57 protein-coding genes (2 of these 57 running past the window's edge) are annotated in these 55,947 nt (G+C 61.7%); 25 read left to right on the forward strand and 32 right to left on the reverse strand.

Annotated features, from left to right (window positions below):
* The 10 genes from BMZ57_RS05105 to BMZ57_RS05150 form a co-directional block, all read left to right on the forward strand.
* Window positions 1-436 carry the 3' portion of an SfnB family sulfur acquisition oxidoreductase gene (locus tag BMZ57_RS05105; protein WP_021492785.1) on the forward strand. 761 nt of this gene lie to the left of the window's left edge, so 436 of the gene's 1,197 nt are visible here — the last part of the coding sequence; its start codon lies beyond the left edge, outside the window; the stop codon is at window positions 434-436.
* A gap of 11 nt (window positions 437-447) precedes the next feature.
* Window positions 448-774 carry an acyl-CoA dehydrogenase gene (locus tag BMZ57_RS05110; protein WP_010209519.1) on the forward strand — a complete coding sequence of 109 codons (327 nt, stop codon included), beginning with the start codon at window positions 448-450 and terminating at the stop codon, window positions 772-774.
* On the forward strand, window positions 774-2,153 hold the full coding sequence (locus BMZ57_RS05115) for an LLM class flavin-dependent oxidoreductase (RefSeq protein WP_010209520.1): 1,380 nt from the start codon (window positions 774-776) through the stop codon (window positions 2,151-2,153). The genes BMZ57_RS05110 and BMZ57_RS05115 overlap by 1 nt, the downstream gene beginning before the upstream one ends.
* 124 nt (window positions 2,154-2,277) lie before the next feature.
* On the forward strand, window positions 2,278-3,180 hold the full coding sequence (locus BMZ57_RS05120; RefSeq protein ID WP_069672535.1) for an AMP-binding protein: 903 nt from the start codon (window positions 2,278-2,280) through the stop codon (window positions 3,178-3,180).
* The gene (locus tag BMZ57_RS05125; RefSeq protein ID WP_021492783.1) at window positions 3,177-3,950 is read left to right on the forward strand and encodes an ABC transporter ATP-binding protein; all 774 of its coding nucleotides are present in this window, start codon (window positions 3,177-3,179) and stop codon (window positions 3,948-3,950) included. The genes BMZ57_RS05120 and BMZ57_RS05125 overlap by 4 nt, the downstream gene beginning before the upstream one ends.
* Window positions 3,947-4,828, forward strand: a complete 882-nt coding sequence (locus BMZ57_RS05130) for a branched-chain amino acid ABC transporter permease (protein ID WP_010209524.1) — start codon at window positions 3,947-3,949, stop codon at window positions 4,826-4,828. The genes BMZ57_RS05125 and BMZ57_RS05130 overlap by 4 nt, the downstream gene beginning before the upstream one ends.
* 4 nt (window positions 4,829-4,832) lie before the next feature.
* On the forward strand, window positions 4,833-5,882 hold the full coding sequence (locus tag BMZ57_RS05135; protein WP_044287363.1) for a branched-chain amino acid ABC transporter permease: 1,050 nt from the start codon (window positions 4,833-4,835) through the stop codon (window positions 5,880-5,882).
* 46 nt (window positions 5,883-5,928) lie between these two features.
* Window positions 5,929-7,269, forward strand: coding sequence for an ABC transporter substrate-binding protein (locus tag BMZ57_RS05140; protein WP_010209526.1), 1,341 nt, complete (start codon window positions 5,929-5,931; stop codon window positions 7,267-7,269).
* Between the two features lie 3 nt (window positions 7,270-7,272).
* A complete protein-coding gene (locus tag BMZ57_RS05145; RefSeq protein ID WP_042572131.1) occupies window positions 7,273-8,040 on the forward strand; it encodes an ABC transporter ATP-binding protein in 768 nt (255 codons plus the stop codon).
* Window positions 8,041-8,052: 12 nt separating this feature from the next.
* Complete coding sequence (locus tag BMZ57_RS05150; protein WP_042572132.1) at window positions 8,053-9,444, forward strand: FAD/NAD(P)-binding protein; 1,392 nt, start codon at window positions 8,053-8,055, stop codon at window positions 9,442-9,444.
* Window positions 9,445-9,819: 375 nt separating this feature from the next.
* Here BMZ57_RS05150 and BMZ57_RS05155 read toward each other — a convergent pair whose 3' ends face one another.
* The 4 genes from BMZ57_RS05155 to BMZ57_RS05170 are packed head-to-tail and all read right to left on the reverse strand — an operon-like array spanning window position 9,820 to window position 14,446.
* Window positions 9,820-11,067 (reverse strand): efflux RND transporter periplasmic adaptor subunit, encoded by a 1,248-nt coding sequence (locus tag BMZ57_RS05155; protein ID WP_047540881.1) that lies wholly within the window; start codon window positions 11,065-11,067, stop codon window positions 9,820-9,822.
* Window positions 11,057-12,535 carry a TolC family protein gene (locus BMZ57_RS05160; protein ID WP_042572134.1) on the reverse strand — a complete coding sequence of 493 codons (1,479 nt, stop codon included), beginning with the start codon at window positions 12,533-12,535 and terminating at the stop codon, window positions 11,057-11,059. Before BMZ57_RS05160 ends, BMZ57_RS05155 begins: the two co-directional genes overlap by 11 nt.
* Entirely contained in the window at window positions 12,528-13,745 is a 1,218-nt protein-coding gene (locus BMZ57_RS05165) for an ABC transporter permease (RefSeq protein ID WP_042572135.1), read from the reverse strand. Before BMZ57_RS05165 ends, BMZ57_RS05160 begins: the two co-directional genes overlap by 8 nt.
* The gene (locus BMZ57_RS05170) at window positions 13,742-14,446 is read right to left on the reverse strand and encodes an ABC transporter ATP-binding protein (protein ID WP_042572136.1); all 705 of its coding nucleotides are present in this window, start codon (window positions 14,444-14,446) and stop codon (window positions 13,742-13,744) included. The genes BMZ57_RS05165 and BMZ57_RS05170 overlap by 4 nt, the downstream gene beginning before the upstream one ends.
* Before the next feature lie 360 nt (window positions 14,447-14,806).
* On the opposite strand from BMZ57_RS05170, the gene BMZ57_RS05175 reads away from it, so the two are divergent.
* Window positions 14,807-15,565 carry a TetR/AcrR family transcriptional regulator gene (locus tag BMZ57_RS05175; RefSeq protein WP_069672536.1) on the forward strand — a complete coding sequence of 253 codons (759 nt, stop codon included), beginning with the start codon at window positions 14,807-14,809 and terminating at the stop codon, window positions 15,563-15,565.
* A 181-nt stretch (window positions 15,566-15,746) separates the two neighbouring features.
* Here BMZ57_RS05175 and BMZ57_RS05180 read toward each other — a convergent pair whose 3' ends face one another.
* Together BMZ57_RS05180 and BMZ57_RS05185 are read right to left on the reverse strand one after the other, a co-directional pair.
* Window positions 15,747-16,805, reverse strand: coding sequence for an FUSC family protein (locus tag BMZ57_RS05180; RefSeq protein WP_029529107.1), 1,059 nt, complete (start codon window positions 16,803-16,805; stop codon window positions 15,747-15,749).
* A gap of 23 nt (window positions 16,806-16,828) precedes the next feature.
* On the reverse strand, window positions 16,829-18,445 hold the full coding sequence (locus tag BMZ57_RS05185; RefSeq protein ID WP_069672537.1) for an NADP-dependent glyceraldehyde-3-phosphate dehydrogenase: 1,617 nt from the start codon (window positions 18,443-18,445) through the stop codon (window positions 16,829-16,831).
* 138 nt (window positions 18,446-18,583) lie between these two features.
* On the opposite strand from BMZ57_RS05185, the gene BMZ57_RS05190 reads away from it, so the two are divergent.
* From BMZ57_RS05190 to BMZ57_RS05240, 10 genes are all read left to right on the forward strand, one after another.
* The gene (locus BMZ57_RS05190) at window positions 18,584-19,444 is read left to right on the forward strand and encodes a Dyp-type peroxidase (RefSeq protein WP_010209546.1); all 861 of its coding nucleotides are present in this window, start codon (window positions 18,584-18,586) and stop codon (window positions 19,442-19,444) included.
* 467 nt (window positions 19,445-19,911) lie between these two features.
* Entirely contained in the window at window positions 19,912-20,184 is a 273-nt protein-coding gene (locus BMZ57_RS05200; protein WP_010209548.1) for a BufA1 family periplasmic bufferin-type metallophore, read from the forward strand.
* On the forward strand, window positions 20,181-20,588 hold the full coding sequence (locus BMZ57_RS05205) for a DoxX family protein (protein WP_010209549.1): 408 nt from the start codon (window positions 20,181-20,183) through the stop codon (window positions 20,586-20,588). Before BMZ57_RS05200 ends, BMZ57_RS05205 begins: the two co-directional genes overlap by 4 nt.
* An 18-nt stretch (window positions 20,589-20,606) precedes the next feature.
* Window positions 20,607-21,368, forward strand: a complete 762-nt coding sequence (locus BMZ57_RS05210; protein ID WP_010209550.1) for an alpha/beta fold hydrolase — start codon at window positions 20,607-20,609, stop codon at window positions 21,366-21,368.
* 26 nt (window positions 21,369-21,394) lie between these two features.
* Window positions 21,395-21,667, forward strand: coding sequence for a BufA2 family periplasmic bufferin-type metallophore (gene bufA2, locus BMZ57_RS05215; protein WP_021492771.1), 273 nt, complete (start codon window positions 21,395-21,397; stop codon window positions 21,665-21,667).
* 59 nt (window positions 21,668-21,726) lie between these two features.
* Complete coding sequence (gene bufB / locus BMZ57_RS05220) at window positions 21,727-22,551, forward strand: MNIO family bufferin maturase (RefSeq protein WP_010209552.1); 825 nt, start codon at window positions 21,727-21,729, stop codon at window positions 22,549-22,551.
* A complete protein-coding gene (locus BMZ57_RS05225; RefSeq protein WP_021492770.1) occupies window positions 22,548-23,297 on the forward strand; it encodes an HvfC/BufC N-terminal domain-containing protein in 750 nt (249 codons plus the stop codon). Before bufB ends, BMZ57_RS05225 begins: the two co-directional genes overlap by 4 nt.
* Complete coding sequence (locus BMZ57_RS05230; protein ID WP_010209555.1) at window positions 23,290-23,742, forward strand: alpha/beta fold hydrolase; 453 nt, start codon at window positions 23,290-23,292, stop codon at window positions 23,740-23,742. Before BMZ57_RS05225 ends, BMZ57_RS05230 begins: the two co-directional genes overlap by 8 nt.
* An 86-nt stretch (window positions 23,743-23,828) precedes the next feature.
* The gene (locus BMZ57_RS05235) at window positions 23,829-25,193 is read left to right on the forward strand and encodes an MFS transporter (protein WP_047540890.1); all 1,365 of its coding nucleotides are present in this window, start codon (window positions 23,829-23,831) and stop codon (window positions 25,191-25,193) included.
* Between the two features lie 46 nt (window positions 25,194-25,239).
* Window positions 25,240-26,370, forward strand: coding sequence for an MFS transporter (locus tag BMZ57_RS05240; RefSeq protein ID WP_069672538.1), 1,131 nt, complete (start codon window positions 25,240-25,242; stop codon window positions 26,368-26,370).
* Window positions 26,371-26,411: 41 nt separating this feature from the next.
* On the opposite strand, the gene BMZ57_RS05245 is transcribed toward BMZ57_RS05240, so the two are convergent.
* Window positions 26,412-26,933, reverse strand: coding sequence for a DUF3087 family protein (locus tag BMZ57_RS05245; RefSeq protein WP_010209560.1), 522 nt, complete (start codon window positions 26,931-26,933; stop codon window positions 26,412-26,414).
* 113 nt (window positions 26,934-27,046) lie between these two features.
* Here BMZ57_RS05245 and BMZ57_RS29465 point away from each other — a divergent pair, with 113 nt between their 5' ends.
* Together BMZ57_RS29465 and BMZ57_RS05250 are read left to right on the forward strand one after the other, a co-directional pair.
* Window positions 27,047-27,223, forward strand: coding sequence for a hypothetical protein (locus BMZ57_RS29465; RefSeq protein WP_010209563.1), 177 nt, complete (start codon window positions 27,047-27,049; stop codon window positions 27,221-27,223).
* Window positions 27,224-27,237: 14 nt separating this feature from the next.
* Complete coding sequence (locus tag BMZ57_RS05250; protein ID WP_010209565.1) at window positions 27,238-27,438, forward strand: DUF6021 family protein; 201 nt, start codon at window positions 27,238-27,240, stop codon at window positions 27,436-27,438.
* Between the two features lie 31 nt (window positions 27,439-27,469).
* Here BMZ57_RS05250 and BMZ57_RS05255 read toward each other — a convergent pair whose 3' ends face one another.
* Window positions 27,470-27,706: a DUF6555 family protein gene (locus tag BMZ57_RS05255; protein ID WP_010209566.1), complete on the reverse strand. Its 237-nt coding sequence runs from the start codon at window positions 27,704-27,706 to the stop codon at window positions 27,470-27,472.
* Between the two features lie 120 nt (window positions 27,707-27,826).
* On the opposite strand from BMZ57_RS05255, the gene BMZ57_RS05260 reads away from it, so the two are divergent.
* Both BMZ57_RS05260 and BMZ57_RS05265 read left to right on the forward strand, forming a co-directional pair.
* Window positions 27,827-28,654, forward strand: a complete 828-nt coding sequence (locus BMZ57_RS05260; RefSeq protein ID WP_010209568.1) for an arylamine N-acetyltransferase family protein — start codon at window positions 27,827-27,829, stop codon at window positions 28,652-28,654.
* A gap of 133 nt (window positions 28,655-28,787) precedes the next feature.
* Window positions 28,788-29,540, forward strand: a complete 753-nt coding sequence (locus BMZ57_RS05265) for an outer membrane beta-barrel protein (RefSeq protein ID WP_010209570.1) — start codon at window positions 28,788-28,790, stop codon at window positions 29,538-29,540.
* A gap of 61 nt (window positions 29,541-29,601) precedes the next feature.
* Here the strand turns inward: BMZ57_RS05265 and BMZ57_RS05270 are convergent, their stop codons facing one another.
* From BMZ57_RS05270 to BMZ57_RS05385, 24 genes are all read right to left on the reverse strand, one after another.
* Complete coding sequence (locus BMZ57_RS05270; protein ID WP_010209571.1) at window positions 29,602-29,916, reverse strand: helix-turn-helix domain-containing protein; 315 nt, start codon at window positions 29,914-29,916, stop codon at window positions 29,602-29,604.
* On the reverse strand, window positions 29,906-30,256 hold the full coding sequence (locus BMZ57_RS05275; protein WP_032883041.1) for a toxin: 351 nt from the start codon (window positions 30,254-30,256) through the stop codon (window positions 29,906-29,908). The genes BMZ57_RS05270 and BMZ57_RS05275 overlap by 11 nt, the downstream gene beginning before the upstream one ends.
* 238 nt (window positions 30,257-30,494) lie before the next feature.
* Entirely contained in the window at window positions 30,495-31,958 is a 1,464-nt protein-coding gene (nuoN, locus tag BMZ57_RS05280) for an NADH-quinone oxidoreductase subunit NuoN (protein ID WP_010209574.1), read from the reverse strand.
* Window positions 31,959-31,965: 7 nt separating this feature from the next.
* Window positions 31,966-33,498, reverse strand: a complete 1,533-nt coding sequence (gene nuoM / locus BMZ57_RS05285; protein ID WP_010209575.1) for an NADH-quinone oxidoreductase subunit M — start codon at window positions 33,496-33,498, stop codon at window positions 31,966-31,968.
* 39 nt (window positions 33,499-33,537) lie between these two features.
* A complete protein-coding gene (gene nuoL, locus BMZ57_RS05290; protein WP_021492765.1) occupies window positions 33,538-35,391 on the reverse strand; it encodes an NADH-quinone oxidoreductase subunit L in 1,854 nt (617 codons plus the stop codon).
* Window positions 35,388-35,696, reverse strand: a complete 309-nt coding sequence (gene nuoK / locus BMZ57_RS05295) for an NADH-quinone oxidoreductase subunit NuoK (RefSeq protein WP_003174727.1) — start codon at window positions 35,694-35,696, stop codon at window positions 35,388-35,390. Before nuoK ends, nuoL begins: the two co-directional genes overlap by 4 nt.
* 2 nt (window positions 35,697-35,698) lie before the next feature.
* Window positions 35,699-36,202 (reverse strand): NADH-quinone oxidoreductase subunit J, encoded by a 504-nt coding sequence (gene nuoJ / locus BMZ57_RS05300; RefSeq protein WP_003174726.1) that lies wholly within the window; start codon window positions 36,200-36,202, stop codon window positions 35,699-35,701.
* Window positions 36,203-36,211: 9 nt separating this feature from the next.
* Entirely contained in the window at window positions 36,212-36,760 is a 549-nt protein-coding gene (gene nuoI / locus BMZ57_RS05305) for an NADH-quinone oxidoreductase subunit NuoI (RefSeq protein ID WP_003174725.1), read from the reverse strand.
* An 11-nt stretch (window positions 36,761-36,771) separates the two neighbouring features.
* Entirely contained in the window at window positions 36,772-37,779 is a 1,008-nt protein-coding gene (nuoH, locus tag BMZ57_RS05310) for an NADH-quinone oxidoreductase subunit NuoH (protein WP_003174724.1), read from the reverse strand.
* A complete protein-coding gene (gene nuoG, locus BMZ57_RS05315; RefSeq protein ID WP_010209579.1) occupies window positions 37,776-40,490 on the reverse strand; it encodes an NADH-quinone oxidoreductase subunit NuoG in 2,715 nt (904 codons plus the stop codon). The genes nuoH and nuoG overlap by 4 nt, the downstream gene beginning before the upstream one ends.
* Window positions 40,491-40,625: 135 nt before the next feature.
* Entirely contained in the window at window positions 40,626-41,981 is a 1,356-nt protein-coding gene (gene nuoF / locus BMZ57_RS05320; RefSeq protein ID WP_003174722.1) for an NADH-quinone oxidoreductase subunit NuoF, read from the reverse strand.
* On the reverse strand, window positions 41,978-42,475 hold the full coding sequence (gene nuoE / locus BMZ57_RS05325; protein ID WP_003174721.1) for an NADH-quinone oxidoreductase subunit NuoE: 498 nt from the start codon (window positions 42,473-42,475) through the stop codon (window positions 41,978-41,980). Before nuoE ends, nuoF begins: the two co-directional genes overlap by 4 nt.
* A 2-nt stretch (window positions 42,476-42,477) precedes the next feature.
* Window positions 42,478-44,262 (reverse strand): NADH-quinone oxidoreductase subunit C/D, encoded by a 1,785-nt coding sequence (nuoC, locus tag BMZ57_RS05330; protein ID WP_069672539.1) that lies wholly within the window; start codon window positions 44,260-44,262, stop codon window positions 42,478-42,480.
* A 72-nt stretch (window positions 44,263-44,334) separates the two neighbouring features.
* Window positions 44,335-45,009 (reverse strand): NuoB/complex I 20 kDa subunit family protein, encoded by a 675-nt coding sequence (locus BMZ57_RS05335; RefSeq protein WP_003219572.1) that lies wholly within the window; start codon window positions 45,007-45,009, stop codon window positions 44,335-44,337.
* A 10-nt stretch (window positions 45,010-45,019) separates the two neighbouring features.
* Window positions 45,020-45,433, reverse strand: coding sequence for an NADH-quinone oxidoreductase subunit A (locus tag BMZ57_RS05340; protein ID WP_003219575.1), 414 nt, complete (start codon window positions 45,431-45,433; stop codon window positions 45,020-45,022).
* 657 nt (window positions 45,434-46,090) lie between these two features.
* Window positions 46,091-47,416 (reverse strand): isocitrate lyase, encoded by a 1,326-nt coding sequence (aceA, locus tag BMZ57_RS05345; RefSeq protein ID WP_003174717.1) that lies wholly within the window; start codon window positions 47,414-47,416, stop codon window positions 46,091-46,093.
* 490 nt (window positions 47,417-47,906) lie between these two features.
* Entirely contained in the window at window positions 47,907-48,644 is a 738-nt protein-coding gene (locus tag BMZ57_RS05350) for a secretin N-terminal domain-containing protein (RefSeq protein ID WP_045791933.1), read from the reverse strand.
* 230 nt (window positions 48,645-48,874) lie between these two features.
* Window positions 48,875-49,297: a GNAT family N-acetyltransferase gene (locus tag BMZ57_RS05355; protein ID WP_010209584.1), complete on the reverse strand. Its 423-nt coding sequence runs from the start codon at window positions 49,295-49,297 to the stop codon at window positions 48,875-48,877.
* Window positions 49,290-50,456: a ribosomal protein uL16 3-hydroxylase gene (locus BMZ57_RS05360; protein WP_010209588.1), complete on the reverse strand. Its 1,167-nt coding sequence runs from the start codon at window positions 50,454-50,456 to the stop codon at window positions 49,290-49,292. Before BMZ57_RS05360 ends, BMZ57_RS05355 begins: the two co-directional genes overlap by 8 nt.
* Window positions 50,457-50,539: 83 nt before the next feature.
* The gene (purB, locus tag BMZ57_RS05365; protein WP_010209589.1) at window positions 50,540-51,910 is read right to left on the reverse strand and encodes an adenylosuccinate lyase; all 1,371 of its coding nucleotides are present in this window, start codon (window positions 51,908-51,910) and stop codon (window positions 50,540-50,542) included.
* Window positions 51,911-52,035: 125 nt separating this feature from the next.
* Window positions 52,036-52,659, reverse strand: coding sequence for a high frequency lysogenization protein HflD (hflD, locus tag BMZ57_RS05370; protein ID WP_021492762.1), 624 nt, complete (start codon window positions 52,657-52,659; stop codon window positions 52,036-52,038).
* Complete coding sequence (mnmA, locus tag BMZ57_RS05375; protein ID WP_010209592.1) at window positions 52,656-53,780, reverse strand: tRNA 2-thiouridine(34) synthase MnmA; 1,125 nt, start codon at window positions 53,778-53,780, stop codon at window positions 52,656-52,658. Before mnmA ends, hflD begins: the two co-directional genes overlap by 4 nt.
* Window positions 53,781-53,839: 59 nt before the next feature.
* Window positions 53,840-54,286, reverse strand: coding sequence for an NUDIX hydrolase (locus tag BMZ57_RS05380; protein WP_010209593.1), 447 nt, complete (start codon window positions 54,284-54,286; stop codon window positions 53,840-53,842).
* A 226-nt stretch (window positions 54,287-54,512) separates the two neighbouring features.
* Window positions 54,513-55,947, reverse strand: the 3' portion of a protein-coding gene (locus BMZ57_RS05385) for an NADP-dependent isocitrate dehydrogenase (protein ID WP_044287354.1). Its footprint extends 791 nt past the window's final position; only the last 1,435 of its 2,226 coding nucleotides appear in the window; its start codon lies off the right edge, out of view; it ends in the stop codon at window positions 54,513-54,515.

A 55,947-nucleotide genomic window follows, 5' to 3' on the forward strand; every position in this document is an offset into this window, starting at 1 on the left:
CCTTGAGCAGGCGAAGATTTTCGCGCGCCAGGCACGCCCATGGATCGACAGCCAGCAGGATCACGGCTGGCAAGACCCGTTCACCATCGCCGCCATCGGCGACCTGGAATGGCGGGTGCACGGCACCGAAGCCATCCTCGCCAAGGCCGGCCAGGCGGTGGACCGCGCCCTTGCCGAGCCGAGTGAAGACTCCGTCGCCCATGCCTCGCTGGTCGTCGCCCAGGCCAAAGTGTTGTCCGCCGAAACCGCCTTGCTCGCCAGCAGCAAACTCTTCGAACTGGCCGGCACCCGCTCGGTCACCGGCAAGCACAACCTCGACCGTTTCTGGCGCAATGCGCGCACCCACACCCTGCACGACCCGGCCCGCTGGAAATATCACCTGATCGGTAATTTCGTGCTCAACGGCGTGAAACCCGCGCGCCACGCCTGGAACTAAGGAGCTTAACCATGACCGCACTGAGCCTTGCGCGCCAACTCTTGGACAGCACCCGCCGGCATGTCGAGAAAAGCGCTGACCCTTACGTGATCAGCCGCTTTGGCGACTTACAGATCCGCGTCGATGTCGCCGCTGCCCTGTTGGAACGCGCCGAAACCCACCCCAGCCCGGTGGCCGCCACCGAAGCGCAAATTGCCGCCGCCGAAGCCCTGATCGCCGCGAGCAACGCCGAATTCGAACTCACCGGACAACGCACCGCACTGCCGTCGACCCTCGACGACCCGCTGCGCTGGAAATACCAGGTCGTCGGCAATTATCACCTCAACGGAGTGCTTTGATGTCCCGTGAAATCCGCTTGAATGCCTTCGACATGAATTGTGTCGGCCACCAATCCCCGGGACTGTGGGCCCATCCGCGTGACCGTTCGTGGCAGTACAAGGATTTGGAATACTGGACCGACCTGGCGAAAATCCTCGAACGAGGCAAGTTCGACGGCCTGTTTATCGCCGACGTGCTCGGTATTTATGACGTCTACAACGGCAACGGCGATGCGGCGATTCGCCAGGCCGCGCAGGTGCCGGTCAATGATCCGCTGTCGCTGATCGCGCCGATGGCCTTGGTCACCGAGCATCTGGGTTTTGGCCTCACCGCTTCGCTGTCCTTTGAGCATCCGTACCCGTTCGCCCGCCGTCTCTCCACCCTCGACCACCTGACCAAGGGCCGTGTCGGCTGGAACATCGTCACCTCCTACCTGGAAAGCGGCGCCAAGAATCTCGGGCAGCAAGCCCAGACCGAACACGACGCGCGCTACGACTACGCCGAGGAATACCTGGAGGTTTGCTACAAACTCTGGGAGGGAAGTTGGGAGGAGGGCGCCGTCTTGCGTGACCGCGAGCGCCGAATTTTCAGCGACCCGAGCAAGATCCACGAAATCCGCCATGTCGGCAAACACTTCCAGGTGCCCGGCATTCACCTCTGCGAGCCGTCGCCGCAGCGCACACCGGTGCTCTACCAGGCTGGTGCGTCCAGCCGTGGCAAGCAGTTTGCCGCTGAACAGGCCGAGTGCGTATTCGTCGCCGCGCCCTCCAAGGTGCTGCTGAAAAAGACGGTCGCCGACATCCGCCGCCGCGCCGCCGAAGCCGGGCGGGATCCGCAGAAGATCCTGATCTTCAACCTGCAGACGGTGATCGTCGGTGAGACCGACGCCAAGGCCAAGGCCAAGTTTGACGAATACAAATCCTACGTCAGCTACGAAGGCGCGATGGCGCTGATCTCTGGCTGGACCGGTATCGACTTCAGCCAGTTCAAGCCTGATGAACCGCTCAAGCACGTGCACACCAACGCGATTCAATCGGCGGTGGAAGCCTTCTCCACGGCGGACCCGAACAAAGTCTGGACGCCAAACGAACTGGCCGATTGGGTCGGCATCGGCGGTTTTGGCCCGCTGTTTGTCGGCGGCCCGGAAACCGTGGCGGACCTGTTGCAGGAATGGGTCGAAGAGACCGATGTCGACGGCTTCAACCTAGCCTATGCACTGACCCATGAAACCTTCATCGACGCCGTGGACCTGCTGGTGCCGGAGTTGCAGAAGCGTGGTGTGTACAAGACCGAATACGCCCAGGGCACCTTGCGCGAGAAGTTGTTTGGCGACGGTGCGAGGTTGGCCTCTAACCATCCTGGCGCCAGCTACCGCGACCTCAAAGCCACCCGTCTCTGATTGAAACACCTCGGTCAATGTGGGAGCAGGCACGCCAGCTCCCACCGTTTGATCTTTATTGTTTGATCGATACCCGCCAGCGGACCACCGCACGCACACCACCCAATAGGAGCAACCCCCCCCTATGAGCGTGCACGAACTCAAACGTCCGCTGGTCCTGGAATGGCCCGCGGAACTCCTCGGCAACCTGCCCAAGGCGCTGGAACAACTGCAGCACTGGGCGCAGATCACGCCGCTGCACACCGCCCTGCGCCACAAGCGCCAGGGGCAGTGGTACGCGTGGCGCTGGATTGACGCATTGCGTGACGTCGAGCGCCTGGCCGATGGCTTGCGCCAGCAAGGTTTCGGCGAGCACTCGCGGCTGGCCCTGAGCGGTGCGTTCGAGCCGAACCTGTTGTTGCTGGCGCTGGCGGCGCAATCCATCGGCGGGCAGGTCCTGACCCTGGCCGATGACCTGGAACCCGAGGCGCTCCAGCCGCACCTGTGGCGCATTCGCCCCACCCATGCTTATGTGCAGAACCGCCAGACCGTGCGCCATTGGCAGTCGGCCAATTTGTTGGACTTCGTCCAATTGCTCGGTCCGTTGGCGCCCGCGCAACACCTCGCACGTTGGTGGCACCCCACAGGCGAAACTTCATTGTGGAGCGAAGAGGGCACCCATTGGCAGGGCGGCCTGGCGGTGGTCCTGGAGCAGTGGCTGAACAGCGGCCATGGCCTGGCCTTTCCGGAAAGCCTGGCGTCGGCGCGACGTGATCGCAGTGAAGTCGCTCCCACCGGCCTGCTGTTGTCGCCCGCACGCCTGCAGCACTTGGCCGACGAGATCGAAAGCCGCCTGGCGCCCCACGGCACCTGGCGTCGGCGCCTCTGCGACTGGGCCATCGCCCATCCTCAAAGCGGCCTGCGTCGCCTGCTGAAAAACCGCGTGCGCAAACTCCTGGGTTTCCAGCGACTGGCGTATATCTGGCAACCCGTCAAATCCACCCCTTCGCCGGCGTGGCTGGCGGAATTCAAGCGGGACATCGCATGAGCCAGGCCATTCTCCAAGTGCGGGATATTTCGCTGTCGTTCAAGGGCGTCAAGGCGATCAATGCCTTGTCCTTCGAGGTGGCGCGCGGCGAAATCTGCGCGCTGATCGGGCCCAATGGTGCCGGTAAAAGCTCGCTGCTCAACGTGCTCAATGGTGTGTATCGCTTCGACGCCGGCGAGATCGTCTTCGAAGACCAGCACTTCCACCGCATCGACCCCTTGGGGGCCGCGCGCCGGGGCATTGGCCGCACCTTCCAGAACAACGCGCTGTTCAAGAAGATGAGCGTGCTCGACAACATTCTCACCGGCCTGTCGCGCCACATGCGCAGCAGCGTTATCGAACAGGCCCTGGGCTTGCCCCGCGCACGCCGAGAAGCCGAAGCATTCCGGCTGCGGGCCCAGGGCATTCTCGAATTCCTTGAGCTGCAAGCCCATCGCGATGTGTTGGTGGGCAACCTGTCCTACGGCCTGCAAAAGCGCGTGGAACTCGGCCGGGCGTTGATCGCAGGGCCGAGCCTGTTGCTGCTGGATGAGCCCATGGCTGGCATGAATGCCGAAGAAAAACAGGAAATGGCGCGCTTCGTCGCCGACGTAAACCGCGACCTCGGCACTACCGTGGTGTTGATCGAACACGACATGGGCGTGGTGATGGGCCTGTCCGACCATGTGGTGGTGCTCGATTACGGGCGCAAGGTCGGCGACGGCACACCAGCCGACGTGCAGGCCAATCCCGAGGTGATCGCGGCCTACCTGGGAGTTGTAAACGCATGACGTTCTTCTTCGAAACCCTGCTCGGCGGCCTGCTCGCCGGCACCATGTACTCGCTGGTTGCCATCGGCTTCGTGCTGATCTACAAGGCCAGTGGTGTGTTCAATTTCGCCCAGGGCTCGATGCTGCTGTTTGCCGCGCTGACATTCGTCAGCCTGCATGACCAAGGCGTGCCGTTTGCCCTGGCGCTGCTGGTGACAGTGATCGTGATGATCGTCGGCGCCTTGCTCATCGAACGTTTGGTGCTGCGGCCGCTGGTAAACCGTTCGCAAATCACCCTGTTTATGGCCACATTGGGCCTGTCGTTCATTATCGAAGGCCTGGCCCAGGGCTTGATGGGTTCCCAGGTGCGCGCCCTTGACCTGGGCATCGACGACGTGCCGCTGTTCGTTGGCCCGCTGATGCTCAGCCAGTTCGACCTGATCGCTGCCGCCGCCGCTGTGGTGCTGGTGACCGTGCTGGCGCTGCTGTTCAACAAGACCCGCATCGGTGTGTCGCTGCGTGCGGTGGCGGATGACACCACGGCGGCGCTGTCCATCGGCATCAACCTCAACCGCATCTGGCAGATCGTCTGGGCGGTGGCGGGCATCGTCGGGCTGGTGGCTGGCCTGCTGTGGGGCGCGCGCCAGGGCGTACAGTTTTCCTTGTCGCTGGTGGTGCTCAAGGCTTTGCCGGTGCTGATCATCGGCGGGTTTACCTCGATTGGCGGGGCGATTGTCGGCGGGCTGATTGTCGGCGCGGCGGAGAACCTCGCCGAGGTGTACATCGGCCCATTGATTGGCGGCGGCATCACGCCGTGGTTCGCCTATGTATTGGCCCTGGCCTTCCTGTATATCCGTCCCGCCGGCCTGTTCGGCGAGCGCGCCATCGAGCGAGTCTGAAACCATGTCGATCCCCGTTGCTCAAGACACCGCGCCGTTGCTGCTGATTCAGCGGCGCATCCCCTGGGCCCTGATCGGCCTGTTGGCGCTGGCCTTTATCGTGGTGCCGCTGTGGGGCAATGACTATTGGCTGAACGCGATCCTGATCCCGTTCCTGGTGCTGTCGCTGGCCGGGCTGGGCCTGAACCTGCTCACCGGCTACACCGGCCAGACCTCAGTGGGGGCGGCCGGCTTCATGGCCGTCGGCGCGTTTGCGACCTATGGGTTTTTGCTGCGCCTGCCGGAGCTGGGGTTGCCGGTGGCTCTGCTCGGCGGTGGCATCATCAGCGCCTTGGTCGGCCTGCTGTTTGGCCTGCCGAGCTCGCGGATCAAGGGCTTCTACCTGATGGTCACCACCCTGGCCGCGCAGTTTTTCCTGGAGTGGCTGTTCGTCAAGTTCCCCTGGTTCTACAACTACGGTTCGTCAGGGACCATTTCCGCGCCGAAGCTGGCGCTGTTCGGTCATGACCTCAACACGCCGTTGGGCCGTTACCTGCTGACCCTGGTCACCGTGCTGCTGTTGACCTGGACCGCGATAAATCTGGTGCGCAGCCAGATCGGGCGCAACTGGATGGCGATCCGTGACATGGACACCGCCGCCGCCGTGGTCGGCATCCCGGTGGTGCGCTACAAGCGCCTGGCGTTTGCGGTCAGCTCGTTTTACTTAGGGATTGCCGGCGCGCTGTGGGCCTTTGCCTACCTGGGCACGGCCAGCGCCAGTAGCTTCGATATCAATCGTTCCTTCCAGATCCTGTTCATCATCATTATCGGTGGCATGGGCAGCATCGCCGGCAACTTTGTCGGTGCGGCCTTCATCAGCCTGCTGCCGATCTTCCTCAGCCATGCCGGCCAGGCACTCTTCGGCGGTTCGGTGGATGCGGGGCAGTTGCAGAACCTGCAGAAAATCATCTTTGGCGTGTTGATCATCGTGTTCCTGATCAAGGAACCCGAGGGTTTGATTCGCCTGTTGCACAACCTGCGTGACCGTGTGCGGCAGTGGCCGCTGCGTTTCTGAGCCTTTTCGACTGACTGTTTACTTTACTGACTGATAGAGAGCCCCCATGCGTGCATCCTTGAAACGTTCCTTGATCGGCGCCGCGTTTACGCTGGCAACCCTGGCCGGTGCGGTCCCCCAGGCGACGGCCTCGCCGGACCAGCAGTTCATTCCCCTGGCCACCTATCGCGTGGGCGCCTACGCCTCCAGCGGTGTGCAGGTGTGGGCCGGGATGATCGACTATTTGCGTTATATCAACGAGGTCGAAGGCGGCATCAATGGCGTAAAGCTGGTGTGGCAGGAGTGCGAAACCGAGTGGACGGCGGAGAAGGGCATCGAGTGCTATGAGCGCTTCAAGAATGGCCTGGATGGCGCGCCGGTCGCGGTCTACCAGCCTAACGGCGCGCCAGCGGCGTATGCGCTGAGCGAGCGCGCGGAGGTCGACAAGATCCCGCTGATCACCCTCGGCTACGGCCGCACCGAAGCCACTGACGGCACCGTGTTCCCTTACAACTTCCCGGTGATGCTGACCTTCTACAGCGAGGCATCGACGCTGGTGAACTACATCGCCCAGCGCGAAGGCGGCTTCGACAAACTCAAGGGCAAGAAGATCGCCACGGTCTACCACGACTCGGCCTATGGTCGCGAAACCCTCGGCCCGCTGAAGTTGCTGGCGGAAAAGTACGGCTTCGAAAACATCCAGATTCCGGTGGCCGATCCCGGCAACGAACAATCCGCGCAATGGCGGCAGGTGCGTCAGGCCAACCCGGACTGGGTGTTCCTGCGCACCTGGGGTGTGTCCACGCCGGTCGCGGTAAAGACCGCCGCGCGCTTCGGCTTCCCGGTCGACCACATCATCGGCGATATCTGGGCCAGCTCCAGCGAAGACGTGTTGCCCGCCGGTGCCGCCGCCAAGGGCTACCTGGCCCTCACGCCATACCCGGCCGGGGCTGATTTCGAGATCCACAAGCGCCTCAAGCAGTACATCCTCGACAAGGGCCACAGCGACCTCAAGGACCTGAAGAACTTCGGCAGCGTCTACTACAACTCCGGCCTGGTGAACGCCGCCGTGGCGGTAGAAGCGATTCGCACCGGCCAGGCCAAGTTCGGCAAGCGCCCGCTCAATGGCGAAGAAGGCCGCTGGGGCCTGGAGCACCTGAACATCGACGATGCGCGCTTGAAGGACATGGGCTACCTGGGCCTGATGCAGAACCTCAAGCTGTCGTGCCGCGACCATGAAGGTGGTGGGTCGGCGCGAGTGCAACAGTGGGACGGCGCCAACTGGACGCTGATCAGCGACTGGATCGCCGCCGACCGCGCGCTGTTGCGCCCGCTGATCGATGACAAATCGGCAGCGTTCGCCAAGGAAAAAGGTCTGACGCCGCGTACCTGCACCGGGGATGAATAAACCATGAGCCAGCCCGCCGCTGAATCCGCCAGCCAGGCACTGTTAAGCGTCAACGACATCGAAGTGATCTATGACGGCGCGATCCTCGCGGTAGCCGGTGTGTCGCTGAGCGTACCCAAGGGCGCGATCGTGGCCTTGCTCGGTGCCAATGGCGCCGGCAAGAGCACCACGCTCAAGGCCATCTCCGGGTTGGTGCGTGCCGAGCGGGCCGAGGTCAGCCGGGGCACGATCGAATACGCTGGCACCGACCTGGCCGGCATCGACCCCAGCCAGCGCGTGCGCCAGGGCATGGTCCACGTGCTGGAAGGTCGCCATGTGTTCGGCCAACTGAGCGTGGAAGATAACCTGCGCAGCGGTGGTTTTGTCCGGCGCCTGAGCCGCCAGGAGATGGAGCACGACCTCGAACGCCTCTACGCCTGGTTCCCACGGCTCAAGACCAAGCGCCACACCCGCGCCGGCCTCACCTCGGGCGGCGAGCAGCAGATGGTCGCCATCGGCCGGGCGTTGATGACCCGTCCTACTTTGGTACTGCTCGACGAGCCATCCATGGGTTTGGCGCCTATGATCGTGCAGGAGATTTTCGAGATCATCGGTCAGCTCAACCGCGAGCAGCAGGTGAGCTTCCTGATCGCCGAGCAGAACATCAACGTCGCGCTGAACTATGCGTCCCACGGCTACGTATTGGATACTGGGCGCGTGGCCTTGAGTGGCAGTGCCGCTGAACTGTTGGCGCGGGGTGACTTGCATGACATTTATCTGGGCAAACGGTAAGGGCGACTCTGCATGACTGAATCCATCCGCAACGCTGATGTACTGATCATCGGCGGCGGCCTGAGCGGCACGATGCTGGCCGTGCAACTGCTGCGCCTGCCTGGCCAACGCCGGATCCTGGTGATCGAGCCGCGCGCGGAACTGGGGCGCGGCGAGGCCTACAGTGCTGTCGAACTGGGCCATACCCTGAACGGCAATGCGGCGCGCATGAGTGTCGACCCGGACAATGCCGACGACCTGACCCAATGGCTCACCGACTACATCGGCGCCGGTGGCTGGCCCGAGTCCGACCAGCAACACGTGCCGATCAGCGAACTGTTCCCGCCGCGCGGGATTTTTGGTTTGTACGCCCAGCAGCGCTTGGCTGAGGCCAGGGCGCAGTCCGCATCCAGCGTCGAGCACGTGCGCGGCGAAGTGGTCGACCTGCAAGTGGAGGAAGCCTCGACGCTGCTGACCCTCGATAACGGCCAGCAACTGCGCGGCGGGTTTGCGGTATTGGCCACCGGCATGTTCCCGGCGGCCCGTACACCACAGACTGAATCCACGGGGCTGAACGCGGCGGCGGTGGACCCGTGGGATGTCAAGGCGATGACCGGGATTGACCCACAAGCGCCGGTGCTGATCATCGGGTCGGGGCTGACTATGGTCGACGCCGTGGTCTCCCTGGAACAGGCCGGGCATCGCGGGCCCGTCGAGGTTTTCTCGCGTCACGGCTTGCTGCCCCATGTGCGCCGGCAACCGCCGAGCTGGGTGGATTTTCTCGGCGAGGATCACCGTCTGCGCAGCCCACGGCAGTTGTTGCGCGAAGTCCGTCGGCAATGCGCTATCGCGCAAACGCAGGGCATTGATTGGCAAGCGCCGCTGGACACCGTGCGCGCGCACATCGGCCGCCTGTGGAGCCAGGCCAGCGAGCGCGAGAAACGCCAGTTCGTGCGGCATGTGCGGCCGTGGTGGGAAAGCCATCATCACCGTTCGCCGCCGTTGAGCGCGCAGTTGGTGGCACGCTTGCATGATGAGGGGCGTTTGCGGATTCGGGCAGCCTCCTTCAAGGGCTTGGAGCCTTCGGCTGAAGGCGTGACCATTCGCTTGCGTCATCGCGGCGAGCAAGCCATCACCCTGGTTTCGGGTGCAGCGCTGATCAACTCCAGCGGCATCGAATACGACTGGCGCCGTGTGGCTCGTCCGCTGCCGCAGCAATTGCTCAAACGTGGACTGGTCCGCCCCGGGCCGCTGGCGTTGGGGATTGCGGCGGATGCGTCGGGCGCGGTGCTGGACGCCGAGGGCACTATCAGCCGGCGCCTGTTCGCCATGGGCCCGCCGTTGCGCGGGATGTGGTGGGAGAGCACCGCAGTGACGGATGTAGCGCTGCAAGCCAAGGCGCTGGCCGCACGACTCACCCTGTAGCGGGCTTGTCAGCTCCCACATTTGAATCGCGGGGCAACAGTAGGAGAGTGGTTGGCTGTCAGGCCGCCTTCGCGGGCAAGCCCGCTCCCACATTTGGATCGCGGGGCAACAGTAGGAGAGTGGGTGGCTGTCAGGCTGCCTTCGCGGGCAAGCCAGCTCCCACATTTGGATCGCGGGGCAACAGTGGGAGAGTGGTTGGCTGTCAGGTCGGCTTCGCCGGCAAGCCAGCTCCCACATTTGGATCGCGGGGCAACAGTGGGAGAGAGGTTGGCTGTCAGGTCGGCTTCGCCGGCAAGCCAGCTCCCACATTTGAGTCGCGGGGCAACCGTTGGAGAGTGGTTGGCTGTCAGGTTGCCTTCGCGGGTAAGGCAGATCCTACAAGGGGTTTGTTTTCACGAAGCCGGGTTTGAGGCCGAACACTTCCACGCCTTGGGCCGTCGCTTGCCCGGTGGTCACCTTCACCCGCTCCGACGGCTTATCCATCGCCTCGCGGTATTCGACCGTCTTATCCGCCCGGATCGCCTGGCTCGGAATCACAATCGCCTGCGCATTGTTGTAAGTCACAATAGTCAACCGCGCACTCATCCCCAGCCGCACCCGCTGCAACTGCTGCGGCGTGAGTTTGGGGATCGACAGGGTCACTGGAAACTGCGCGCTGCCCTGGCTGTCACCGGCAATCGCCAAGCCGCTCACCACGCTTACCGAGCCAGTCAGTCGCTCGCCGTCAAAACCATCCCCCAGCACTTCCACTGCCTGGCCCTGATGCAACTGGTTGATGTCCAGCTCCGAGACCTTGGCGACGATTTTAAGCCGTTCGATGTTCGCCAGGCCAAACAGCACCTGACCCTGACTGACCTTGCTGCCGGCTTGCACCGGGGTCGTGTTGTTGCCGCCAGCCTGAGGTGAATTATTGCCGGGTGGTGGCACCACAATGCCGGAGAACGGCGCCTTGACTTCCTTGCCTTCGAGCAGCTTGTGCAGGGCGTCATATTTCACCGTGGCATTGGTCAGTTCCATGTCGGCGATCTGGCGGTATTCGCCCTTGCCCTGGTCGATGGCCTGCTGCAGTTCGCTGCGCGCGGAGGCAAGGTCCAGCTGTTGCTGCTGGGTCTGCTGCTTGAGGTCATCGAGTTCGTTGCGTGGGATGATGCCGCGCTTGAACAGGTTTTCACTTTCGGTAAGTTTGCGCTGGGTATTACCGGCTGTCATTTCGACGGTGCGTAAGCTACGGCGCGCGCGGGTGACGGTGGGGCCGTTGTCCCAGTCCTGCATTTCCTGCACGGTGCGCCGGGCCTTGAGTTGGGCGGAAAGGGCGTCGCGCAGTTGCACCTCCAGGGTCGCCGGGTCCATGCGCAACAGTACCTGGCCGGCCTCGACGCGCTGGCCTTGCTCCACCAGGTTGGCTTGCACATTGCCGTCGAAAGGCGCGGTGAGGGTGATAGTGGTGTCGGGCTCGATCTTGCCGACCAGGCCGATCTGGTGCACCAATGCCTCGGGCTTGACGACCTGCCATTGCTCTTGGGTGCCAACCGGATCGGAGGCCGGGCTGCGCAAGGTCAGGACCGCGCCGCCCAGTAAGAGAATAAGTACAGCGCCCAGCAGGCGTTTCTGATTAGTAGTCATTGAGGGCAATTTCCCAACTTTCCAGCGTCATGCCCAGGGTCAAGTCGAGCTGGGTCTGGGCGTTCAAATAAGCGATCAGCGCATTCAGCTGCGCGTTTTCGGCGTTGCGCAGGTCGGTCTCGAAACTCAGCACCTGGAAGTTGGTGGAACGTCCGGCGCTGAGTTTTTCCCGCTCGATCTCGATCTTGCGCCGCGACAATTCCACGGCGCGCTGGGAGATTTCATATTGGCGCCAACGGGTGCCGAGGTCGCGCACCACATCATTGACGCTGCGCTCCAGGGCCTGGCGCGCGTCGGTGATACGGATCTCCTGATCCTCCACATTCACCCGCGCGCGCACTTCGGCCTGGCGCGTACTGATGTCGCCGATGGGGATTTGCACCTGCACCCCGGCGTAGCTGTCCCAGGTGCGGTTGTTGGAACGGCCGGCGTTGTTATCGGTGTTGGCGCGTATCTGGTTGGCACCGGTCACCAAGTCCACCTGCCAGCGCCCGGAGTCCTTGGCGATTACCAGGTTGAGGTCGGCCTGCTGGCTGCCGAGCAAGACCGCCAGGTACTCCGGTTGCTGGGTCTGGGCCAGGGTAAAGGCCTGGCGCTTGTCGATCTGCATGGGCCTGGCCTCCAGGGCTTCGGTGGCGCGAATCGGTGTGGACAGGTCCAGGGCCAGCAGGCGCAGCAGGGCCAGGCGGTTGGTGTCCAGTTGGTTCTGCGCTTCTTCCACGCCGAGTTGCTGGGTGGCGATATCGGCTTCTGTCTGCACGATCTCGAACTCAGCCATGCGCCCGGCATTGATCAGCGCCTTGTTCACTTCCAGCAAGGTGCCGGAGCGCTTGAGGGCGTCCTGCACGATGCTCAACTGCTCCTGGGCGCGCAGCAGTTCGCGGTAGGTGGCGATGATCTGGCTGATGGTCTGTGCCACGGTGGCCTTGAGGTTCAGGCGGTTGGCCTGCTCCGACAGCCGTGACAGGCGCAGCGGTGCGGTGGTGGCGTCCCAGCCGGCGCCGCGCATCAGCGGCTGGATGATCGCCAGGTCAAGGCCGTCACTGCGGTAGCGGCCGGCGCGGTCGGCGTTGTTCAACTGCTGGGTCCAGGCCATGCTCAGGCGCGTGCCGTACTCGCCGAGCAGGCTGGTGGCCGGCGCCACGTTGGCATTGCGCGCATTGTCGGCCGAGCCGCGGGTGCTGCGGTAATAACTGTTGAGGGTGAGCTTGGGGTTGAACTCGTCTTCGGCCACGCGCAGGTCGAATTTCTGCGCCACCCGTTGCAGGTAGGCGCTGCGGATCGCCGGGTTGTTGCGCAGACCCAGGTACACCGCGTCGCCCAGGGTCAGGCTGGTGACCTGGGCATTCAACGAGACGCCCCGGTCATAGCCGCTGCGGGTCGTACTGGGTGCCGATGGCTTGATTACCACGTCGGCGGCCATGCCGGGCAGGCTGGCGAAGACGAGCAGCCAGAGCCATTTATTCATCGCGCAGGGCCTCCACCGGCTGCAAACGTGAGGCCGAGACCGCCGGGTAGATGCCAAAGAACAACCCCACCAGCAACGTACTGCCCACCCCCAATGGCAAGGCAGCAATCGCCAGGGCAAATTCCCAGCCCGACAGCCAGGCGTACAACCAGGCGGCGGTCAGGCCCAGCACGGCGCCGCAGAGGGCACCGACGGCGGTGAGGGTCACGGCTTCGAGCAGGAACAGGTTGCGGATATCTCGCTGACGCGCGCCGAGCGCCATGCGGATGCCGATCTCGCGGCGGCGCTCCGAAACGTTCATCAGCATCACGTTCATCACCCCCACGCCACCGCCCACCAGTGAGATTGCGCCCAGGGCCAGCAGCAGGTAGGCGAAGGTGCGGCTTTGCCGGGTCATGCCGTCGATCATCTGCTGGGGCACCTGGATGTCCACATCGTGGTCGGTCAGTTGGGGTTGCAGCGCGACAGCCACGTCCTTGGCGATACGCTCCATGTCCTGGCCGGGCGCAGCGCGGATGATCAGGTTGCCGATCTGCGGCGTTGCATAGATGCGGCGCATGCCTTCGGCGGGAATGAACAGCGACTCGTTGGCTTGCACCGGCATCAGCATCGCCCGTGGCTGGCTGCGCAGGATGCCCACGATCAGGAACAGGTAGTCGTTGATGCGCACGCGATCGCCCAAACGCAACGGGTCACCCGGCGCTCCGAGTGACTGGGCCACTTGGTCGCCGATCACACCATAGGTTTCGTTGGCATCGAAACCCGACAGGAAGCGCCCCTGTTGCAACGCCAAGCGCATCGCGTCCTTGATGTCCGGGGTGCTGCCGACTAAGTTGGCGTTGACGGTACGGCCATGGAACACGATGGGGCCGCTGAACAGTGTGAGGGCGCCGACATGGGCAATGCCCGGCACCGTCTGGCGCACGGCGTCCAGGTCGAGGCGGGCGGGCATTGGGACAGTGCTGGCGCCTTTGGGGGGGAACTGTGCGATCAGGGTGTCGGTGCCCATGTCCTTGAAAATCATCGCGGCATCCACTGCCGCGTTGTGGCCGATATTGATCAGCGCAACCACCGACGAGCTGCCGATCACGATACCCAGCAGGGCCAGGATCGAGCGCTTGCCCAGGGTGCGCAGGCTGACGAAGGCTTCATGCAGCAGTTGGCTGAAGTTCTGTTCGACCCGCAGGCTGCTCTTTACCCGCTCGGTCATGGGCGCCCGGCCTCTTGCACCACGCCATTGCGCACCAGGATCTTGCGGTCCAGGCGCTCGGCGATGTGTGGGTCGTGGGTGACGATGATCAGGGTGACCTGTTGTTCGCGGTTCAGCGTCAGCAGCAGTTCCATGATGTCTTGGGCGGTGGTGCTGTCGAGGTTGCCGGTGGGTTCGTCGGCGAGGATCACCGAGGGCTTGCCTACCAGCGCCCGGGCAATGGCGACCCGCTGGCGCTGGCCGCCGGACAGGTCGGCGGGGCGATGGTGGGCGCGGTCGGCCAGGCCGACTTGTTCGAGCATGCGCAGGGCTTGCTCCACCGACTCATGGCGCGACACGCCGCGATAACTCAGGGGCAGGGCGACATTGTCCAGAGCGCTGAGGCGTGGCAACAGGTTGAAGCTCTGGAACACAAAACCGATCTGCTGGTTGCGGATGGCCGCCAACTGGTCGGGCGTGGCCGTGAAGATATCGTGGCCGGCAAAGTGGTATTGGCCACAGTTGGGCAGGTCCAGCAGGCCGAGGATATTGAGCAGGGTGCTTTTGCCGGAGCCGGAGGCGCCGAGGATGCCGCAGCTGTCGCCGCGGGCGATGGACAGGCACACATCATTGAGAATGGACAGGTGCTGCCCGGCCAGCTGATAGCGTTTGCCGATGCCTTGCAGGGAGATCAAGCCTGGGTGCGCGGGGGTATCTGTCATGAATACGCCTTCAGTCTCGACGCTGCCGTCAGCCGCCCCAGTAAAGCTTTGTAACAAGTTGGGAGGTTGGCCGGGGATGCGTCATGGACTGCTTTTGTTTCTTGTTTTTAAAATATTGTTTGAATACTAACCGCGTTCCAGGCGCTCCGCCAGCCATCGATATAGAGCGGCTCAAGCTTGGGAAAATGCCTACCTGCGAGGGTGAAAGACCGGGCGAAACCCGCTTGGGACTCCCCCGTCGAGCCCGCCAGCCGAGGCTTTCGATCATATGGCGGTGTGTCACTACTTGCTTTCGAACGATGGCCCCGGTATAAAAAATCAAATTATTTTTTTAAACAATATTTCCCATGTGGAACTTCTATGGTCGCGAAGAAAGTCAGCGCTCCAAACATTACCAAGACTCGATTGCTGGATGCGACAGAGGCTCTCTTCATCAAATACGGATACGACGCGGTATTGCTGCGGCAGATTACCGAGCGTGCCCAGGTGAATCTGGCTGCGGTGAACTACCATTTCGGGGACAAGGACTCCCTGATGCAAACCTTGCTCAAGCAGCGCCTGGAGCCGCTCAACGAGCAGCGCCTGGAACTGCTTGCGCGCTGTGAGGCTGAGTCCGACGGCCCGTTGGACTGCGACACGTTGCTCGGCGTGCTGTTCGCCCCGGCCATGGGCCTGGAGCGCAGCGATCCAACCAGCGCCAGTGGGGAAGGGCGTTCATTCATCCGCTTCCTGGGGCGGGTGTACAGCGACACGTCGCCGTTTATCCAGGAATACCTCAAGGTGCATTACCAGCCGGTGTTCCAGCGTTTTTTCGAGGCTTTTGCCTTGGCCTTGCCGGACCTGCCGCGCAATGAACTGGGCGTGCGTCTGCAATTTGCCCTCAAAGCGATTTCCGGGGTGATGGCCGGCACCGAGCTGCGCCTGCTGATGAACTCCATGAGCCTGGGCCGTCCGGCCACGGATGCCGAGGTGATGGCCAAGTTGATCACGCTGGTGTCAGCGGCGATTCGGGTACCGCAACAAAGCCCGGAGGCAGAAAATGCCTTGGCCAAGGTGCTGGATACCCAGCGTGCCATTCGTGAGCAGGCCATGGCACCAGCGAGCAAGGCCGCGCGTTGACGCAAATCCCAGGCAAAAAAAAGCCCGCTGGGGCGGCGGGCTTGATGTGCAACATTTGTAACGGATGAGGCTTCACATTACGTTCCGAGATGTGAATAAAGCGTGAAAACTTTGTAAGACAAACTGTGAAATTTCTGAAATGTGTGAACACATCGGAATTTTCCTCTTCCACCCAGCGGATTCAGATTTTCCAGCGCCCCGCACTCTTGGCCAGCCGCTGGCGCATCGCGTCCACGTTCTGCGCCAATTGCAGGGTTAGCAGCCGATAACCATCCAACGCGCTGTAGACCGGAGCATCCAGTGCTGGCTCGACACCCGCATGGCTCTGCCGCTCCAAGCGCTCCGTCACCCCTGACTTCAATGCCCGTGCCATCCCCACCAATTGCACGCGGATCTGCCGATGTTCGGCCTTCAACACCCCCTGCATGCGCGCCATCGCCTGTTCATCGCGAGGGTCGGGCCGGGTGTTGCCGAGAATCTCCAGGGTGCTGATGCACAGGCGCAGATGCCGCTGGATCGCGTCCAGTTCGGTCATGGAGATGCGCACTTCCTTGGACACCGACGGCATCAGTGAACGCAACTGCAACATCGCCGCATTCAGGCGGTTGAGCAACTTGAGGTGTTCATCACTGGTGACGGACTCGCCATTGATGATCCGGCTGTAGATCTGGGCACAATCGCGTAATGCGCTGGCCAGGTTGTAGCGCCAGGAGTACACGGCATACAGCGGCAGGGCAAAGGAGAACGCCAGGGCCAGGGCGATACCGATCAGGATGTCCACGGTGCGCCACAACCCATCCGACAGCGGGTTGTCACCGTGGCCGGCGACGATAAATACCGTGATCGCCGACAACAGTGCGGTGTACCCACCCTTGCCGATGGCGTGATAGGAAAAGAACCCGCACACCACCGACATCAACAGGTAGGTCAGGAGTGGCTGGCCGACGTACGCCTCCTGCACCACCAGCAACAACCCGACGCTGGCGCCGATCAACGTACCGTAGGCGCGCTCCACGGCTTTCTTGCCGATATTGCCATGGTGCTGCAACCCGCCGATCACCACCAGCATGGTCACCGAGGCCCACTCACCATGCGGCAGGTTGATGCCGGTGGTCAGCAGGATGGTCGCCAGCAAACCGATGGACACGCGCACGGCATGGATCAGCTTGGCATGGCGATAGCGGCGGTACGGGTCGAGCAGTGGGCGCAGCAGGCGCCGGGCAAACACAGGCAGGTGCAGGTTAATCAACGACGAATCGTCCTCTAGAAAATGTAATCGGTGGTCAGGAAGCTCGAATCGCGGTTGCGCAGGATGTCGCTGACCAGGGCCTTGTTGCTCTCCTGGAACTTGGTCGCCACCAGGGTGCGGATCGAGAACACGCGCAAGGCGTCATGTACCGACAGCGTGCCCTCGGCCGAGTTCTTGCGTCCGTTGAACGGGAAGGTGTCGGGGCCGCGCTGGCACTGGGCGTTGATGTTGATACGGCCGACCTGGTTGGCGAAGGTGTCCACCAGGCGCCCGACTTCTGCGGCGTTGGTGCCGAAAATGCTCAACTGTTGGCCGAAGTCCGAGTCCAGCACGTAGTCGATCACGGTCTCCAGGTCGCGGTAGGGCACGATCGGCACCACCGGGCCGAACTGTTCCTCGTGGTACACGCGCATCTGTGGGTTCACCGGGTACAGCACCGCCGGATAAAAGAACGATCCACGACTTTCACCGCCCTGTTCATTCACCACCGTGGCGCCCTGTTGCGCGGCGTCAGCCACCAGGCCGTTGAGGTAATCCACCTTGCCCACTTCGGGCAATGGCGTCAGCGCCACACCGTCTTCCCACGGCATACCGGGTTTGAGCGTGGCCAGCTTCTTGTTGAATTTCTCGATGAAGCGGTCGACGACGTCTTCATGCACGAAGAGGATTTTCAACGCGGTGCAGCGCTGGCCATTGAACGACAAGGAACCGGTGACGGCTTCGCTGACGGCATTGTCCAGGTCCACGTCGGGCAGCACGATGCCAGGGTTTTTCGCGTCCAGGCCCAGCGCGGCGCGCAGGCGATGTGGCTTGGGGTGCAGTTTTTTCAGATCGCTGGCAGCCTTGTTGGTGCCGATAAACGCGAAGATATCGATCTTGCCGCTGGCCATCAGCGCGCTGACGGTTTCGCGGCCGCTGCCGTAGATCACATTGATCACCCCGGCCGGGAAACTGTCGCGGAACGCTTCCAGCAAAGGTCGGATCAGCAATACGCCAAGCTTGGCCGGCTTGAACACCACGGTGTTACCCATGATCAATGCCGGAATCAGCGTGGTGAAGGTTTCGTTCAGCGGGTAGTTATACGGGCCCATGCACAGGGCCACGCCCAGCGGCACGCGGCGGATCTGGCCGAGGGTGTCCTGTTCCAGTTCGAAGCGGCTGGAGCGGCGGTCGAGTTCCTTGAGGGCGTTGATGGTGTCGGTGATGTAGTCGCAGGTGCGGTCGAACTCTTTCTGCGAGTCCTTGAGGTTCTTGCCGATCTCCCACATCAGCAGCTTGACCACTGCGTCGCGCTGTTCACGCATGCGGCACAGGAAGGCTTCGACGTGTTGGATACGTTCAGCCACGCGCATCGTCGGCCATTCACCCTGGCCCCGGTCATAGGCACGAACGGCGGCGTCGAGGGCGGTGAGGGCGGTGTCGGCGTCCAGCAACGGCGTGCTGCCGATGTGCACACGTTCGTCGCCAAACTGCACCGGGCTTTGCACCTTGGCCAAGGGGCCGTTCCACACCTTCAACTGGCCATCGACCAGGTAATCACGCTGTTCAATGGGCGCTCCCAGCTGGAATTGCTCGGGAATCTCGGCGGCGGAGTCAGGAAACAGCTGGGCGAGCAGGTTGCTGGTGGTCATGTCACTACCCCTGGAATAGTTGCAAAACATGACTAGAGAGTCACCCAACAACAGGCTCTATGGCAAGGCTTGCGCGCTTTCTTGTACGCAGTGTTGTGGCTGAAGGTTAAACTGCGCGGCTTTTCAGAAGGAGTTCACATGAGTCAGTACCAGCCGGGCATTCTTGCCGCACCGGTGCCGTTGCAGGCACGCCATCTGTTTTTTGCCGTGGACTCACTGACCGCCGTGCACGCTGCGTTGGACACGTTGGTGCAGTTGACCGATTCGGCGGCGGTGGTCGGTTTTGGCGAGCCGCTGGTCAATGCCTTGGGCGCCCGGATTGAAGGCCTGCGCGCCTTTCCCTCCGTCAGTGGGCCGGGTGCGCACAACCCCTCTACCCAGCACGCGCTGTGGGTATGGCTGCACGGCGTGGACCGTGGTGAGTTGCTGTTGCGCAGCCGCGCCTTCGAAAAAGCCCTGGCCCCGGCGTTTCGCTTGGTGCAGATGACCGAAGGCTTCCGCTACAAGACCGGCTTCGACCTTACCGACTACGAAGACGGCACCGAGAACCCCCACGACGATGCGGCGGTTGAAGCCGCCCTGACCGACAGCGGCGCCAGCTTTGCCGCGATCCAGCAATGGCAGCACGACCTCGACGGCTTCGCCGCCTTGCCCGCGCAGGAGCGCGACCACATCATCGGTCGCCGCCATGGCGACAACGAGGAACTCGACGACGCCCCCGAGTCCGCCCACACCAAACGCACCGCCCAGGAAAGCTTCACCCCGGAAGCCTTCGTGGTACGCCGCTCCATGCCTTGGGCGGAGAACGGCCAGGCCGGGTTGATGTTTCTCGCGTTCGGCCACTCCTTCGATGCATTCGAAGCGCAACTGCGCCGCATGAGTGGACTGGAAGATGGCATTGTCGATGGCCTGTACCGCATCAGCACACCGTTGACCGGCGGTTACTACTGGTGCCCACCGATCAAGGAGGGACACCTGGACCTGAGCGCGCTGGCTTGAATCACGCGTAGGCCACCCGTCATAAAACCGTTCCTGAAGGTGATGGGGGGCGGGCAGCTTCAGGTACAACAACGATTGGGCCGCGCCAAACATTCCGTTGGAAACACATATTTTTTCAACGGAATGACCTCGGGCCATCAACTAACAAACATGACCACAACCGCATGAAATTCAGGGTGATTCTTGCGGTCGTCGACGACCCGCAAGCGCCATCGTTCGTAAAGGCAAATATAGCTAATTATCTCGATAGGGATGCCGAAGCAATCGCCGGGGGGTTGGCATTGTTTTAGTAACTGTGTATCGAACTGTATCCCCGCACCCTCCTGATACACCCGCATGACGTTCTATCGCGTTCGCGACACAGACCGGATACACGCCTGGCTTTAACTCTGCACACCAGCTGGCGCAGGCGGTCACCGACCCCGAGGCGCCCTGGCCATACTCAGTCAAGCCAGGAGACTCACCCCATGAAGCGTCCTTACGCAGCCCTCGCGGCAACCCTCGCCCTGTCCCTCAGTGCCTTCGCGGCCGTGGCCCATGCCGATGAACCCAAGCCCCAGGAAAAGTGCTTCGGCGTGGCCCTGGCCGGTGCCAACGACTGCGCCGCAGGCGCTGGCACCTCATGCGCCGCCACTTCCACCACCGACTACCAGGGCAACGCCTGGGTACTGGTGGACAAAGGCACCTGCACCCAGATCAAGACCCCTAAAGGCTTCGGCAGCCTGACGGAGCAGCCGTGATCCAGCGCCTGCTTCCCGATGCCCTGTTGTTGCTGGTGGCACGGGTGGCGATCGCGGCGGTGTTCTTCCTGTCAGGGCGCACCAAGGTCACGGGGTTTCTTGAACTCAAACCGTCGACCTACACGCTGTTCCGTTCGGAATACGCCTTGCCGCTGATTCCGCCGGACTGGGCCGCGCACCTGGCGACCTACGCCGAGCACTTGTTCCCGCTGCTGCTGGTGCTCGGCCTGCTGACCCGCCCGGCCGCTGCTGCGCTGTTGGGCATGACCCTGGTGATCGAGGTGTTTGTGTACCCCGCCGCCTGGCCGGTGCACCTCACCTGGGCGGGCCTGTTGTTGCCGCTGCTGGCGTACGGCGGTGGGGCCTGGTCGTTGGACCGCCTCATCTCAGGCAAGCGTTCTTAACTTTGATGGAGATTTCCAATGCGTATGCTTTCTTCCCTGGCCATTGCCATGGCCCTGACTGTCCCGATGCTGGCCCAGGCGGCAGATGCCCCGCAGCCCGGCACTGGTAAAAGCGTGGTGATCGTGCCCGGTTCGTTTGTCGACGGTTCCGGCTGGCGCGTGGTGCACGACATCCTGATTCACAAGGGCTACAAGGTCACCGTGGTGCACCAGGGCCACGAGAGCCTGGCCGCCGATGTGGCCGAGGCCCGCGAAGTGCTGGAGCAGCAAGTCGGGCCGGTGGTGCTAGTGGGCCACAGTTCAGGTGGCGGGGTGATCTCGATTGCCGGCGACCGCGACAAGGTCAAGTCGCTGGTCTACGTCTCGGCGCTGCAGCCGGAAGTGGGCGAGAACATGGCCCAGTTGATCGGCTCGATGCCGGCGCCCAGCGATGACATCAAGGCCAGCCGCGACGGTCATCTGTTCTTCGACCGCACCAAGTTCAACGCCGACTTTGCTGCCGACCTGACCACCAACCGCACCGACTTCATGGCCGCCTCCCAAGTGCCGGCGACCACCGCCTTGTTCGGCGGCACCGTATGGGCCGCGGCCTGGCACAAAAAACCGACTTATGCCGTGGTCTCCACCGAAGACCGCGCCCTGAGCCCGGACCTGCAGCGTTGGATGTACAAACGCGCGGGTTCCAAGGTCACCGAAATCAAGGCCAGCCACTCGGTGTACATCTCCCAGCCTGAGGCTGTGGCGAAGGTCATCGAAGACGCTGCTTCCGTTATCAAGTAATTCACCCCAACCCTGGAGCAATACCCATGAACACTGCACTCAAATCCCGTCTGAGCCTCGCTGCCGCGGCTGCCCTGATCGCCATGGCCTCCGCTTCGTTCGCTACCGCCGCCAGCGCCGCCGACGCGCCGGAAAAGCCCGGCCGTTGCTACGGCGTCAACACCTGCAAAGGCACCAGCCTGTGCGCCACCGCCAAGAACGACTGCAAAGGCCTCAACAGTTGCAAAGGCGAAGGCGTGATCGTCAAGACCCCGTCCGAGTGCCTCAAGGCTGGCGGTACCTTGACTGAACCTAAATAACGCCTCACCCCCTTTAGGCGCGGGCGAACCCGCTCCTAAAGGGTTATTGGAGCCCCTCAATGTCGACATCCAATCCTCACTTTTCAGGCTACGGCCTGGGACTGCGCAAGGAGCATTACTGCGATTTCCTGGAGACCTCGGTGCCCGTGGATTTCGTCGAAGTGATCTCCGAAAACTTCATGGTCGCGGGCGGTCAGCCCCGGCATATCCTGCGACAAGTCCGCGAGCGCTACCCGGTGGCGCTGCACGGTGTGTCCATGTCCATCGGCACCGCCGAAGGGCTGGATGCGGATTACTTGAAGCGCCTCAAGTCGCTGGTGGATGAAGTCGAGCCCCTGTTTGTGTCCGACCACCTGAGTTGGTCGCGCAGCGCTGGCTTCAATTCCCATGACTTGCTGCCAGTGCCTTACACCGACGAGGCGCTGGATCGGGTGTGTGCCAATATCCAGCAAGCCCAGGACGTGTTGGGCCGCACGATGTTGTTCGAGAACCCCTCAAGCTACCTGGCGTTTGAAGGCGCCTCCATGACCGAATGGGAATTTATTGCAGCCATGGCCAAGCGCACCGGCTGCGAACTGCTGCTGGACGTCAATAATGTGTTCGTCAGCGCCAGCAACCACGGTTTCGACGCCCTGGCGTTTCTCAATGGCCTCCCTGCCGAGCGCGTGCGCCAGGTGCACTTGGCCGGCCACAGTCAAGGCCGTGAGATGTTGATCGACAGCCATGACAGCCCGGTGTGCACCGGAGTCTGGGAACTGTACGCCCAGGCCATGACCCGGCTGGGCCCGGTGGCGACCATGATCGAGCGTGACGATGAGATCCCGCCGCTCGCCGAACTGCTTCAGGAGTTGTCCATGGCCCGAACGTTGGGAGCGCAACGATGAACCTGGCGCAGCTACAACAGACCTTTCGCCGCTGGTTGGTGAGTGCGTCGGATGAATCCGCGCAGGCGCTGGGCAATCACCACGCCGGCCTGGCGGTGTACCAGAACAACTACCGTGCGCAGTTGGTCGGTTGCCTGGAGCAGGCGTTTCCCTACCTGCGTCGTTGGGTCGGGGAGGAAGCCTTCCTGGCCGCGAGCATCACCCATATCGACCGTCATCCGCCTCACGCCTGGACCCTGGACGCGTACCCGGAGGGCTTCTACGCCACTTTGAAAGAGGTGTTCCCAGGCAACCCGGATGTGCATGAGCTGGCCTGGATCGAGTCGGCCCTCAATGAAGCCTTTGTCGCCGCCGACGCACAGCCATTGGCCCTGGAGGCCTTGGCCGAGCTGGATTGGGACACGGCGGTGTTGCAGCTCACGCCGTCGCTGCGCTGCCACGGCCTGACCACCAATGCCGAGGCCATCTGGTCGGCGCTGTGGCAGGACGCACCGGTGCCGGAAGCGGTAATGCTGGCGCAAGCGGGTGGCTTGCTGGTGTGGCGACGGCAGTTCACGTCGCGTTTGCGCCAGGTGGATGCGTTGGAGCTACTGGCCGTGCAACACCTGCAGGCCGATGGCAGTTTCGCTGGGCTGTGTGAGTACTTGGTGCAACGCCTGGGGGAAGAAGCGGGCGTGATGCAGGCGGGTGAATACCTGGCCGGTTGGCTGGGCAGTGAATTGATAGTGGGAGTCCGTCATGTTTGATCGTCGTGGTTTTTTGCTGTTGGCGGCGGTGGTGATGGCCGCACCGGCATTGGCAGTGCAACAGGTCAGCATTGATGACGGAGAGATCCGCTATGCAGTGTTCGGGCCGGAGGAGGGCCGGGCGATCATTTTGCTGGCGGCGGATGTGAACGCGTTTGCAGCGATCACCGGACCGCTGGCTGCGCAAGGTTTCCGGGTGATCGTCCCGTACCTGCGCGGGCAGGATGAGGCGGTACAGGGCCAGGATGTGCTGGAATTGATGAACGCGCTGCATATTCCTGAGGCTGTGCTCGCCGGTGTGGACGTCGGCGGACGGGTGGCCATCCGTGCTGCGGCCTTGAAACCGAGCCGCTGCGTGGGCCTGGTCAGCTTGAACACCGCACCCCAGGCCGGTTTTGGCGAGGCGGTGGGGGTTATGGCGAAGACCGGGCACTGGCGAACATGAAACTACTGACAGCCAGCCAATCCACGCCTGAAAAAATTCGCCGCAGCCCTTAATCTAAAAGCCTTTGTCACTTGCGCGGATTGTCCATGTCTTCTGTTGCCGATGGGTTGCCCCTCAATAAACGCCTGCCGGCCGTGATTGCGATCTCCCTGGGGATTGGCATGGCGACCCTGGACACCGCCATCGTCAACACGGCGTTGCCGACCCTGGCCGAGGGGATTGGCACCGATTCCGCCTCGGTGATCTGGGTGGTGAATGCCTACCAGTTGGCGATCATTGCCACGGTGCTGCCGTTTGCGTCCCTCAGTGATGTGCTGGGGCATCGCCGGGTGTACCTCGGCGGGTTGCTGCTGTTTATTGTCTCATCGCTGTTTTGCGGGTTGGCCGGCTCACTGGTCACCCTGACGGCGGCGCGGGTGGTGCAGGGGCTGGGCGCGGCGGCGATCATGAGCGTGAACACGGCGTTGCTGCGGCATATTTACCCGTCAAACATGCTGGGTCGGGGGCTGGGGTATAACTCCCTGGTGGTGGGGCTCGCATTTACCCTTGGGCCGACGGCGGCGTCAGCGATTCTGTCGGTGGCGACCTGGCACTGGCTGTACCTGATCAATGTGCCGTTGGGTGTGCTGGCGCTGGCGTTGGGCCTGCGCTCGTTGCCGACCTTGCCGATGACCGGGCATGCCTTCGACCGCTTTGCGGCCGTGTTGTGTGCGGGGCTGTTTGCCTTGCTGGTACTCGGCCTGGGTACGGCGGTGCACGGCGCCCAGGGTGCGTTGACTTTGGGCCTGATCGCCGTGGCGCTGGTGTGCGGTGCAGGGTTGCTGCGGCGCCAGGCCGGGCACCCGGCGCCGATGCTGGCGCTGGACCTGTTCAAGCGCCCGGTGTTTGCGTTGTCTTCCATTACCGCTATTTGCGCGTTCAGCGCCCAGGGCCTGGCGTTTGTGTCGCTGCCCTTCCTGTTGCAGGCGGTGCTTGGCCATAGCCAGGTGGAAACCGGCTTTCTGATGACACCGTGGCCCGCGGTGGTGGCGGTGATGGCGCTGGTGGCGGGGCGCCTGGCCGACCGCGTGAACCTGGGCGTGCTGTGCGGCATCGGTCTGTTGATGCTCAGCGTGGGCATGGCCGCGCTCGCGACCTTGGGCAGCGGCGCTTCGGCATTGGATATCGGCTGGCGCATGGCGCTGTGCGGGGCGGGTTTCGGCTTCTTCCAGTCGCCCAACCTCAAGGCGTTGATGACCAGCGCACCACTGGCCCGCAGCGGCGGGGCGAGTGGCATCGTGGCCATTTCGCGGTTGTTGGGGCAGACGTTGGGCGCGTCGTTGGTGGCCTTGTGCTTCCATCTGTCCATGGGCAGTGGTCCGCAATCTGCGCTGTGGCTGGGCTGTGGATTTGCCTTGGTCGGGGCCGTGGCCAGTGGTTTACGGTTGTTACCCTATGGGAAAAAGTGCTGATTAACGCTACCGTGGCGACCTGAGTATTTCGGAATGTTTCGGATTTATGTCCAGCCTGGCCCTCCGCACCGCTGATACCCACTCCCGCCGCGCCGCACTGACCCTGGCTTTATGCCTGCCCAGCGACGTGTTGCTCTACTTGCTGCTGCCGATGGAATCCCAGGCCTTCGGCATTACCCTGGCCCAGGCCGGTGTGCTGCTGGCAGCCAACCGCCTGGTGCGGATTTTCGGCTACCGCCATGTGCTCAATTTCTACGCGCGTCACGGCGACCGCCTGACCTGCATGATCGCCGCCGGCGCCGCAAGCCTGTGCGCCGTGGGCAACTCGCTGTTGTCCGGCTTCGCCGCCTTGCTCTGCCTGCGACTGGTGTGGGGCCTGTGTTTTGCTGCGTTGAACCTGTCGACCCAAGTCTTGGCCACTTCGGAGCCAGCCGGTGCCGCACGCCGGGCCGGGCGTTCCCGCGCGCTGATTGCCCTGGGACCGATGCTGGCGTTGCCGTTGGGCGGCTGGCTGACACTGATGGCCGGGCCACGTCCGATCTTTCTGATTCTGGCCGGGTGCTGCCTGGTGGGCTTGTGGATGGCGCGCGGTTTGCCTAGGGCCGGGCATGATTTGCACGGCACGCCGGGGCGGCGCTTCAAGTGGCCGGACAGTGTGGCAATGTGGTCGTTTATCGAGGGGGTGGCGCTGGACGGCCTGTTTATCTTCGGGCTGTCGATCCAGGCACAGAAGCTCTTGGGCGGTGATGCGGTGCTGATCGCCGGTGGCTTGATGGCGCTGCGTTATGTCTCGGAAATGCTCCTGAGCCCCTTGGGGGGGCGCGCAGCCCAGCGTTTCGGCGCGACCTCGATGTTGCTGCTGTTTTCGTTCCTCAGTGCCCTGGCCCTGATCGCGTTCGGCAGCTACTGGGTGATTGTCGGTGCGGCGGCGGTGCTGGTGCTGCGCGCCCTGCAACTGCCGCTGGTGACGACATTGGTGGCCGAGCGCAACCCAGGGTCCATGCGCGTGTCGGCCCTGGCCTCGAATGCCGTGTGGCGCGATATCGGCGCCGGCCTCGGGCCATTACTCGCCGGCCTGTTGCTGCCGATTGCCTCGGCCCCCTGGGTGTTTGGCCTGGCGGGTGCTGCCATTGCCGTAAGTGCCGTGTTCTGTTGGCGGACAAAGATGTCCAACTGACGATATGGGGGGCATCAAGGAGACTGCGTAGGTGCGCTGGCCTAAGCGGTTTTAAAGGTGTCCAGCCACGCGGGGTCGAACCGGGTCTGCTCGGTATCGAGCCCCTGCGCCTGCATCTTGGCCTTATGTGCCTCGACCTCAGCGACCAGTTGCACCTGGGCGCTGGAGTTGGCGTCCAGCTCATGCATCTGCGTCAGGCCCAAGTGATAAAAGCGCAGCACCTTCAGCGCCGTCGGATCATTCGCCTGCACCCGCTCCGTGACCTTGTGCATTACATTGGTCACGCTCATCAGGTTGCGCTTGAGTTGCCAGCCATACACCGCCGCCGCCAGCCACGGCTGGGTCCAGAACGGGCCGCGCACCAGCGCCACCGTGATCAACACCCCGGCGAACACCCCGCCGACATTGAAGCGCAAGTTGTCTCCGCCAGGCTCGCCAAACAGCATCACCGCCAGGCTCGACAGCAACATGGCCAGGGCCAGGAACAGCACCGCCACGATCAACGTACTACGTCGGGTCTGTTGACGGAAGGTGACGGGGTCGCAGGGTTTGAGCTCGAACATCCGGTTCATGTCTCCAGAAGGGGCGGGCATCATCTCACGCCTGGGCAAACAAGTTGAACGTTGGCGCATAGCGGTTTCTCTAAACCTATGTAGACCCACTGAGGTGAAGCATCATGTCCGACTACAACCAGCCACCACCCGGCACCCCGAACCCTGACCGCACACCCGGCGAAGAAGAGCGCGACAACGACGCGTTGCGCCCCAACGACCCGGCGGAGCGTCAGAACGATGACGTGGAACGCGTCGAGGAAGACCTGGAAAACCTGCATGACAAGGCCCGTCCGCTCTGAATGAGGAGAACGCCGTGAGTAATACGCCAAAAGGCCCGGCTTCGGGCGAGCATTCCAGTGGTAAGGACGAATTGGGGTTCGATCCCGATTCGCCGGATGTGTCGGATCCGCAGGTGGATCCGGTAGGGCCGGCGATTGCGCCGTTGGATAAGGACAAAAAAGGCAAGGATGAAAAAAAGCCGCCCTATGATCCATTGGGCGACTTGAAGCCATAAAGCGAGCCCCGCCCATGTGCGGGGCTTTCGTTTACTTGGGCGCTATCCAAGTGACGTCGGTAATCCCGAATTTCTCCGCCCACGGTCGAGTCGTCTTCTTCACCTGCTCATGCCCGACCCGCCCCACGCGGCTCACATGCGCGATATCGGCATCCACCGCCGCCCAGTGCCAGGCCTCGGCGTTATTCATCACTTCGGCACGCACCACAAAGGATTTCGGTTTGCCGTGCAGCTGGTAATTGATGGTGTAGATTTTTGCGGTACTCATGTTGCCTCCCTGTGTTGTTATAGATGGATAGGGCAGCGTTCTAAAAGGTTCATTCAAAATGACAATCTGCTCGTTGGCGCGGCATAGTGTCGCCTTTATCCCGTGCCGAAGGATTGCGCCATGTCACTGCTGACCCATAGCCGCCTCTACCTGCAACGCCTGGGCTATGACTCGCCGCCAGCGCCGAGCCTGCGCACCTTGCAGGATCTGCAACTGCGCCATGTGTGCAGCTTTGCCTTCGAGAACCTCTCCAGCCTGATGCGCTTGCCGGTGCCTATCGACCTGGCCAGCGTCGAGCAAAAAGTGCTGTTGGAGGGGCGGGGCGGTTATTGCTATGAGTTGAACCAGATGTTCCTGGCGCTGTTGCAGGAGCTCGGTTTTGATGCTCGCGGCATCACGGGGCGGGTGGTGATGGGTGGGCCGCCGGATGCGCGCACGGCGCGTACCCATCGTTTGAGCCTGGTGACCCTGGATGGCGTGCGTTACATCACCGACGTCGGCTTCGGCGGCATGGTGCCCAGCAGCCCGTTGCTGTTGGACACCGAGGTGGTGCAGGCCACCGCGCACGAACCCTATCGCGTGACCTTCGACGGGCACGACAGTTACACCCTGTGGGTCCAAGTGGCCAATGAATGGCGTGGGTTGTATGTGTTCGATCTGCAAGTGCAGGCGACCATCGATTATGAAATCGGCAACTGGTATGTCTCCACCCACCCGGACTCGGTCTTCGTCGGCCAGTTGAAAGTCGCGCGGTTGGCTGCGGGTGAGCGTCATACCCTGAACAACGCCAACTATGCAATTCACTACCTGGACCGGCCGAGTGAAAAGCGCGCCCTCGTCAGTGCCGATGAGGTGCTGCAGCTGTTGACTGAAGTCTTCGGGATTTGCGTGCCGGTCACGGCGGCGCTGCGGGCTGCCCTTGATGGCTTGACAGTGCCGAATTCATAGGAGCATTGAGATAGAGCCTTCGCTGAACCGTTTTACCTCCAAATTAGCGCAAATTAATTCGAACCTTTGGCATCCACCGGGGTTCGAACCGGTTCCTGAATAATTTGCTCACCAGACAAGGAGATGTAAAACGATGTCCAAGCTATTCGGAAAATTCCTCAAGGGTTCCTCGCTGCTGGCGCTGGTTGCTGCGCCTGCCGCGGTGTTTGCCGCACCGTCCACCGACCCGATTTCTACCTTCGGGATCCAGGGCAGCTACAACGATTTCAAATTCGAAGACGGCAGCGAAAGCGACAAGAGCCACATGCCTGAAGCTGGCCTGTTCTACAACTTCGGCAATAAGCTCACCGCTGAATCCGGCTTTATCTACCAGGCCGGTATCGAAGCCAAGTACGGTGAAAAGAGCGACAACAAACTGAAGGAAGGCCAGGCTGACCTGGACCTCGGTTGGCGTGCCGCGCTGGATGCGCGCAACTTTGTCGACGTGATCGTCGGCGGTGGCTACAGCTGGACGCGCTACGAGCCAGAGATCAACGACCTCGACGTGAAACTTACCAACAAGTCGCCGTTCGCCAAGGCGGCCCTGGGCTACAACCACCAGTTCGATGACATGACCCTGCGTGTCGAAGCGGGCGCCCGTCGCACTATCGACGGCCGCACTAAGCTCAAGGTGGAAGATTTTGGCAGCGACACCGTGGACCTCAAGGACCGCACCAACCCTTACGCCGAAGTCAGCTTGCTGATGAACCAGAAAGGCGACCTGCCGGTGGTCGCAGGCCTGTACTACACCCGCACCGAGTATAAGCTTGACGGTAATTCCGAGGTGGCCGACAACACCAAGCTCAAGCGTGATGAGTACGGGTTCAAGGTCGGTATCGCGTTCTGATACCGTTGCAATGGAAAACGCCCCGAATGTTCGGGGCGTTTTTTTTGGGGACAATTGCAGATCAACCCAACGCAGCAAGTTGTGCCACGGTCTCAGGAAAACGCGCCACCAGGCGAATCAGGGTGGCGGCCTGGGCATTTGGTTTAGCCCGGCCTTGCTCCCAGTTCTCCAGCGTACGCGTGTTGGTGCGCAGGTACATGGCGAAGACGGCACGGGAGAGGTTGAGCTGTTGACGCACGGCGACCACTTCCTCTGCGGTGAGCGGCTCCAGGTTGTTGAGATGAACCTTGTGGGTCCGCAGGGTGACTTTGCCTTGGCGTTCGTTTGCCAGGGCGTCGAAGCCTTCGACCAGTTCGGAAAAGATTTCACGTTTCATGATGTGTTCTCGCTTTGATTTCCCTGTCCAGCATGTGTTTTAGGGCTTTTTTGTGCTGAGGCGTCAGGTCGTCCTGTTCGTGTTTGCCGTACAGGGTGAATAACCAGAATTGCGTGCCGCCTGACCACCCGTAGTAAATGACCCGCAGGCCACCGCGCTGGCCTTTGTTGCGTCGTTCGTCGACAAAGCGAACCTTGCGTAACCCACCTGTTCCCTCGATCACGTCTCCCGCTTCCGGGTTCTTCATCAACGCCTGTTGAAAACCGTGGAAAAGCTCGTCACTCAGATAGTCCTTGCGATGCCGCTCGAAGGCCGGCAGTTCGATAAATAGAGCATCCATGTTCTGTACGTAGCCTGCGTATAGTTTGGTGGCCCGCGCGCCTTGGGTCAAGTGACCTTGCTGTGGGAACTTTCCTAGAACGCAAACACCATACGGCGGCCTCCATCGGGTAGATGCCAGATAAGGAGGCAGCTGGAGGAGGACATTTCCGTGAGCAGGGGAGGGTAAAAGCACCGGCCCCAGAAACGCAAAACGGCGCCCGAAGGCGCCGTTTTGTTTACCGCATCCCGCTAAGCGATCAAACGCCCAGCACCGCGTGCTGCACCAGGGTGAGCAACGGTTGTGGGTACACGCCCAGGAAGAACGCGAGCAGGGCGATGGCCAGCAGCATGACGCCACCGGCTTTCTGTTCCCAGTGCAACTCGGCATCCACACGGCGCAGGTTTGGCTCGATCAGGTACAGGGTGACCATCACGCGCAGGTAGTAGAACACGCCGATGGCGCTGCCCAGTACCAGGGAGGCAACCAACCACCATTCGTGGGCTTCAACACCGGTAGCGACGATGTAGAACTTGCCGATGAAGCCCGCCGTCAGCGGAATACCGGCCAGGGACAGCATCATCACGGTCAGTACGGCAGTCAGGTATGGACGGCGCCAGAACAGGCCGCGGTATTCATACAGGGCGTCGGCGTCACGGCCTTTGAACGGCGAGGACATCAGCGTGATCACGCCGAATGCGCCAAGGCTCGTGATCACGTAGGTGACCAGGTACACGCCCATGGCTTCCACGGCCAGGCCTTTGCTCGCCACCAGGGCGATCAGCAGGTAGCCGAAGTGAGCGATGGACGAGTAACCCAACAGACGCTTGAGGTTGTTCTGGGTCAGGGCCAGCAGGTTGCCGAACAGGATCGACGCGATGGCGATCACGGTCAGTACGGTGCTCAGCACACCCGTGTTGGCGGCAGGGGAGATCTGGAACAGACGCACCATCACCGCAAACACAGCCACTTTCGACGCAGTGGCCAGGAACGCAGCCACCGGCGCCGGGGCGCCTTCGTACACGTCCGGGGTCCACAAGTGGAAGGGCACCAGCGACAGCTTGAATGCCAGGCCGATCAGCATCATGGCCAGGCCCAGTTGGGCAACCGGCGCAGGCATGCTGGTGGCCGCCAGGGCGTGACCGATACCGGTGAAGCTCAGGTTGCCAGCTTCTGCATAGAGCAGGGCCATACCGAACAACAGGAACGCCGAACCGGCAGCCGACAGCACCATGTACTTGATGCCGGCTTCCAGGGAGCGCTTGTTGAAGAAGGCGTAGGCCACCAGGCCGTAAGTCGGGATCGACAGCAGTTCCAGTCCGATGAACAGGCCCGCCAGGTGCTGCGCGCTGACCAGCACGATGCCGCCGGCCGCAGCCAGCAGGATCAGCAGGTACAGCTCTTCGCGGTTGCCTGGGTAACCGGTACCGCCTTCGCCAAGGTAGGCGTGGGCGAGGGTGACACAGGCCAGGGTCGCGACCAGGATCAGCGCGATGTACAGCAGTGCGAAGTCATCCACCATCATCAATGGTGTTACCGCCAGAGGCGCGACCTTGAGGGCCGGGATGATCGACAGCAGGGCCAGGTTGAGACCGGCACAGGACAGCAGGAACGTTTGCGAGTGATTGCGGCGCCAGGCGATCGCCAGCATCACCACCACGATGGTGAGGCTGGTAATCAGCAGCGGCGCAAGCGCGATAAAGTGTTGGATCGTGAATTCCATAGCGCTCTTACCGGGCCGAAGCGAGTTGAGAGAAGGCGGTGCCGAACCACTGCTGCACGCCATGCATCGTCGCGGCAGAAGTGTCCAGGAACGGTTGCGGGTACACGCCGATGTAAATCAGCAGCACCGCAAGGCCGAGCACCATGATCAGTTCGCGAGCATCCATCCCTTGCAGGACGGTGTCGGACTTGGCCGGGCCGAAGTAGGCGCGGTGGATCATGATCAGCGAGTAGACCGAACCGAACACCAGGCCGGACGTTGCAATGGCGCTGATCCACGGCGTTTGCACGAAGGCACCCATCAGGATCAGGAACTCGCCGATGAAGTTACCGGTGCCTGGCAAGCCCAGCGACGCGGCGGCGAAGAACAGGCTGATCGCCGGCAGGTACGCGATGCGTGACCACACGCCACCCATTTCACGCATGTCACGGGTGTGCAGGCGCTCGTACAACTGGCCACTCAGGATAAAGAGGGCAGCGGCCGAGACACCGTGGGCCAACATCTGGATCACTGCGCCTTGCAGTGCCAGTTGGCTGCCGGAGTAGATGCCGATCAGTACGAAGCCCATGTGGGAAACGGACGAGAAGGCGATCAGACGCTTGATGTCGGTTTGCGCAAAGGCCAGGAACGCACCGTAGAAGATCCCGATCAGACCGAGGGTCATGGCGATCGGCGCGAATTCGGCCGAGGCATTCGGGAACAGCGGCAGGGCGAAACGCAGCAGGCCGTAGGCAGCGGTTTTCAGCAAGATACCGGCCAGGTCCACGGAGCCGGCGGTCGGCGCCTGGGCGTGAGCGTCAGGCAGCCAGGAGTGGAACGGCACCACCGGCAGCTTCACCGCGAACGCGATGAAGAAGCCCAGCATCAGGATGTACTCGGTGGTCAGCGACATCTTGGTTTTCAACAGGTCGGCGTAGTTGAAGGTAATCACGCCGGTGTTGTTGAAGTTGACCAGTACCAGACCCAGGATCGCCACCAACATGATCAGGCCGGAAGCCTGGGTGAAGATGAAGAACTTGGTCGCTGCGTAGATCCGGGTTTTCTTGCCGTCCGAAGAACTGTGACCCCAGAGCGCGATGAGGAAGTACATCGGCACCAGCATCATTTCCCAGAAGAAGAAGAACATGAACAGGTCAAGGGCGAGGAACACGCCGACGACGCCGCCCAGGATCCACATCAGGTTCAGGTGGAAGAAGCCCACATGACGCTGGATCTCTTTCCAGGAGCAGAGTACCGAGAGGATACCCAGCAGGCCGGTCAGCAGGATCATCAACAGCGACAGGCCGTCGAGGGCCAGGTGCACGTTGATGCCGAAGCGCTGGATCCACACGTGCTTGAATTCAAGCGCGAAGGTGGGATCGACACCCGGTGCCGGAGCAAATGAATAGTCGCCATGGGCCCACAGCCAGAGGCCGAGTGCGAGTTCCAGGGACATGGTCAGCAACGCAATCCAGCGGGGGAGGGTGGCGCCGAAGCGTTCACCCATCCAGCAGAGCAGGCCGCCGATGAAGGGGATCAGGATTAGCCAGGGCAGAATCATGACAGGCTCGTTTCCTTTCGCAAGTTCGCAAAGTTCATATCAGACCGCTACCACGACGATGGCGCCGATCACCAAAACGGCACCGGCCGCCATGGAAGCTGCATACCAACGCAATTGACCCGTCTCGCTGCGGCTCAAGGCGGTGTGACCGGCCTTGGCGGCACGCGGGATCAAACCGATGGTTTGGTCAAGCGGGTCTTTACGCAGAATGTGGCTGATAGCCAGGTAAGGCTTGACGAACAGTTTGTCGTAGATCCAGTCGAAGCCCCAGGCAGCGAACCACCAGGCCGACAGGAAACGGCCAATGCCACTGTTGGCCACGGCTGTCACGAAGCGACGCTTGCCGAGGAACAGCAGGGCCGCCAACAGGATACCGGCGATAGCAATGGCGCCCGACGCGATTTCCAGGCTGTGCTGGGCTTCGCCGCCGGCATGACCGACGCTTTGTGGCAATACACCGTGCAGCGGCGGGGTGATCATGGCGCCAACAAAAGTCGACAGGATGATCAGCACCGACAATGGCAACCAGTGCGAGATGCCGTGACCTGCGTGGGCTTCAGTCTTGGCTTCACCGTGGAAGGTGATGAAGATCAGGCGGAAGGTGTACAGCGAGGTCATGAACGCACCCACCAGGCCTGCATACAGCAGGTTCTGGTTACCGCTGGCAAAGGCTTCCCAGAGGATTTCGTCCTTGGAGTAGAAACCGGCGGTCACCAACGGCAGGGCTGCGAGTGCGGCACCACCGACGATGAAGCTGGCGTAGGCCAATGGCAGTTTCTTCCACAGGCCGCCCATCTTGAAGATGTTCTGCTCGTGATGGCAGGCAACGATCACCGCACCGGAAGCAAGGAACAGCAGGGCCTTGAAGAAGGCGTGGGTCATCAGGTGGAAGATCGCCGCGTCCCAGGCGCCAACGCCCAGGGCCAGGAACATGTAGCCGATCTGGCTCATGGTCGAGTAGGCGAGGATCCGCTTGATGTCGGTCTGCACCAGCGCGGCGAAGCCGGCCAGTACCAGGGTCACGCCACCGACGATGCCTACAAGATGCAGGATGTCCGGCGCCAGGGTAAACAGGCCATGGGTACGGGCGATCAGGTAGACACCGGCAGTTACCATGGTTGCCGCGTGGATCAGTGCGGAAACCGGGGTAGGGCCGGCCATCGCGTCCGCCAGCCAGGTTTGCAGTGGCAGTTGCGCGGATTTGCCCACGGCGCCGCCCAGCAGCATCAGGGTGGCCAGGGTGATCCAGAAGTCACCGACCTGGAATTTCTGCGGTGCCAGCACCAGCAGTTCCTGGATGTTCAGCGTGCCCACTTGTTGGAACAGGATGAACAGGCCGATGGCCATGAACACGTCGCCGATGCGGGTGACGATGAACGCCTTGAGTGCCGCGTTACCGTTGTTGCGGTTGCTGTAGTAGAAACCGATCAACAGGTACGAGCACAGGCCCACGCCTTCCCAGCCGAAGTACAGGAACAACAGGTTATCGCCGAGCACCAGGAACAGCATGCTGGCGATAAACAGGTTGGTGTACGAGAAGAAGCGCGAGTAACCCGCTTCACCGCGCATGTACCAGGACGCGAACAGGTGGATCAGGAAGCCCACGCCGACAACCACGCCCAGCATGGTGATCGACAGGCCGTCGACGTAGAGGGCGAAGTTGGGCTTGAAGCCCTCCACCGACATCCACTGCCACAGCACCAGGGTGTAGTGACCGCCTTCCGGCGGCGCCACGTTGAATTGCCAGATGACGTAGGCGGCCACAATGGCCGACAGGCCAATGGAGCCCACGCCGATCAAGGCCGAGAGGTTTTCCGACCAGCGCCCGCGAGAGAACGACAGCAGCAGGAAACCGATCAGGGGGAATACGAAAGTCAGAAAGATCATGTTCATCCGCGCATCTCACTGGCAGCGTCGATATCAAGCGTGTGGAAGCGACGATACAGTTGCAGCAGGATCGCCAGGCCAATGCTGGCCTCGGCGGCTGCCAGGCTGATCACCAGGATGAACATGACTTGTCCATCCGGCTGGCCCCAACGTGCACCCGCAACGATGAACGCGAGTGCCGCGGCGTTCATCATGATTTCCAGGCTCATCAACACGAACAGAATGTTACGGCGGACCATCAGGCCGACCAGGCCAAGGCAGAACAGGATGCCGGCGACCGCCAGACCATGCTCCAAAGGGATAGCAGGCATCGTCATTGCTCCTTGGCTTCGTTGCGGCCCAAGTGGAAGGCGGTGATGGCTGCAGCGAGCAGCAGCATCGAAGCCAGTTCGACCACCAGCAGATACGGGCCGAACAGGCTGATGCCCACGGCTTTCGCGTCTACGGTGGTGTGGCCGATGGCCTGGCCGCTCTGGTGAGCGAACAGCACATACAGCAGTTCACCCAGCAGCAGCGCTGCCAGCACAACCGGGCCGAGCCAGATGCCGGGCTTGAGCCAGACGCGCTCCTGGGCGACCGAAGCCGGCCCCAGGTTGAGCATCATCACCACAAACACGAACAGCACCATGATGGCGCCAGCGTAGGCGATCACTTCCAGTACACCGGCGAACGGTGCGCCGAGGCTGAAGAAGGTCATGGCCACGGCGATCAGCGAAATGATCAGGTAGAGCAGGGCGTGCACGGGGTTGGTGTTGGTGATCACGCGAAGCGTGGACACAACCGCGATACCCGATGCGAAATAGAAAGCGAATTCCATCTTTCTTCCTTAAGGCAGCAAGCTCTTCACGTTGATCGGCTCGGCTTCGTTTTGTGCGGCGCCTTTCGGCTTACCGGCAACGGCCATACCTGCAACACGATAGAAGTTGTAATCAGGGTTTTTACCGGGACCAGAGATCAGCAGATCTTCTTTCTCGTACACCAGGTCCTGACGTTTGAACTCGGCCATCTCGAAATCCGGTGTCAGCTGGATTGCGGTGGTCGGGCAAGCTTCCTCGCAGAGGCCGCAGAAAATGCAGCGCGAGAAGTTGATGCGGAAGAAGTCCGGGTACCAGCGACCGTCTTCGGTTTCAGCTTTCTGCAGGGAGATGCAACCCACCGGGCACGCCACGGCGCAGAGGTTGCAGGCTACGCAACGCTCTTCGCCATCGGGGTCGCGGGTCAGCACGATGCGGCCGCGATAGCGCGGCGGCAGGTACACCGCTTCTTCCGGGTATTGCAGGGTGTCGCGTTTGCGGAAGCCGTGACCGAACACCATCACCAGGCTTCGCAACTGGGTACCGGTACCCTTAACGATGTCGCCAATATATTTGAACATGGGTCAAATCCTCACTGAACCGCGGCCGCTGGCGTGTTCAACAACACAACGGCAGCAGTCACCAGCAAATTGATCAGGGTCAGTGGCAGGCAGAAGCGCCAGCTGAAATCCATCACCTGGTCGTATCGTGGACGCGGAATGGAAGCGCGCAGCAGGATAAACAACATGATGAAGAACGCGGTCTTCAGGAAGAACCAGAAGAACGCCAACTGCGGCAGGATGCCGAATGGACCGTGCCAGCCGCCGAAGAACAGCGTGACCAGCAGGGCCGAGATCAAGATGATGCCGATGTACTCACCAACGAAGAACATGCCCCATTTCATGCCGGCGTATTCAATGTGGTAACCGTCGGCCAGTTCCTGTTCCGCTTCCGGCTGGTCGAACGGGTGACGGTGAGTCACGGCGACGCCAGCGATGAAGAAGGTGCAGAAGCCGAAGAACTGCGGAATGATGAACCACAGGTTCTGCGCTTGGTACTCGACGATGTCGCGCATGTTGAACGAGCCGACCTGCACCACGATGCCCATCAGCGCGAGGCCCATGAACACTTCGTAGGACACGGTCTGGGCCGACGCCCGCAAGCTACCCAGCAGGGCGAACTTGTTGTTACTCGACCACCCGGCGAACAGCACCGCGTAGACCGAAAGACCGGCCATGGCGAAGAAGAACAGCAAGCCGATGTTCAGGTCCGCCACGCCCCAGGTCGGGGTGATCGGGATGATCGCGAAGGCGATCAGCAAGGCGCTCATGGCCACGACCGGTGCCAGGGTGAAGATCACCTTGTCGGCAAACGGCGGGGTCCAGTCTTCCTTGAAGAACATTTTCAGCATGTCGGCGGCGATCTGGAACATACCAAACGGGCCAACGCGGTTCGGACCGTAACGGTCCTGCCACCAGCCCAGCAGGCGACGTTCGACGAAGCTGAGCAGGGCGCCCGCGACGACCACGGCCAACAGGATCACGATGGCCTTGACGACCGAGATGATCACGTCGATCACTTCAGGGGTGAACCAGGTCATTGCGCTGCCTCCTGCAGACCGTCAACGGTTTTGCCAAAGATCGCCGGTGGAATACCGGCGAGGCCTTTCGGCAGTGCAACCAGGCCGGCACCCAACTCATCATTGATGCGCAGCGGCAGACGCAGGGTCTGGCCGGCCACGTTCAGGCTGAGCAGGGCCCCGTCGTTGACGCCCAGGCGGTCGGCTTCAGACTTGGCCACGGATACGTAGGCAGTCGGGATACGTTCTTGAACCGGTGCGGCTTTGGACGAAGTCTCTTCGCTGCCGAACAGGTGGAAGAACGGCACAACCTGCCAGGTGCCCTGGGCCGGGTTGAACGGACGCGGTACGGCGGCGAACCAGTTCAACGAGTCGCCCTGGGTTTCGATCAGGCGGGTGCCCGGGTCGCCAGCGCGGATGTGACCACCGACTTCGTCCTGGAACTTGTTCCAGGCCTGCGGCGAGTTCCAGCCCGGCGACCAGGCGAATGGCACCTGCTGACGCGGTTCGGCCGAACCCGAGTACCCTTCCATGGAGAAGGCGAACGCGGTGTCGTTGTCTTGCGGGGTACGTGGTTCATGCACGCTGATATCGGCACGCATGGCGGTACGACCGGAGTAACGCAGCGGTTCACGGGCCAGTTTCATGCCCTTGATGCGGAACGCGGCGGACGGTGCAGCGTCGACGATACGTGCCAGCTGCGGCGCGCTTGCCGCGGCGGCGGCGGTGACGTGGTCGAGCTGGGTCCAGTCGATCGGCTGGTTCAGTAGGGTCGAGCGCAGGGCATGCAGCCAGCGCCAGCCTTCGTGAACCAGGATGCTGGCGTCCATGTACTTCGGATCGAACACCTGGAAGAAGCGCTGCGCGCGGCCTTCCTGGCTGACCAGGGTACCGTCGCCTTCGGCGAAGGTGGCGGCTGGCAGCACCAGGTGGGCGCGGTCGCTGGTAGCGGTCTTCTGGTGGTCGGCGACGATCAGGACCTTGGCGGCGTCCAGTGCAGCGTCAACCTTGGCGGCATCGGTGCGGGTGTACAGGTCGTTTTCCAGCACCACGATGGCGTCGGCTTTACCGTCGATGACCGCTTGCAGGGCTGCGTCCAGGGACTCGCCGCCAAGCATGGCCAGGCCAAGGCTGTTGGCTTCCGGCACGACCAGGCTGATGGAGCCGTTCTTGTCGCGCAGCTTCAACGCCTTGGCGATGTTGGCAGCGGCTTCGATCAGCGCCTTGGAACCCAGGGAGGTGCCGGCAATGATCAATGGACGCTTGGCTGCCAGCAGGGCGTCGGCGATGCGCTGGGCCAGTTCGACGGCTTCGGTGTCCAGGCCTTCGACAGCCGGTGCGCTGGCGTCGAGGGCGTGGGCCACGGCGAAACCGATGCGGGCCAGGTCGTCTGGTGCTGCGTGTACGCATTCTTCGGCGATGTCGTCGAGCTTGGTTTCAGCCAGGCTGGCGATAAACAACGGGTTCAGCGCGTGCTGGCCGATGTTTTTCACCGCGGCGTCGAGCCAAGGCTGGACGCGCATGGCGTCGGCCATGTCTTCGGCCTTGCCTTTGACCGACTGGCGCAGCGACAGGGCGATGCGGGCGGCGGTCTGGGTCAGGTCTTCACCGAGCACGAAGATGGCGTCGTGGTCTTCGATGTCGCGCATGTTCGGGACGGGCAGCGGGCTGTCGTTCAGCACCTGCAGGACCAGACGGATGCGCTCCAGCTCACCGGCTTCGATACCGGAGTAGAAGTGCTCGGCACCCACCAGCTCGCGCAACGCGAAGTTGCTTTCGAGGCTGGCGCGCGGCGAACCGATACCAACGATGTTGCGGCCGCGCAGAAGCTCGGCGGCTTTATCCAGGGCCTCGTCGGTGCTCAGCTTCGCGCCGCCGGCCAGCAGCGGCTGGCGTGGGCGGTCTTCGCGGTTGACGTAGCCATAGCCGAAACGGCCGCGGTCGCACAGGAAGTACTGGTTGACCGAACCGTTGAAGCGGTTTTCGATCCGACGCAGTTCGCCGTAGCGCTCGCCCGGAGAGATGTTGCAACCGCTGGAGCAGCCATGGCAGATGCTCGGGGCGAACTGCATGTCCCATTTACGGTTGTAGCGCTCGGAGTGGGTCTTGTCGGTGAACACACCGGTCGGGCAGACCTCGGTGAGGTTGCCGGAGAACTCGCTTTCGAGCACGCCGTCCTCAACGCGACCGAAGTACACGTTGTCGTGGGCGCCGAAGACGCCAAGGTCGGTGCCGCCAGCGTAGTCCTTATAGAAGCGTACGCAGCGATAGCAGGCGATGCAGCGGTTCATTTCGTGGGAAATGAACGGGCCGAGGTCCTGGTTCTGGTGGGTACGCTTGGTGAAGCGATAACGGCGCTCGTTGTGACCCGTCATCACCGTCATGTCTTGCAGGTGGCAGTGACCGCCTTCCTCACAGACCGGGCAGTCGTGGGGGTGGTTGGTCATCAGCCACTCGACGACACTGGCGCGGAACGCCTTGGATTCTTCATCGTCGATGGAGATCCAGGTGTTGTCGGTGGCTGGGGTCATGCAGGACATGACGATACGACCACGGGTGTCGTTCTCGTCGGTGTATTGCTTGACCGCGCACTGGCGACAGGCACCGACGCTACCAAGCGCGGGGTGCCAGCAGAAATACGGGATGTCGAGGCCTAGTGAGAGACATGCCTGTAACAGGTTGTCTGCCCCATCGACTTCGAGCGCTTTGCCGTCTACGTGGATAGTGGCCATGGTTCAAAGTTCTTCGTTGGCCCGTTGTCAGCGGGCGTGGCTAATGGAATCTTGTTATTCATGGGCTTCAACACAGCCTTTACGGCGTCAGCCCATGAGCAGTTGAAGGGCACGGACCCTTCGCCTTTTAAAGCGTTACGCGCCGACTACGATCGGCCTTGCCAGAGGCGGGACGGCGGCGCTGGTAGGCGCGATGCCGGCTTCGAACTCCGAGCGGAAGTATTTGATGGCGCTGCCCAATGGCTCCACGGCGCCCGGTGCGTGAGCACAGAAGGTCTTGCCTGGGCCGAGGAAACCGACCAGGCCCAGCAGGGTTTCGATATCACCCTCGCGGCCTTCGCCGTTTTCCAGGGCCATCAGCAGCTTCACGCTCCAGGGCAGGCCGTCGCGGCATGGGGTGCAGAAGCCGCAGGATTCCCGGGCAAAGAACTGCTCCATGTTGCGCAGCAGCGAGACCATGTTCACGGTGTTGTCCACCGCCATCGCCAGGCCGGTACCCATCCGGGTGCCCACCTTGCCGATGCCGCCGGCATACATTTGTGCATCGAGGTGCTCAGGGAGCAGGAAACCGGTACCGGCACCGCCTGGTTGCCAGGCTTTCAAGGTGTAGCCGTCGCGCATGCCGCCGGCGTAGTCCTCGAACAGCTCGCGAGCGGTCACGCCAAACGGCAGTTCCCACAGGCCAGGGTTCTTGACCTTGCCGGAGAAGCCCATGAGCTTGGTGCCCATGTCTTCGCTGCCTTCGCGGGCCAAGGATTTGTACCAGTCCACGCCGTCGGCGATGATCGCCGGCACGTTGCACAGCGTCTCGACGTTGTTCACGCACGTCGGCTTGCCCCACACGCCTACAGCGGCAGGGAAGGGCGGCTTGGAACGTGGGTTGGCGCGGCGGCCTTCGAGGGAGTTGATCAGTGCGGTTTCTTCACCGCAGATATAACGCCCGGCGCCGGTGTGCACGAACAGCTCGAAGTCGAAACCGGAGCCGAGGATGTTCTTGCCCAGCAGGCCAGCAGCCTTGGCTTCTTCCACGGCACGGTTGAGGTGCTTGGCGGCGGTGGTGTATTCGCCACGCAGGAAGATGTAGCCACGGTAGGTTTTCAGCGCGCGGGCGCTGATCAGCATGCCTTCGATCAGCAGATGGGGCAGTTGCTCCATCAGCATGCGGTCTTTCCAGGTGTTCGGCTCCATTTCATCCGCGTTGCACAGCAGGTAGCGGATGTTGATGGATTCGTCTTTGGGCATCAGGCCCCACTTTACGCCCGTGGGGAAGCCTGCACCGCCGCGGCCTTTGAGGCCGGCGTCTTTCACGGTCTGGACGATGTCGTCCTGGGCCATGTCGGCGAAGGCTTTGCGCGCAGCGGCGTAACCATTCTTGGCCTGGTACTCGTCTAGCCACACGGGCTCGGCATCGTCACGCAGGCGCCAGGTCAGCGGGTGGGTCTCAGGCGAACGCTTGATCAGGTTGGCCGGGCCGAAAGAAGTCAGGGTCATGGGTAGCCCTCGAGCAATTGGGTCACGCCAGCGGGCTGCACGTCACCGAATGTGTCGTCGTCGATCATCAACGCCGGCGCCTTGTCGCAGTTGCCCAGGCAGCACACCGGCAGCAGCGTGAAGCGGCCGTCCGGGGTGGTCTGGCCGAGGCCGATGCCCAGCTTGTTCTGGATTTCGCTGACCACGGATTCGTGGCCGCCGATATAGCAGACCATGCTGTCGCACACGCGAATGATGTGGCGGCCCACTGGCTGACGGAAGATCTGGCTGTAGAACGTGGCTACACCTTCAACGTCGCTGGCAGGGATGCCGAGGATCTCGCCGATGGCGTAGAGGGCGCCGTCCGGCACCCAGCCACGTTCCTTCTGCACGATCTTCAAGGCTTCGATCGACGCCGCGCGCGGGTCTTCGTAGTGATGCAGCTCGTGCTCGATGGCCGAGCGCTCGGTTTCACTGAGGGTGAAACGGTCTGTCTGGATAAGCGTGCTGTTCATGCTTAGCGGTCCACGTCGGCCATAACGAAATCGATACTACCCAGGTACGCAATCAAGTCCGCGACCATCTCGCCTTTGATCACCGAAGGGATCTGCTGCAAGTGGGCAAAGCTTGGGGTACGGATCCGGGTGCGGTAGCTCATGGTGCCGCCATCGCTCGTCAGGTAATAACTGTTGATACCCTTGGTCGCTTCGATCATCTGGAAGGATTCGTTGGCCGGCATGACCGGGCCCCACGAAACTTGCAGGAAGTGCGTGATCAGGGTTTCGATGTGCTGCAGCGTGCGCTCTTTCGGCGGCGGCGTGGTCAGCGGGTGATCCGCTTTGTACGGGCCGGCCGGCATGTTGCGCATGCATTGCTCGATGATCTTCAGGCTCTGGCGCATTTCTTCGACGCGCACGATGCAGCGGTCGTAGGCATCGCCATTGGCCGCCAACGGGACTTCGAATTCGAAGTTCTCGTAGCCCGAGTACGGGCGCGCTTTACGCAGGTCGAAATCGCAGCCGGTGGAGCGCAGGCCAGCACCGGTGACACCCCATTCCAGGGCCTCTTTGGTGTTGTACTGGGCGACGCCGATGGTACGGCCCTTGAGGATGCTGTTATCCAGCGCAGCCTTTTGGTACTCGTCCAGACGCTTGGGCATCCAGTCGATGAATTCCTTGACCAGGCGATCCCAGCCATTCGGCAGGTCGTGGGCCACGCCGCCGATGCGGTACCAGGCCGGGTGCAGGCGGAAACCGGTGATGGCTTCGATGACCTTGTAGGCGCGCTGACGGTCGGTGAACGTGAAAAACACCGGGGTCATGGCGCCGACGTCCTGGATATAGGTCCCCAGGAACAACAGGTGACTGGTGATCCGGAAGAACTCGGCCATCATGATGCGGATGGTGTCGACGCGGTCCGGCACCTTGATGCCAGCGAGTTTCTCGACCGAGAGCACGTACGGCAGGTTGTTCATCACGCCGCCGAGGTAGTCGATACGGTCGGTGTACGGGATGAAGCTGTGCCACGACTGACGCTCGGCCATCTTCTCGGCACCACGGTGGTGGTAGCCGATGTCCGGTAAGCAGTCGACGATTTCTTCGCCGTCCAGTTGCAGGATGATACGGAAGGCGCCGTGGGCCGAAGGGTGGTTCGGGCCCAGGTTGAGGAACATGTAGTCCTCGTTGGTGCCGGAGCGTTTCATGCCCCAGTCTTCCGGACGGAAACGCGCCGCTTCCTCTTCAAGCTGTTGCTTGGCAAGGTTGAGGCTGAACGGATCGAATTCGGTGGCGCGGGCAGGGAAGTCCTTGCGCAGCGGGTGACCTTCCCAGGTAGGCGGCATCATGATGCGTGTCAGGTGCGGGTGGCCGGGGAAGTCGATGCCGAACATGTCCCAGACTTCACGCTCGTACCAGCTGGCGTTCGGCCAGATACCGGTCACGGTCGGGATGCTCAAGTCGCTTTCCGACAGGGCGACCTTGATCATCACGTCGCTGTTACGTTCCAGCGACATCAGGTGGTAGAACACGGTGAAATCGGCGCCGTTCGGCAAGCCTTGGCGCTTGGTGCGCAGACGCTCGTCCACGCCATGCAGGTCATAGAGCATGACGTACGGCTTGGGCAGGTTGCGCAGGAAGGTCAGGACTTCGACAAGCTTGGCACGCGCGACCCACAACACCGGCATACCGGTGCGTGTGGCCTGGGCGGTGAAGGCGTCAGGGCCAAAACGGTTATTGAGTTCGACGACCACATCCTGGTCGTCTGCCTTATAAGGCGGGATGTACAGAGCACTGCCTGTAGTCATGGTTTTTTATCGCTTTCGGTCAACGTAAAGAATGAAGCCAGGTTTTCGTTCTATAAAAGAATCGGTGCTGGATCAGACTTCGTCGGGGCTGCGCAGGTTGGTGACCTGAATACGCTGTTCGCGGCGCTGTTCCTTTTGTGACGGCATCTCGGCGCGGTAAACGCCTTGATCTCCGACAACCCAGGAAAGTGGGCGACGCTCCTTGCCAATCGATTCCTGCAACAGCATCAAGCCTTGCAGAAATGCTTCAGGGCGGGGCGGGCAGCCAGGCACGTAGACGTCCACGGGCAGGAACTTGTCCACCCCTTGAACGACGGAGTAGATGTCGTACATGCCACCGGAGTTGGCGCACGAACCCATGGAGATAACCCACTTCGGCTCGAGCATTTGCTCGTAGAGACGCTGAATGATCGGCGCCATCTTGATAAAGCAGGTTCCGGCGATAACCATGAAATCCGCCTGACGCGGCGATGCCCGGATAACTTCGGCGCCAAAGCGCGCGATGTCGTGGGGCGCCGTGAAGGCGGTGGTCATTTCCACGTAGCAGCACGAAAGACCAAAGTTGTACGGCCACAGGGAGTTCTTACGTCCCCAGTTGACCGCGCCACTCAGCACGTCTTCCAGCTTGCCCATGTAGATGTTTTTGTGGACTTGGTCTTCTAACGGGTCGGAAACGGTTTCCCGTTCGCCGATGGGGTACTGCTCGTTAGGAGCATCCGGGTCGATCCTGGTGAGATTGTATTGCATCGCCAAAGCCTCATTGTTTCAGCTTCGCTTGCCGCTTACGACGAGCTTCCGGAGCCCAGTCAAGGGCGCCCACTCGAAATAGGTAGACAAGGCCTGCCAACAGAATTGCTATGAAAACGAGGGCTTCGACGAATCCGGTCCAGCCGCTTTCGCGGACGGACACAGACCAGGCAAAGAGAAAGAGGGCTTCGATATCGAAGATCACGAACAGCATCGCGACCAGATAGAATTTGGCTGAGAGCCGCAAGCGGGCGCCACCTGTAGGCAGCATGCCGGACTCGAACGGTTCATTTTTGCTGCGGCCCCAGGCTTTTGACCCGAGGAGGCTGGAGACGCCGAGCATGAAGGCGCAGAGGCCGACAACACCGAGGAGGAAAATGGCAAAGCCCCAGTTGTGGGCCATGAGTCCTGTCGCTTCGGTCATGCTGGAAATCCTTAACAGAGAGCAAAGGTCTCTGAGCTCGAAAAAGTAACGATGCAGTGACGATATGTCGCACTGCAATCAATCGCGGTGATTTTATGGCTAAACACCGGGCAAGTAAAATTCCTATGGCGAAATTATTCGATGGAATAAGGACATAGTGCACCTTCTTGGGGCTGTAGCCCTTATGGTGTGGGCATTAGCGGGCTTTTGAACAATTAAGTTTTGTTTCAACTGTAACGAAGTTTTCACGCGCCAAATGATAATGACTATTGTTTGCGTGGGGTTTAAGCGAATGTTTCTCGTGTGGCGCGGGAAGTTGTTGTTACTTGCTTGAAGGGCGCTTAGTTGTCGACGGGGATCTTTTAACCGATTTGATTCAGGTGAATACCGCTCTGGATCAATGTTTTGCACAAAATCTTCAGGTTGGACGCTTTCCCCTGTGGGGGCGGGCTTGCTCGCGAAAGCGGTGTGCCAGGAAAACATGTGCTGACTGAGCCAGTGCTTTCGCGAGCAAGCCCGCCCCCACATTTTGACTTTTTATTGTCAGGGGGGATTTTCAGAAAACAAAAAAAACGCCCCGAACCAGTCGGGGCGTGATTGTCGTGCGGCACTGCGGTTAGGTCTTCCTTGGGGCCGCAGTGGCCGTGTACGCGGTGCTTAGTGGAACTGCTCTTCTTCGGTCGAACCGGTCAGCGCGGTCACGGACGAGGTGCCGCCCTGGATCACGGTAGTCATGTCGTCGAAATAGCCGGTGCCCACTTCCTGCTGGTGAGCCACGAAGGTGTAACCCTTGGCGGCGTCAGCGAACTCCTGCTCCTGCAGCTTCACGTAGGCCGTCATGTCGTTGCGGGCGTAGTCATGCGCCAGGTTGAACATGCTGTGCCACATGTTGTGAATGCCGGCCAGGGTGATGAACTGGTGCTTGTAGCCCATGGCGGACAGTTCGCGCTGGAACTTGGCGATGGTCGCGTCGTCCAGGTTTTTCTTCCAGTTGAAGGAAGGCGAGCAGTTGTAGGACAGCAGTTGGTCCGGGTATTCCTTCTTGATGGCTTCGGCGAAACGACGCGCTTCGTCCAGGTCCGGCTTGGCGGTTTCGCACCAGATCAGGTCGGCGTACGGCGCGTAGGCCAGGCCACGGGCAATCGCTTGGTCCAGGCCGGCACGTACCTTGTAGAAACCTTCCTGGGTGCGCTCGCCGGTCACGAATGGCTGGTCGTAAGGGTCGCAGTCCGACGTCAGCAGGTCAGCGGCGTTGGCGTCGGTACGGGCCAGGATGATGGTCGGTGTACCGGCAACGTCAGCGGCCAGGCGGGCAGCGGTCAACTTCTGTACGGCTTCCTGGGTAGGAACCAGTACCTTGCCGCCCATGTGGCCGCATTTTTTCACTGAAGCCAGTTGGTCTTCGAAGTGCACACCGGCGGCGCCTGCCTCGATCATGCTCTTCATCAGTTCGTAGGCGTTCAGCACGCCGCCGAAGCCGGCTTCAGCGTCAGCCACGATAGGTGCGAAGTAATCGATGTAGCCTTCGTCGCCTGGGTTCTTGCCGGCTTTCCACTGGATCTGGTCGGCACGACGGAACGAGTTGTTGATGCGCTTGACCACGGTTGGCACAGAGTCCACCGGGTACAGCGATTGGTCGGGGTACATGGATTCAGCGGAGTTGTTGTCCGCCGCCACTTGCCAGCCGGACAGGTAGATCGCCTGGATGCCGGCTTTCACCTGTTGCACTGCCTGGCCGCCAGTGAGGGCGCCCATGCAGTTGACGAAATCTTTGTCGGGACGGAAGGAAGGCTTGGCACCTTGGGTCACCAGGTTCCACAGCTTCTCGGCGCCGAGTTTTGCAAAGGTGTGCTCAGGTTGAACCGAGCCACGCAGGCGGACGACGTCAGCAGCGGAATAAGCGCGGGTCACGCCTTTCCAGCGTGGGTTTTCAGCCCAGTCTTTTTCGAGGGCTGCAATTTGCTGTTCGCGTGTCAGTGCCATGGAAGTAAACCTCGTCGCGTCTTCTTGTGGTGGAAAAATCCATTTGCCAGCCCTGCATTCACATGCGTGGGCAGGGCTGCTCGCTGACCAGAAGCTTAGGCGGTCACGGCGGGTCTGGCGGGGAATGCGACGGGGTGAACGATTGGCGAGAGGGGCGGTAGGTAATGGCGGGCCGCGAACAGTCTGAGGGCGTCGTGGGCCCTTGGGTGTTCAACAGCGTGTAGCCGGGTTACCTGGTTAGCTTCCGTCCCTCGGGACAACTTCGTTCCAGTCGCAACCTCGTCAAACACGCCTTGTGGGCGGTACAGACACGAATCGGCTCAGGTGGGTAGCTTAGAGCGGCGATCCGAAGGCCCTTGCCAGGGCCCCTGATTAGCGGGAGCGAGGCCATCATGCCCATGCTTTTTTGGATCGTCAAATGTTTTGTAGTGCTTTTTTTTTAGCACTACATCTTTAGTCTAATACGACTCATCAGTCAGTTTTTGGTGCTTCAGTTCAGGGTGTCGACCTTGACCCGTAAAGTCAGGTCATCGCGGCCCTGGGTAGAGTAGCTGCGGGTTGTAGAGGATTTATCGGCCTGGGTTTCGCGATTGATGCCGGCCAGGGGAATCCACTCGCCCAGTCGACCGCTGACGGTTGTGTCGGTACTTTGCACATTCACTACATCGGGACGCTCCTGGCTCATGCGGTCACGATTGGTGCTGATCGCCAGGTGCACGGTCTCGCCAGTGACGCTGGCGGTGACGTAGAAGCCCTGGGTCACGTTGCGATACTGGGTCTGGTTCTGCAGACGGCCGTAGCTGTCCTGCTGGGTGGTGGTCAGCGGTACGCTCTGGCCTACCTGGATCAGCGCGGGCACACCTTCGCTGGCCTGAATCCGCTGGATCCCGCCGTCGCGGCTGGCGGTGCCGTAGCTGATGATGCGGGTCTGGCTGTCGCCGCTGTTCTGCTGGTTGTTTTCGTTGGTGTCGACGGTGATCAACAGGCGCTTGGCTGGTGTGTCCAATTGTGCAAGCAGGGCGCGCAGGTCCTGGATCTTGGCGGGGGCGGCGTTGACGATAAGTTGGTTGCCGTAGGCGCTGACGGTGCCGTCCTTGCCGATGAAGTTCTGCGCCACGGGCAGCAGGTCGGCACTGGTGCGGTTGCTCAGGTTGACGACTTCAGTGTCGGCCATGGCCGAGCAACTGGCGGTCAGGAGGAGGGCGGTGAGCAGGGTGCGTAGGGACATGTCCGTGATCTCTGCGAGTCATTTGGGCTTGATAGTGCCAGTTTGTCGGCCTGGTGGGTCGCAAGTTGAATCGTAGACGGCAAAATGCCCTGGCATGGCAGGGCATTGTTGGTGTTGCTGAAATAGCTATCGGGGGCAAGCCCCCTCCCACATTTTGACCGAGTACATCCTTGAGGATGTGGTCAAGTGTGGGAGGGGGCTTGCCCCGATGGCAGCGACGCGGTCTCGAATCAGCCCCCGCGCACCATATCGACATGGGGAATCCCGACTTCCAGGAATTCCCCGCTGACGATCTTGAAGCCCAGTCGCTCATAGAACGGCGCCGCATAGACCTGCGCACTCAGGAACTGCTTGGTCTGACCGCGTTGCTCGGCCACGCCGATTACGGCTTCCATCAGCTTGTCGCCGACCTTCAGCCCGCGCCAGTCTTTGAGTACCGAAACGCGCCCGATTTCGCCGCTGGGCAGCAGGCGCGCGGTGCCGATCGGAAAGTCGCCCTCGAATGCGAGAAAATGCACAGCACTCGCATCGTCTGCGTCCCACTCCAGCTCAGGTGGAACCGATTGCTCAGCGATAAACACCGCTTCACGAATGCGCCGAATCTCGGCGATATCCTTTTGCCAGTCCGCGACACTTACGTGAATCTTATTCATCGGCAAATCCCAGGCTTCCTTGCTTGACCAATTCGCACAGCAGGTCGCGACCGTCTTCGTCCGCCAGCCATGGGGCGAGGTTTTCGGCGTGCAGCGCGTCGGCGGCGCAGATCAGCTTGAGCAATTCGCGCAGCTTGCCCGGCAGGTAACGGCTCTGGCCGCTGGCGAACAGCAGCACATCATCGTCGACTTCCGACCAGGCCATGCGCGCGCTCGGATTGCGTACCAGGATCGCGCCGTCTTGCAGGCTGTTGACGAAATCCTCTTCGCCCAATTCTTCACCGGCCACCAGTTCAGGATAGCGCGGCTCGGTCATGAACTGGCCGAACCAGGTCAGCAGCATGCGCTCGTCACTCATGTGCTCGGCCAGCAGGCTCTTGAGACGGTCGAGGGCGTCGCCCTGGATCTGGTGCGGGTCAGTGGCGGGCTGAGCGTCGGCGTCAGTGTAGCGCTCTTCATCCGTCAGGTACTGGCTGAGGAAGTCGGTGAAGTGGGTCAGCACTTCGGCGGCGCTCGGTGCACGGAAACCCACGGAGTAGGTCATGCAGTCGTCTTCGGCAATGCCGAAGTGGGCCAGGCGCGGCGGCAGGTAGAGCATATCGCCCGGTTCCAGCACCCATTCGGCGCTTTCTTCGAATTCGGCGAGGATGCGCAGGTCGGCGTGTTGCAGCAGCGGGCTCTCCGAACTGCACATCTGACCGATCTTCCAGTTGCGCTTGCCCTGGGCTTGCAGCAGGAACACGTCGTAGTTGTCGAAGTGCGGGCCGACGCTGCCACCCGGCGCGGCGAAGCTGATCATCACATCGTCGATGCGCCAGCTTGGCAGGAAGCGGAACTGCTCCAGCAATTCGGCCACTTCCGGCACGAACTGATCGACGGCCTGCACCAGCAGGGTCCACTCGCGCTCGGGCAGGGTGCTGAAGGCGTCTTCAGCAAAGGGGCCGCGACGCAATTCCCACGGGCGCTCGCCGTGTTCGATCACCAGGCGCGATTCGACTTCTTCTTCCAGGGCCAGGCCGGCGAGTTCGTCGGCGTCGATCGGGCTTTCGAAGTCAGGGATGGCCTGACGGATCAGCAGCGGCTTTTTCTGCCAGTAGTCGCGCAGGAATTCCCGTGCCGTGATGCCGCCCAGAAGTTGAAGAGGGATATCAGGATTCATGTGTAACCTATTGAAAAAAAGCATTTTTCAGACTGGAATAAAAACGCCCGGCGCGGCCGGGCGTCTCAAAGGTCTAGCGATGATCAGATGCGCTTGGCTTGCTCTACAGCGTTGCCGATGTAGTTGGCCGGGGTGAGCAGTTTCAGCTCGGCCTTGGCCGCGGCTGGCATGTCCAGGCCGTCGATGAAAGTTTGCAGTGCTTCTGGGCTGATGCCCTTGCCGCGCGTCAATTCCTTCAGCTTCTCGTACGGGTTTTCGATGTTGTAGCGGCGCATCACGGTCTGGATCGGCTCGGCCAATACTTCCCAGCACGCGTCCAGGTCAGCGGCAATCTTTTGCTCGTTGAGCTCAAGTTTGCTGATGCCTTTGAGGCTGGCTTCGTACGCGATCACGCTATGGGCAAAACCCACGCCGAGGTTGCGCAGCACGGTGGAGTCGGTCAGGTCGCGCTGCCAGCGGGAAATCGGCAACTTGCTGGCCAGGTGCTGGAACAGGGCGTTGGCGATGCCGAGGTTGCCTTCGGAGTTTTCGAAGTCGATCGGGTTGACCTTGTGCGGCATGGTCGACGAACCGATTTCACCGGCAATGGTGCGCTGCTTGAAGTAGCCCAGGGAGATGTAGCCCCAGATATCGCGATCGAAATCGATCAGGATGGTGTTGAAGCGCGCAATGGCGTCGAACAGCTCGGCGATGTAGTCGTGCGGTTCGATCTGCGTGGTGTACGGGTTGAAGCCCAGGCCCAGCTCGTCTTCGATGAAGGCGCGGGCGTTGGCTTCCCAGTCGATCTCTGGGTAGGCCGACAGGTGGGCGTTGTAGTTGCCTACGGCGCCGTTGATCTTGCCCAGCAGCGGCACGGCCGCGACTTGAGCGATCTGGCGCTCCAGGCGGTACACCACGTTAGCCAGTTCTTTGCCCAGGGTGGTCGGCGACGCCGGCTGGCCGTGAGTGCGCGACAGCATCGGTACGTCGGCGAAACGGATGGCCAGTTCGCGGATGGCGTTGGCGGTTTGGCGCATCAGCGGCAGCATCACGTCATCACGGCCTTCGCGCAGCATCAGGGCGTGGGACAGGTTGTTGATGTCCTCGCTGGTGCAGGCAAAGTGGATGAACTCGCTGACCTGGGCCAGTTCCGGCAGCTTTGCCGCTTGCTCTTTGAGCAGGTATTCGATGGCTTTTACGTCGTGGTTGGTGGTGCGCTCGATCTCTTTCACACGCTCGGCGTGCTCCAGGGAGAAGTTTTCCGCCAGGGTGTTGAGCACAGCGTTGGCTTCGGCGGAGAACGCCGGCACTTCGCTGATGGCGGGGTGAGCGGCCAGGCGCTGGAGCCAGCGCACTTCAACCAGGACACGAGCGCGGATCAGGCCGTACTCGCTGAAAATAGGGCGCAGGGCCTGGGTTTTGCCGGCGTAGCGGCCGTCAACAGGGGAAACCGCAGTGAGCGAAGAGAGCTGCATGGGGTGTTCTCGGACAGTCGGGCAACGAAATGGGGCGCGTATCATACATGAAAAAATCCGCCGGTCCGTTGCCAACTGACCGGCGTATTACGCGTAACGGCTTGAAAATGGCTTGCTTATGCGACTTATTCGTTGCGCATCAACGGGTAAAGCTCTTTGAGCAATTTGCGTCGGCTGATCACCAGCTGCCAACGATGACCGCCCAACTGGCGCCACAACCGCGCCGAACGAATACCGGCCAGGAGCAAGGCACGGATTTTCGAGGCGTTGTTCGGTTGCTGCAGGTTGCGCATGTCACCGTGCACCTGGATGCGCTGCCGCAAGGTGCTCAAGGTGTCCTGGTACAGCGCACCGCAGGCTGCGATCACGTTTTCGTGGGCCGGGCCGAAGTGTTCCACCTGGGACTGAATCTGTGGCAGGCGCTTGCCGATGACCTCCAGCATGTCGTCGCGCTTGGCCAGTTGACGCTCAAGACCGAGCATCGACAGAGCGTAGCGCAACGGCTCGCGCTGCAAGGTGCTTGGGTCGCGCTCAAGCGCGCCGATCAGCGCGCGATAGCCTTCACGCAGCGCCAGATCGTCACCGCCGTAGACCTCCAGGGTGTCCTTGGGGTCGCGGATCAGTAGGCTGCCAAGCATGCAGGTGAGGCCGGCTTCAGTGACCTGGCCGGTCTTGGCGATCTTGTCCACCAGCACGGCGGAGAGAAAAACCCCGCCGAGTGCCGTCAATTGCTCCTGGGTCGGGCTCATGCCGGGTTGCTCCAGGCTTCGGCAACTTCTATCACGCCGCCGCCCAGGCAGATTTCGCCGTCGTAGAACACCACGGACTGGCCAGGCGTGACGGCGCGTTGCGGGTCGTCAAAGATGGCGCGGTAACCGGTGGCGGTTTTTTCCAGGGTGCAAGGCTGGTCGCTCTGGCGATAACGCACTTTGGCCGTCAGGCGGCGCGGGGTGCTCAGGTCGATCGGGTTGACCCAGTAGATTTCCGAGGCGAGCAGGGCGCCGGAAAACAGCAGTGGATGCTCGTTGCCCTGGCCGACGATCAGCTCGTTGTGTTCCAGGTCCTTGATCAGCACGTACCACGGCTCTTCACCAGCGTCTTTCAGGCCGCCGATGCCCAGGCCCTGGCGTTGGCCGATGGTGTGGTACATCAGGCCATGGTGGCGGCCGATGACTTCACCCTCGGTGGTCTTGATCTCGCCCGGTTGTGCTGGCAGGTATTGTTTGAGGAAGTCGCTGAAGCGGCGTTCGCCGATAAAGCAGATGCCGGTGGAATCCTTCTTCTTGGCGGTGGCCAGGCCGTGTTTCTCGGCGATCCTGCGCACTTCGGGCTTTTCCAGCTCGCCCACCGGGAACAGGGTCTTGGCGATCTGTTCACCACCGACGGCGTGCAGGAAGTAGCTCTGGTCCTTGTTCGGGTCCAGGCCCTTGAGCAATTCGGTACGACCATCGATGTCGCGTCGGCGCACGTAGTGGCCAGTGGCAATCAGGTCGGCCCCGAGCATCATGGCGTAGTCGAGGAACGCCTTGAACTTGATCTCGCGGTTGCACAGGATGTCCGGGTTCGGCGTGCGGCCGGCCTTGTATTCGGCCAGGAAGTGCTCGAACACGTTGTCCCAGTACTCGGCGGCGAAGTTCGCGGTGTGCAGCTTGATACCGATCTTGTCGCACACGGCCTGGGCGTCTGCCAGGTCGTCCATGGCGGTACAGTATTCCGTTCCATCGTCTTCCTCCCAGTTCTTCATGAACAGGCCTTCCACCTCATATCCCTGCTCCATCAGCAGAACGGCGGAAACGGAAGAGTCCACGCCGCCGGACATGCCGACGATGACGCGCTTCTTTTGTGTGTCAGAAGGGGCTGGATCACGCATAGGATTTCAACGGGTGTCTTGAAAAAGGACGCGATTCTATCAGGCTCAAGCCTTCAAGGCTAAAGAGAAGGGCGGATCAATTCGAGACTGTGGCGATGGCCGGCCAGATAATCATCGATGCAGCGGATGATCAGCTCGCTGCGCCAGTCGTCGCGCAAGGCCATCAGCTCGTCACGGGTCAGCCAGCGAGCACGCAGGATGCCTTCATCGAGTTGATAGTCCGGATGGTGTTTCAAGGCGTTGGCGATGAAACAGACCCGTTGATAAGTCACGCCATTGCTGGGGGCGGTGTACAGGTAGATCCCGACAATACCGGTGGCTTCGACGTCCCAGCCGGTTTCTTCGAGGGTTTCGCGCACGGCGGCCTCGGTCAGGGTTTCATGCGGGTCCAGGTGGCCCGCCGGCTGGTTGAGCACGGCGCGGCCACCCTTGAGTTCTTCGACCATCAAGAAGCGGCCGTTGTCTTCGACGATGGTGGCGACGGTGATGTGGGGTTGCCAGGTCATTCAAAACCTCGATTCGAGATGCGACGGTCTTTGGGCAGGATTGCAGTCAGTGTGGGAGCGGGCTTGCTCGCGAATGCGGTGTGCCAGTCGCCCGATGCATATCTGACCCATTGCATTCGCGAGCAAGCCCGCTCCCACACTTTGATCCGGTTTGTTCAGCAGAACTGCAGTGTCCTGAAACAGAAACCCCGGCACAGGGCCGGGGCTTCTTTGCATCCTTACAACCTTACTTCAACTTGGCAATGGCCGCGTTGAGGGTGGTGCTTGGGCGCATGGCCTTGCTGGTCAGCTCCGGGTTCGGCGCGTAGTAGCCGCCGATGTCCACTGGCTTGCCCTGTACGGCGTTCAGCTCGGCAACGATAGTCGCCTCGTTTTCGCTCAGGGTTTTAGCCAGTTCGCCAAACTGCGCTTGCAGCGCAGTGTCTTCGGTCTGGGCAGCCAGGGCTTGAGCCCAGTACAGCGCCAGGTAGAAGTGGCTGCCGCGATTGTCGATATTGCCGACTTTGCGCGATGGCGACTTGTTGTTGTCGAGGAACTGGCCGGTGGCCTGGTCCAGGGTCTTGGACAGTACCAGGGCTTTCGGGTTGTTGTACGTCACACCCAAATGCTCAAGGGAAGCGGCCAGGGCCAGGAACTCGCCCAGGGAGTCCCAGCGCAGGAAGTTCTCTTCCACCAGTTGCTGCACGTGCTTCGGTGCCGAACCGCCGGCGCCGGTTTCGAACAGGCCGCCGCCGTTCATCAGCGGCACGATGGACAGCATCTTGGCGCTGGTGCCCAGCTCCATGATCGGGAACAGGTCGGTCAGGTAGTCACGCAGTACGTTGCCGGTTACCGAGATGGTGTCCAGGCCCTTGCGGGTGCGCTCCAGGGTGAACTTCATCGCGTCGACGGGCGACATGATGCGGATGTCCAGGCCTTCGGTGTTGTAGTCTTTCAGGTAAGCCTGAACTTTCTCGACCACGACGCCGTCGTGAGCACGCTGTGGGTCCAGCCAGAAAATCGCTGGGGTGTTGCTGGCGCGGGCGCGGTTGACGGCCAGTTTGACCCAATCCTGGATCGGCGCGTCTTTGGTCTGGCACATGCGGAAGATGTCGCCGGCTTCGACTTTCTGTTCCATCAGCAGGCTGCCCTTGCTGTCGGTGACGCGGACTACGCCGTCAGCCTTGATCTGGAAGGTCTTGTCGTGGGAGCCGTACTCTTCGGCTTTCTTCGCCATCAGGCCAACGTTTGGCACGCTGCCCATGGTGGTTGGGTCGAAAGCGCCATTGGCCTTGCAGTCTTCGATGACCGCCTGGTAGATGGTGGCGTAGCAGCGATCCGGGATCACAGCCTTGGTGTCGTGCAGCTGGCCATCGGTGCCCCACATCTTGCCGGAGTCACGGATCATGGCCGGCATCGAGGCGTCGACGATCACGTCGCTCGGCACGTGCAGGTTGGTGATGCCTTTGTCGGAGTTGACCATCGCCAGGGAAGGGCGGGCGGCATAAACAGCCTGGATGTCCGCTTCGATCTGCGCTTGCTGCTCGGCCGGCAGGGCCTTGATGCGAGCGTACAGGTCGCCGATGCCGTTGTTCAGGTTGAAGCCGATCTGCTCCAGCACGGTAGCGTGCTTGGTCAGGGCGTCTTTATAGAACTCGGCAACGATCTGGCCGAACATGATC

The organism is Pseudomonas simiae (genome assembly GCF_900111895.1).
Taxonomy (GTDB): domain Bacteria; phylum Pseudomonadota; class Gammaproteobacteria; order Pseudomonadales; family Pseudomonadaceae; genus Aquipseudomonas; species Aquipseudomonas simiae.

Coding starts and splice junctions, on each gene's coding strand:
- hflD (WP_021492762.1), bottom strand. CDS start 52,659: ATGAGCCCGACCCAGGAGCAATTGACGGCACTCGGCGGGGTTTTTCTC.
- nuoJ (WP_003174726.1), bottom strand. CDS start 36,202: ATGGAATTCGCTTTCTATTTCGCATCGGGTATCGCGGTTGTGTCCACG.
- BMZ57_RS05230 (WP_010209555.1), top strand. CDS start 23,290: ATGTTTGATCGTCGTGGTTTTTTGCTGTTGGCGGCGGTGGTGATGGCC.
- BMZ57_RS05175 (WP_069672536.1), top strand. CDS start 14,807: ATGGTCGCGAAGAAAGTCAGCGCTCCAAACATTACCAAGACTCGATTG.
- BMZ57_RS05340 (WP_003219575.1), bottom strand. CDS start 45,433: ATGACCGAAGCGACAGGACTCATGGCCCACAACTGGGGCTTTGCCATT.
- BMZ57_RS05125 (WP_021492783.1), top strand. CDS start 3,177: ATGAGCCAGGCCATTCTCCAAGTGCGGGATATTTCGCTGTCGTTCAAG.
- BMZ57_RS05150 (WP_042572132.1), top strand. CDS start 8,053: ATGACTGAATCCATCCGCAACGCTGATGTACTGATCATCGGCGGCGGC.
- nuoN (WP_010209574.1), bottom strand. CDS start 31,958: ATGGAATTCACGATCCAACACTTTATCGCGCTTGCGCCGCTGCTGATT.
- BMZ57_RS05355 (WP_010209584.1), bottom strand. CDS start 49,297: ATGAATAAGATTCACGTAAGTGTCGCGGACTGGCAAAAGGATATCGCC.
- mnmA (WP_010209592.1), bottom strand. CDS start 53,780: ATGCGTGATCCAGCCCCTTCTGACACACAAAAGAAGCGCGTCATCGTC.
- nuoG (WP_010209579.1), bottom strand. CDS start 40,490: ATGGCCACTATCCACGTAGACGGCAAAGCGCTCGAAGTCGATGGGGCA.
- BMZ57_RS05240 (WP_069672538.1), top strand. CDS start 25,240: ATGTCCAGCCTGGCCCTCCGCACCGCTGATACCCACTCCCGCCGCGCC.
- BMZ57_RS05235 (WP_047540890.1), top strand. CDS start 23,829: ATGTCTTCTGTTGCCGATGGGTTGCCCCTCAATAAACGCCTGCCGGCC.
- BMZ57_RS05260 (WP_010209568.1), top strand. CDS start 27,827: ATGTCACTGCTGACCCATAGCCGCCTCTACCTGCAACGCCTGGGCTAT.
- BMZ57_RS05185 (WP_069672537.1), bottom strand. CDS start 18,445: ATGACCACCAGCAACCTGCTCGCCCAGCTGTTTCCTGACTCCGCCGCC.
- aceA (WP_003174717.1), bottom strand. CDS start 47,416: ATGGCACTGACACGCGAACAGCAAATTGCAGCCCTCGAAAAAGACTGG.
- BMZ57_RS05110 (WP_010209519.1), top strand. CDS start 448: ATGACCGCACTGAGCCTTGCGCGCCAACTCTTGGACAGCACCCGCCGG.
- BMZ57_RS05210 (WP_010209550.1), top strand. CDS start 20,607: ATGCGTATGCTTTCTTCCCTGGCCATTGCCATGGCCCTGACTGTCCCG.
- BMZ57_RS05130 (WP_010209524.1), top strand. CDS start 3,947: ATGACGTTCTTCTTCGAAACCCTGCTCGGCGGCCTGCTCGCCGGCACC.
- BMZ57_RS05360 (WP_010209588.1), bottom strand. CDS start 50,456: ATGAATCCTGATATCCCTCTTCAACTTCTGGGCGGCATCACGGCACGG.
- nuoL (WP_021492765.1), bottom strand. CDS start 35,391: ATGAACATGATCTTTCTGACTTTCGTATTCCCCCTGATCGGTTTCCTG.
- BMZ57_RS05380 (WP_010209593.1), bottom strand. CDS start 54,286: ATGACCTGGCAACCCCACATCACCGTCGCCACCATCGTCGAAGACAAC.
- BMZ57_RS05225 (WP_021492770.1), top strand. CDS start 22,548: ATGAACCTGGCGCAGCTACAACAGACCTTTCGCCGCTGGTTGGTGAGT.
- BMZ57_RS05140 (WP_010209526.1), top strand. CDS start 5,929: ATGCGTGCATCCTTGAAACGTTCCTTGATCGGCGCCGCGTTTACGCTG.
- BMZ57_RS05350 (WP_045791933.1), bottom strand. CDS start 48,644: ATGTCCCTACGCACCCTGCTCACCGCCCTCCTCCTGACCGCCAGTTGC.
- BMZ57_RS05170 (WP_042572136.1), bottom strand. CDS start 14,446: ATGACAGATACCCCCGCGCACCCAGGCTTGATCTCCCTGCAAGGCATC.
- nuoE (WP_003174721.1), bottom strand. CDS start 42,475: ATGAACAGCACGCTTATCCAGACAGACCGTTTCACCCTCAGTGAAACC.
- nuoF (WP_003174722.1), bottom strand. CDS start 41,981: ATGACCCTGACTTCTTTCGGCCCGGCCAACCTGATCAAGCGTTCGCCT.
- BMZ57_RS29465 (WP_010209563.1), top strand. CDS start 27,047: ATGTCCGACTACAACCAGCCACCACCCGGCACCCCGAACCCTGACCGC.
- BMZ57_RS05275 (WP_032883041.1), bottom strand. CDS start 30,256: ATGGATGCTCTATTTATCGAACTGCCGGCCTTCGAGCGGCATCGCAAG.
- nuoK (WP_003174727.1), bottom strand. CDS start 35,696: ATGCCTGCTATCCCTTTGGAGCATGGTCTGGCGGTCGCCGGCATCCTG.
- BMZ57_RS05200 (WP_010209548.1), top strand. CDS start 19,912: ATGAAGCGTCCTTACGCAGCCCTCGCGGCAACCCTCGCCCTGTCCCTC.
- BMZ57_RS05115 (WP_010209520.1), top strand. CDS start 774: ATGTCCCGTGAAATCCGCTTGAATGCCTTCGACATGAATTGTGTCGGC.
- nuoC (WP_069672539.1), bottom strand. CDS start 44,262: ATGACTACAGGCAGTGCTCTGTACATCCCGCCTTATAAGGCAGACGAC.
- BMZ57_RS05335 (WP_003219572.1), bottom strand. CDS start 45,009: ATGCAATACAATCTCACCAGGATCGACCCGGATGCTCCTAACGAGCAG.
- BMZ57_RS05245 (WP_010209560.1), bottom strand. CDS start 26,933: ATGTTCGAGCTCAAACCCTGCGACCCCGTCACCTTCCGTCAACAGACC.
- BMZ57_RS05155 (WP_047540881.1), bottom strand. CDS start 11,067: ATGACTACTAATCAGAAACGCCTGCTGGGCGCTGTACTTATTCTCTTA.
- BMZ57_RS05160 (WP_042572134.1), bottom strand. CDS start 12,535: ATGAATAAATGGCTCTGGCTGCTCGTCTTCGCCAGCCTGCCCGGCATG.
- BMZ57_RS05135 (WP_044287363.1), top strand. CDS start 4,833: ATGTCGATCCCCGTTGCTCAAGACACCGCGCCGTTGCTGCTGATTCAG.
- purB (WP_010209589.1), bottom strand. CDS start 51,910: ATGCAGCTCTCTTCGCTCACTGCGGTTTCCCCTGTTGACGGCCGCTAC.
- BMZ57_RS05145 (WP_042572131.1), top strand. CDS start 7,273: ATGAGCCAGCCCGCCGCTGAATCCGCCAGCCAGGCACTGTTAAGCGTC.
- BMZ57_RS05165 (WP_042572135.1), bottom strand. CDS start 13,745: ATGACCGAGCGGGTAAAGAGCAGCCTGCGGGTCGAACAGAACTTCAGC.
- BMZ57_RS05190 (WP_010209546.1), top strand. CDS start 18,584: ATGAGTCAGTACCAGCCGGGCATTCTTGCCGCACCGGTGCCGTTGCAG.
- bufB (WP_010209552.1), top strand. CDS start 21,727: ATGTCGACATCCAATCCTCACTTTTCAGGCTACGGCCTGGGACTGCGC.
- BMZ57_RS05265 (WP_010209570.1), top strand. CDS start 28,788: ATGTCCAAGCTATTCGGAAAATTCCTCAAGGGTTCCTCGCTGCTGGCG.
- BMZ57_RS05120 (WP_069672535.1), top strand. CDS start 2,278: ATGAGCGTGCACGAACTCAAACGTCCGCTGGTCCTGGAATGGCCCGCG.
- bufA2 (WP_021492771.1), top strand. CDS start 21,395: ATGAACACTGCACTCAAATCCCGTCTGAGCCTCGCTGCCGCGGCTGCC.
- nuoI (WP_003174725.1), bottom strand. CDS start 36,760: ATGTTCAAATATATTGGCGACATCGTTAAGGGTACCGGTACCCAGTTG.
- nuoM (WP_010209575.1), bottom strand. CDS start 33,498: ATGATTCTGCCCTGGCTAATCCTGATCCCCTTCATCGGCGGCCTGCTC.
- nuoH (WP_003174724.1), bottom strand. CDS start 37,779: ATGACCTGGTTCACCCCTGAAGTGATCGACGTGATCATCTCGGTCGTC.
- BMZ57_RS05255 (WP_010209566.1), bottom strand. CDS start 27,706: ATGAGTACCGCAAAAATCTACACCATCAATTACCAGCTGCACGGCAAA.
- BMZ57_RS05270 (WP_010209571.1), bottom strand. CDS start 29,916: ATGAAACGTGAAATCTTTTCCGAACTGGTCGAAGGCTTCGACGCCCTG.